Source organism: Achromobacter sp. Bel, from assembly GCF_012928505.1.
In the GTDB taxonomy this organism is placed as follows: Bacteria; Pseudomonadota; Gammaproteobacteria; order Burkholderiales; family Burkholderiaceae_B; genus Achromobacter.
In genome coordinates, this window is record NZ_JABBJN010000031.1 from 1 (window position 1) to 55,512 (window position 55,512).

At 64.9% G+C, this 55,512-nt stretch carries 54 protein-coding genes; 21 read left to right on the forward strand and 33 right to left on the reverse strand.

From position 1 onward, the window contains the following. Nucleotides 1-124: 124 nt before the first annotated feature. Genes HG262_RS19115 through HG262_RS19125 form a run of 3 tightly spaced genes read right to left on the reverse strand, consistent with a single transcriptional unit; the run spans nucleotide 125 to nucleotide 2,129 of the window. Nucleotides 125-925, reverse strand: a complete 801-nt coding sequence (locus HG262_RS19115; RefSeq protein WP_169272518.1) for a DUF4198 domain-containing protein — start codon at nucleotides 923-925, stop codon at nucleotides 125-127. A gap of 32 nt (nucleotides 926-957) precedes the next feature. After that, complete coding sequence (locus tag HG262_RS19120; protein ID WP_169272519.1) at nucleotides 958-1,473, reverse strand: DUF2271 domain-containing protein; 516 nt, start codon at nucleotides 1,471-1,473, stop codon at nucleotides 958-960. Between the two features lie 29 nt (nucleotides 1,474-1,502). After that, entirely contained in the window at nucleotides 1,503-2,129 is a 627-nt protein-coding gene (locus tag HG262_RS19125; RefSeq protein WP_169272520.1) for a PepSY-associated TM helix domain-containing protein, read from the reverse strand. A 189-nt stretch (nucleotides 2,130-2,318) separates the two neighbouring features. Between HG262_RS19125 and HG262_RS19130 the strand changes: the two genes are divergently transcribed. Further along, a complete protein-coding gene (locus tag HG262_RS19130; RefSeq protein ID WP_169272521.1) occupies nucleotides 2,319-2,870 on the forward strand; it encodes an HdeD family acid-resistance protein in 552 nt (183 codons plus the stop codon). Nucleotides 2,871-2,887: 17 nt separating this feature from the next. After that, a complete protein-coding gene (locus tag HG262_RS19135) occupies nucleotides 2,888-3,280 on the forward strand; it encodes a fluoride efflux transporter CrcB (RefSeq protein ID WP_169272569.1) in 393 nt (130 codons plus the stop codon). A gap of 64 nt (nucleotides 3,281-3,344) precedes the next feature. Here HG262_RS19135 and hpnE read toward each other — a convergent pair whose 3' ends face one another. The 3 genes from hpnE to hpnC are packed head-to-tail and all read right to left on the reverse strand — an operon-like array spanning nucleotide 3,345 to nucleotide 6,398. Further along, complete coding sequence (gene hpnE / locus HG262_RS19140; protein WP_169272570.1) at nucleotides 3,345-4,691, reverse strand: hydroxysqualene dehydroxylase HpnE; 1,347 nt, start codon at nucleotides 4,689-4,691, stop codon at nucleotides 3,345-3,347. Further along, entirely contained in the window at nucleotides 4,688-5,551 is an 864-nt protein-coding gene (hpnD, locus tag HG262_RS19145; RefSeq protein WP_169272522.1) for a presqualene diphosphate synthase HpnD, read from the reverse strand. The genes hpnE and hpnD overlap by 4 nt, the downstream gene beginning before the upstream one ends. Before the next feature lie 16 nt (nucleotides 5,552-5,567). Continuing rightward, the gene (gene hpnC / locus HG262_RS19150; protein WP_169272523.1) at nucleotides 5,568-6,398 is read right to left on the reverse strand and encodes a squalene synthase HpnC; all 831 of its coding nucleotides are present in this window, start codon (nucleotides 6,396-6,398) and stop codon (nucleotides 5,568-5,570) included. A gap of 130 nt (nucleotides 6,399-6,528) precedes the next feature. Here hpnC and alr point away from each other — a divergent pair, with 130 nt between their 5' ends. The 4 genes from alr (at nucleotide 6,529) to HG262_RS19170 (ending at nucleotide 13,191) form a co-directional block, all read left to right on the forward strand. Then, complete coding sequence (gene alr / locus HG262_RS19155) at nucleotides 6,529-7,656, forward strand: alanine racemase (protein ID WP_169272524.1); 1,128 nt, start codon at nucleotides 6,529-6,531, stop codon at nucleotides 7,654-7,656. Nucleotides 7,657-7,831: 175 nt separating this feature from the next. Further along, entirely contained in the window at nucleotides 7,832-8,551 is a 720-nt protein-coding gene (locus HG262_RS19160) for an SDR family oxidoreductase (RefSeq protein WP_169272525.1), read from the forward strand. A gap of 11 nt (nucleotides 8,552-8,562) precedes the next feature. Further along, nucleotides 8,563-12,186, forward strand: a complete 3,624-nt coding sequence (locus tag HG262_RS19165) for a transporter substrate-binding domain-containing protein (protein ID WP_169272526.1) — start codon at nucleotides 8,563-8,565, stop codon at nucleotides 12,184-12,186. Between the two features lie 156 nt (nucleotides 12,187-12,342). After that, the gene (locus HG262_RS19170) at nucleotides 12,343-13,191 is read left to right on the forward strand and encodes a hypothetical protein (RefSeq protein ID WP_169272527.1); all 849 of its coding nucleotides are present in this window, start codon (nucleotides 12,343-12,345) and stop codon (nucleotides 13,189-13,191) included. Here HG262_RS19170 and HG262_RS19175 read toward each other — a convergent pair. From HG262_RS19175 to HG262_RS19205, 7 genes are all read right to left on the reverse strand, one after another. Then, complete coding sequence (locus HG262_RS19175; RefSeq protein ID WP_169272528.1) at nucleotides 13,154-14,389, reverse strand: EAL domain-containing response regulator; 1,236 nt, start codon at nucleotides 14,387-14,389, stop codon at nucleotides 13,154-13,156. The genes HG262_RS19170 and HG262_RS19175 overlap by 38 nt on opposite strands. Before the next feature lie 114 nt (nucleotides 14,390-14,503). Further along, the gene (locus tag HG262_RS19180; RefSeq protein WP_169272529.1) at nucleotides 14,504-15,058 is read right to left on the reverse strand and encodes a fimbrial protein; all 555 of its coding nucleotides are present in this window, start codon (nucleotides 15,056-15,058) and stop codon (nucleotides 14,504-14,506) included. Between the two features lie 9 nt (nucleotides 15,059-15,067). Next, nucleotides 15,068-15,598: a fimbrial protein gene (locus tag HG262_RS19185; protein ID WP_169272530.1), complete on the reverse strand. Its 531-nt coding sequence runs from the start codon at nucleotides 15,596-15,598 to the stop codon at nucleotides 15,068-15,070. Further along, a complete protein-coding gene (locus tag HG262_RS19190) occupies nucleotides 15,595-16,149 on the reverse strand; it encodes a fimbrial protein (protein WP_169272531.1) in 555 nt (184 codons plus the stop codon). Before HG262_RS19190 ends, HG262_RS19185 begins: the two co-directional genes overlap by 4 nt. A 97-nt stretch (nucleotides 16,150-16,246) precedes the next feature. Next, complete coding sequence (locus tag HG262_RS19195; protein WP_169272532.1) at nucleotides 16,247-17,002, reverse strand: fimbria/pilus periplasmic chaperone; 756 nt, start codon at nucleotides 17,000-17,002, stop codon at nucleotides 16,247-16,249. A 64-nt stretch (nucleotides 17,003-17,066) separates the two neighbouring features. Further along, nucleotides 17,067-19,511 carry an outer membrane usher protein gene (locus HG262_RS19200; RefSeq protein WP_169272533.1) on the reverse strand — a complete coding sequence of 815 codons (2,445 nt, stop codon included), beginning with the start codon at nucleotides 19,509-19,511 and terminating at the stop codon, nucleotides 17,067-17,069. Between the two features lie 131 nt (nucleotides 19,512-19,642). Next, entirely contained in the window at nucleotides 19,643-20,203 is a 561-nt protein-coding gene (locus HG262_RS19205; protein WP_169272534.1) for a fimbrial protein, read from the reverse strand. A gap of 377 nt (nucleotides 20,204-20,580) precedes the next feature. Between HG262_RS19205 and HG262_RS19210 the strand changes: the two genes are divergently transcribed. Further along, complete coding sequence (locus HG262_RS19210) at nucleotides 20,581-21,216, forward strand: response regulator transcription factor (protein ID WP_169272535.1); 636 nt, start codon at nucleotides 20,581-20,583, stop codon at nucleotides 21,214-21,216. Nucleotides 21,217-21,248: 32 nt separating this feature from the next. Here the strand turns inward: HG262_RS19210 and hpaI are convergent, their stop codons facing one another. From hpaI to HG262_RS19230, 4 genes are read right to left on the reverse strand one after another with little or no spacing between them, the layout of a single operon-like run. Continuing rightward, nucleotides 21,249-22,049, reverse strand: a complete 801-nt coding sequence (hpaI, locus tag HG262_RS19215) for a 4-hydroxy-2-oxoheptanedioate aldolase (protein ID WP_169272536.1) — start codon at nucleotides 22,047-22,049, stop codon at nucleotides 21,249-21,251. 15 nt (nucleotides 22,050-22,064) lie between these two features. Further along, the gene (gene hpaH, locus HG262_RS19220) at nucleotides 22,065-22,868 is read right to left on the reverse strand and encodes a 2-oxo-hept-4-ene-1,7-dioate hydratase (protein WP_169272537.1); all 804 of its coding nucleotides are present in this window, start codon (nucleotides 22,866-22,868) and stop codon (nucleotides 22,065-22,067) included. A gap of 17 nt (nucleotides 22,869-22,885) precedes the next feature. Then, nucleotides 22,886-23,635, reverse strand: a complete 750-nt coding sequence (locus HG262_RS19225) for a fumarylacetoacetate hydrolase family protein (RefSeq protein WP_169272538.1) — start codon at nucleotides 23,633-23,635, stop codon at nucleotides 22,886-22,888. A 10-nt stretch (nucleotides 23,636-23,645) separates the two neighbouring features. Then, nucleotides 23,646-24,698 (reverse strand): fumarylacetoacetate hydrolase family protein, encoded by a 1,053-nt coding sequence (locus HG262_RS19230; RefSeq protein WP_169272539.1) that lies wholly within the window; start codon nucleotides 24,696-24,698, stop codon nucleotides 23,646-23,648. Between the two features lie 203 nt (nucleotides 24,699-24,901). On the opposite strand from HG262_RS19230, the gene hpaE reads away from it, so the two are divergent. Both hpaE and hpaD read left to right on the forward strand, forming a co-directional pair. After that, complete coding sequence (hpaE, locus tag HG262_RS19235) at nucleotides 24,902-26,368, forward strand: 5-carboxymethyl-2-hydroxymuconate semialdehyde dehydrogenase (protein WP_169272540.1); 1,467 nt, start codon at nucleotides 24,902-24,904, stop codon at nucleotides 26,366-26,368. A gap of 26 nt (nucleotides 26,369-26,394) precedes the next feature. Further along, nucleotides 26,395-27,246: a 3,4-dihydroxyphenylacetate 2,3-dioxygenase gene (gene hpaD, locus HG262_RS19240; RefSeq protein WP_169272541.1), complete on the forward strand. Its 852-nt coding sequence runs from the start codon at nucleotides 26,395-26,397 to the stop codon at nucleotides 27,244-27,246. A 1-nt stretch (nucleotide 27,247) separates the two neighbouring features. Here hpaD and hpaR read toward each other — a convergent pair whose 3' ends face one another. Together hpaR and HG262_RS19250 are read right to left on the reverse strand one after the other, a co-directional pair. Continuing rightward, nucleotides 27,248-27,712 (reverse strand): homoprotocatechuate degradation operon regulator HpaR, encoded by a 465-nt coding sequence (gene hpaR, locus HG262_RS19245; RefSeq protein ID WP_169272542.1) that lies wholly within the window; start codon nucleotides 27,710-27,712, stop codon nucleotides 27,248-27,250. A gap of 119 nt (nucleotides 27,713-27,831) precedes the next feature. Beyond that, the gene (locus tag HG262_RS19250; protein ID WP_169272543.1) at nucleotides 27,832-28,470 is read right to left on the reverse strand and encodes a hypothetical protein; all 639 of its coding nucleotides are present in this window, start codon (nucleotides 28,468-28,470) and stop codon (nucleotides 27,832-27,834) included. 427 nt (nucleotides 28,471-28,897) lie between these two features. Here HG262_RS19250 and radA point away from each other — a divergent pair, with 427 nt between their 5' ends. The 3 genes from radA (at nucleotide 28,898) to HG262_RS19265 (ending at nucleotide 31,539) form a co-directional block, all read left to right on the forward strand. Continuing rightward, nucleotides 28,898-30,259: a DNA repair protein RadA gene (radA, locus tag HG262_RS19255; protein ID WP_169272544.1), complete on the forward strand. Its 1,362-nt coding sequence runs from the start codon at nucleotides 28,898-28,900 to the stop codon at nucleotides 30,257-30,259. A gap of 93 nt (nucleotides 30,260-30,352) precedes the next feature. Continuing rightward, nucleotides 30,353-31,132: a sulfite exporter TauE/SafE family protein gene (locus HG262_RS19260; RefSeq protein ID WP_169272545.1), complete on the forward strand. Its 780-nt coding sequence runs from the start codon at nucleotides 30,353-30,355 to the stop codon at nucleotides 31,130-31,132. 167 nt (nucleotides 31,133-31,299) lie between these two features. Then, a complete protein-coding gene (locus tag HG262_RS19265; protein ID WP_169272546.1) occupies nucleotides 31,300-31,539 on the forward strand; it encodes a hypothetical protein in 240 nt (79 codons plus the stop codon). 171 nt (nucleotides 31,540-31,710) lie between these two features. Here HG262_RS19265 and HG262_RS19270 read toward each other — a convergent pair whose 3' ends face one another. From HG262_RS19270 to HG262_RS19280, 3 genes are all read right to left on the reverse strand, one after another. Further along, nucleotides 31,711-32,667: a 2-hydroxyacid dehydrogenase gene (locus tag HG262_RS19270; protein ID WP_169272547.1), complete on the reverse strand. Its 957-nt coding sequence runs from the start codon at nucleotides 32,665-32,667 to the stop codon at nucleotides 31,711-31,713. A 116-nt stretch (nucleotides 32,668-32,783) separates the two neighbouring features. Next, nucleotides 32,784-33,752, reverse strand: a complete 969-nt coding sequence (locus tag HG262_RS19275; RefSeq protein WP_169272548.1) for a tripartite tricarboxylate transporter substrate binding protein — start codon at nucleotides 33,750-33,752, stop codon at nucleotides 32,784-32,786. 74 nt (nucleotides 33,753-33,826) lie between these two features. After that, entirely contained in the window at nucleotides 33,827-34,828 is a 1,002-nt protein-coding gene (locus tag HG262_RS19280; protein WP_169272549.1) for a tripartite tricarboxylate transporter substrate binding protein, read from the reverse strand. Between the two features lie 221 nt (nucleotides 34,829-35,049). Here HG262_RS19280 and HG262_RS19285 point away from each other — a divergent pair, with 221 nt between their 5' ends. The 5 genes from HG262_RS19285 (at nucleotide 35,050) to garL (ending at nucleotide 39,959) form a co-directional block, all read left to right on the forward strand. Beyond that, the gene (locus HG262_RS19285; RefSeq protein WP_169272550.1) at nucleotides 35,050-35,979 is read left to right on the forward strand and encodes a dihydrodipicolinate synthase family protein; all 930 of its coding nucleotides are present in this window, start codon (nucleotides 35,050-35,052) and stop codon (nucleotides 35,977-35,979) included. Nucleotides 35,980-36,082: 103 nt separating this feature from the next. Beyond that, entirely contained in the window at nucleotides 36,083-36,856 is a 774-nt protein-coding gene (locus HG262_RS19290; RefSeq protein WP_348984404.1) for a FadR/GntR family transcriptional regulator, read from the forward strand. A gap of 25 nt (nucleotides 36,857-36,881) precedes the next feature. Further along, nucleotides 36,882-38,003: an Ldh family oxidoreductase gene (locus tag HG262_RS19295; protein ID WP_169272551.1), complete on the forward strand. Its 1,122-nt coding sequence runs from the start codon at nucleotides 36,882-36,884 to the stop codon at nucleotides 38,001-38,003. 79 nt (nucleotides 38,004-38,082) lie between these two features. Next, nucleotides 38,083-39,084 carry a tripartite tricarboxylate transporter substrate binding protein gene (locus HG262_RS19300; RefSeq protein ID WP_169272552.1) on the forward strand — a complete coding sequence of 334 codons (1,002 nt, stop codon included), beginning with the start codon at nucleotides 38,083-38,085 and terminating at the stop codon, nucleotides 39,082-39,084. Nucleotides 39,085-39,191: 107 nt separating this feature from the next. Next, nucleotides 39,192-39,959, forward strand: coding sequence for a 2-dehydro-3-deoxyglucarate aldolase (gene garL, locus HG262_RS19305; RefSeq protein WP_035213403.1), 768 nt, complete (start codon nucleotides 39,192-39,194; stop codon nucleotides 39,957-39,959). Nucleotides 39,960-40,086: 127 nt separating this feature from the next. Here garL and lysA read toward each other — a convergent pair whose 3' ends face one another. Continuing rightward, nucleotides 40,087-41,319, reverse strand: coding sequence for a diaminopimelate decarboxylase (gene lysA / locus HG262_RS19310; protein ID WP_169272553.1), 1,233 nt, complete (start codon nucleotides 41,317-41,319; stop codon nucleotides 40,087-40,089). A 113-nt stretch (nucleotides 41,320-41,432) separates the two neighbouring features. On the opposite strand from lysA, the gene HG262_RS19315 reads away from it, so the two are divergent. Continuing rightward, complete coding sequence (locus tag HG262_RS19315; protein WP_169272554.1) at nucleotides 41,433-42,359, forward strand: LysR family transcriptional regulator; 927 nt, start codon at nucleotides 41,433-41,435, stop codon at nucleotides 42,357-42,359. Nucleotides 42,360-42,451: 92 nt separating this feature from the next. Here HG262_RS19315 and rpsT read toward each other — a convergent pair whose 3' ends face one another. The 7 genes from rpsT to HG262_RS19350 all read right to left on the reverse strand — a co-directional run bounded on the left by rpsT (nucleotide 42,452) and on the right by HG262_RS19350 (nucleotide 48,502). Further along, nucleotides 42,452-42,715, reverse strand: a complete 264-nt coding sequence (rpsT, locus tag HG262_RS19320) for a 30S ribosomal protein S20 (RefSeq protein ID WP_006225453.1) — start codon at nucleotides 42,713-42,715, stop codon at nucleotides 42,452-42,454. Between the two features lie 312 nt (nucleotides 42,716-43,027). Then, on the reverse strand, nucleotides 43,028-43,990 hold the full coding sequence (locus HG262_RS19325; protein WP_169272571.1) for a FecR domain-containing protein: 963 nt from the start codon (nucleotides 43,988-43,990) through the stop codon (nucleotides 43,028-43,030). 196 nt (nucleotides 43,991-44,186) lie between these two features. Beyond that, nucleotides 44,187-45,743: a murein biosynthesis integral membrane protein MurJ gene (gene murJ / locus HG262_RS19330; protein ID WP_169272555.1), complete on the reverse strand. Its 1,557-nt coding sequence runs from the start codon at nucleotides 45,741-45,743 to the stop codon at nucleotides 44,187-44,189. A gap of 159 nt (nucleotides 45,744-45,902) precedes the next feature. Next, nucleotides 45,903-46,661, reverse strand: coding sequence for a 3-hydroxyacyl-CoA dehydrogenase (locus HG262_RS19335; protein ID WP_006220294.1), 759 nt, complete (start codon nucleotides 46,659-46,661; stop codon nucleotides 45,903-45,905). 134 nt (nucleotides 46,662-46,795) lie between these two features. Beyond that, a complete protein-coding gene (gene adk, locus HG262_RS19340) occupies nucleotides 46,796-47,452 on the reverse strand; it encodes an adenylate kinase (RefSeq protein WP_169272556.1) in 657 nt (218 codons plus the stop codon). A gap of 91 nt (nucleotides 47,453-47,543) precedes the next feature. Next, the gene (gene kdsB, locus HG262_RS19345) at nucleotides 47,544-48,308 is read right to left on the reverse strand and encodes a 3-deoxy-manno-octulosonate cytidylyltransferase (protein ID WP_169272557.1); all 765 of its coding nucleotides are present in this window, start codon (nucleotides 48,306-48,308) and stop codon (nucleotides 47,544-47,546) included. Between the two features lie 11 nt (nucleotides 48,309-48,319). Beyond that, the gene (locus tag HG262_RS19350; protein ID WP_006225458.1) at nucleotides 48,320-48,502 is read right to left on the reverse strand and encodes a Trm112 family protein; all 183 of its coding nucleotides are present in this window, start codon (nucleotides 48,500-48,502) and stop codon (nucleotides 48,320-48,322) included. Between the two features lie 194 nt (nucleotides 48,503-48,696). Between HG262_RS19350 and HG262_RS19355 the strand changes: the two genes are divergently transcribed. Continuing rightward, entirely contained in the window at nucleotides 48,697-50,919 is a 2,223-nt protein-coding gene (locus HG262_RS19355) for an IgaA/UmoB family intracellular growth attenuator (protein ID WP_169272558.1), read from the forward strand. Here the strand turns inward: HG262_RS19355 and lpxK are convergent. From lpxK to HG262_RS19370, 3 genes are read right to left on the reverse strand one after another with little or no spacing between them, the layout of a single operon-like run. After that, a complete protein-coding gene (gene lpxK / locus HG262_RS19360; RefSeq protein ID WP_169272559.1) occupies nucleotides 50,916-51,965 on the reverse strand; it encodes a tetraacyldisaccharide 4'-kinase in 1,050 nt (349 codons plus the stop codon). The genes HG262_RS19355 and lpxK overlap by 4 nt on opposite strands. Further along, the gene (locus HG262_RS19365; RefSeq protein WP_105556341.1) at nucleotides 51,962-52,375 is read right to left on the reverse strand and encodes a biopolymer transporter ExbD; all 414 of its coding nucleotides are present in this window, start codon (nucleotides 52,373-52,375) and stop codon (nucleotides 51,962-51,964) included. Before HG262_RS19365 ends, lpxK begins: the two co-directional genes overlap by 4 nt. Next, nucleotides 52,372-52,995: a MotA/TolQ/ExbB proton channel family protein gene (locus HG262_RS19370; RefSeq protein ID WP_169272560.1), complete on the reverse strand. Its 624-nt coding sequence runs from the start codon at nucleotides 52,993-52,995 to the stop codon at nucleotides 52,372-52,374. Before HG262_RS19370 ends, HG262_RS19365 begins: the two co-directional genes overlap by 4 nt. Nucleotides 52,996-53,346: 351 nt before the next feature. Here HG262_RS19370 and xseA point away from each other — a divergent pair, with 351 nt between their 5' ends. Then, on the forward strand, nucleotides 53,347-54,714 hold the full coding sequence (gene xseA, locus HG262_RS19375; protein ID WP_169272561.1) for an exodeoxyribonuclease VII large subunit: 1,368 nt from the start codon (nucleotides 53,347-53,349) through the stop codon (nucleotides 54,712-54,714). Nucleotides 54,715-54,828: 114 nt separating this feature from the next. Continuing rightward, a complete protein-coding gene (gene sodB / locus HG262_RS19380) occupies nucleotides 54,829-55,407 on the forward strand; it encodes a superoxide dismutase [Fe] (protein WP_006227881.1) in 579 nt (192 codons plus the stop codon). Nucleotides 55,408-55,512: the final 105 nt, after the last annotated feature.

Below are 55,512 nucleotides of genomic sequence, written 5' to 3' on the forward strand. Positions count from 1 at the left end.
TCTTCCGATCTCGCAGCCGGCGCCGCCAGCGCGGCCGGCATGGCGCCATAGGCGACGCGCACGGCAGGCGCCGCCGCGCCGCGCGGCGCATAGGAAGGAGAGGTCGCCACGCGCCTGCTGCCGCTTAGGGCTGCAGCACTTCGACGGTGCCGGCGTACGACAGGCGGCGCTTCTTGGCTTGCGGCACGGTGACCTTGGCGTCTTCCATGCCGGCTTCGATCCAGTACAGGCCCGGTTGCGCCCACTTCACGGAGAACTTGCCGTCCTTGTCCGTCTTCAGCTTGATTTCGCCGATCTTGTCGCGATAGCGGCTGCCGCCGGGCACGACGTTCACGTCCAGTTCCGCAGCGGGCTTGCCGTCCACCAGCATCTGGAAGGTGGCTTCCTCGCCCGTGAACAGGTCGTTGGGGTGCGTGACGGGCGCCAGTTCCAGGCCGCGGCCCACCGCTTTGACGGCGGTGGGCTTGCCCGCGGTCACGAAGGTCTCGACACGGCCCAGGCTCTGCGAGACTTCCAGCTCCTGCGCGTTGGCGGGCACGGCCTGGGCCATGCCTTCCACCTTGCCGAAGTAGCGCTTGTTCTTGCCGTCTTCCTTCCAGCGCGCGAACACGCCGTCGTTCACGACCGCCACACGGTAGGTGCCGCTTTGCTTTAACTGCAGGTCGAAGGTGCTGCGCAGCTTGCCGCGGTTCAGGTTTTCGGCTTCGGCGGCATTGCCGTCCGGGGCGACGATGGCCAGCCCGTCCAGGCGCAGCGGCGCGTGGTTGAAATAGAACTTGTCGTTGCCCACGGCCGCATCGACCGTGATCCAGCTGTCGGTGCCCGACAGCACGGTGGAGGACGGCACGATCCAGACGTCGTGCGCGTGCGAGGCAAAGGGCAGGCACAGCGCCAGGGCAGCGGCCAGTTTGGCGGCGGATTTCATGGTTGCGCTCCTAGAAGGCGATTCGATGGGCATCAGGGTTTCAGGTCGAGCGCGATGGCGCCCAGTTCATGTTCGCCGCGCGCCGTCAACTGCTCGGCTTTCTGCGGGGGCCACTGGAAGGGGATGCGCAGCAGTTCGCGGCCGCCGACTTCGCGGGCGGCTTCGACCACCACGGCGTACTGGCCGGGCTTGAGCGTGGACAGGGGCTTGCTGGCCGCGTCGAACCTCAGCGCATGCTTGCCCACGGGCTTGGTCGCGCCGCTGACGCCGTCCACCGGAAACTGCTGGTTGCGGCCGCTGCGGCGCCACCATTGGCGCATGTCCTTCAGCCACTCGGTGCCTTCGTTGTTCTTCTTGGCCACGTCGTACCAGACAGCCAGATCGGCAGCGACGCTCTGGTCGGGGTTTTCGATCCAGATCGCCACATAAGGGCGGTGGTACTCGGCCACGTCCAGGCGCGGCACCTCGATATTCAGGCCGATATCGGCCGCTTGGGCCGTTCGGGCGATCATGCCGGCCAAGAGGGCCGGCAAGAGCAATTTGCGCATGGAATTCTCCAAGGGGCGGCTCGATGGAATCAGTGGATGAAGAGCAGGGCCAGGACCACGGGGATCACTACGCCCAGCCCCACCATGGGCCAGGTCGCGCTGCGGTTGCCGGCGTGCATCTTCAGCAGCACCAGCCCGGTCAGCGAAAAGACCAGACAGGCGACGGCGAAAATGTCCAGGAACCAGCTCCAGGCCAGGCCGGTGTTGCGGCCCTTGTGCAAGTCGTTCAGATACGAGATCCAGCCGCGGTCGGTGCGTTCGTATTCCACGTCGCCGCTGGCAAGGTCAATGGACAGCCAGGCGTCGCCGCCGGCGCGCGGCAGCGACAAATACACCTCGTCGGCGGACCATTCTGCGGTTTTGCCGGCGGTGGCGGCGTCCAGCGATTCATCCAGCCATTGCGCCACGGGGGCGGGCAAGGGGGCTTTCTTCTGCCCGGCGGGCGCCGACAATTGCTTCAGCACGGGCTCGGGCAATTGCGCCTGCCGGCTGGTCACCACCGCTTTCGATTCGATGTGCGAGGCGTTGTTCAGCGTCAATCCGGTGATGGCGAACAGCAGCATCCCCAGCAGGCAGAGCGCCGAGCTGATCCAGTGCCATTGATGCAGCGTTTTGAGCCAATAGGCCCGGCGCCGCGGAGCGGGTTGACTGTCCATGAGGGATTCGATTTGAAGGCGCGGATTCTAACATTTAATGAGAATTACTCTTATAAAACGCCGGGCTTGGCGAAGACGGAAATTTCAATCCGTTTCGGCGTGCGGCGCCGGGCGGCCACCCAACAGCGTGGCGGCGGTGGTCTCGCGGGGATAAGATAGGCCACCCGTTACCAACACCGGAGGTGCGTCATGCTTGAACCGCAATGGGGGGATATCGGTCGTCATTGGGGGTGGGTCGCCTTGCGCGGCGTCGTCGCCATTCTGTTCGGATTGATGGCCTTGTTCATGCCGGCGATCACCCTGTCGGCCCTGGTGCTGGTCTGGGGGGCGTTCGCGCTGGTGGATGGCGTGCTGGCCTTGATCGCCGGCGTGCGTATCCGCGACAACGGCAAACCGCTGTGGGCGCTGATCATCGTCGGCCTGCTGGGCGTGGCGGCGGGCATCGTGACCTTCCTGTGGCCGGGGCTGACGGCCTTGCTATTGCTTTACATCATCGCGTTCTGGGCGATTGCGGCCGGCGTGTTCCAGGTCATCGCGGCCATCCGCTTTCGCAAGGAAATCCGCAACGAGTGGCTGCTGGGCCTGTCGGGCGTCGTGTCCATCCTGTTCGGCGCCATGCTGGTCGTGCAGCCTGGCGCGGGCGCGCTGGCGCTGGTGTGGGTGATCGGCATCTACGCCATGTTCTTTGGCATACTGCTGCTGGTCTTTTCCCTGCGACTCAAACAACACCGCGCCCCGTAGTGCCGCGCCCCATGACCATGTCCGCCTACCAAACCCTGATTCCCCTGAATTTTCTTGCCGTGGGCCTGGGTGCCATCCTGGGTGCCTGGACGCGGTGGCTGGTCAGCCTGTGGCTGAATGTCGAGTCCTGGCCTTGGGGCACGTTCGCCGTCAACTTGGCAGGCGGGTATCTGGTGGGGCTGGCGCTGGCGATGGTGGCGGGGCATCCCGAATGGCCGGCCTGGGTGCGATTGGGCGCCATCACAGGTTTCATGGGCGGCCTGACCACGTTTTCGACGTTCTCGGCCGAAACCGTGGCCATGCTCGAGCGCGGCGCGTACGGCGGCGCGCTGGGCTATGCGGGGCTGAGTCTGGCGGGATCGTTGGCCCTCACGGCCGCTGGCATCGCCACGGCGCACCTGCTGCGCTAAGTGCCACCTGGATCGTGGCGCGCGACCCGCCGCGTCGCCGGGCCAACCCGCGCGCAATCCACGCTCAATCCGCGATCAGGTCCGTGGCCAGGTCTGCGCGCGGATTCAGGACGCGGGCGGCCTGCAGGCCGCTTTGCACCGCGCCTTCCAGGACTCCGGGGTAGCCCGTGTCGGTCCAATCGCCAGCCAGCGCCAAGGTAGGCCAAGGCGTGGAATTCAGCGGCCGCGTCAGGCCCGGCACTGCCGCGAAGGTGGCGCGCTTTTCAATCAGCAGTTCGGACGCGGCCACTTCCGGCATGGCGGGCAGGCGCGCGGGATGGCGCGCCGCCTGCTCGGCCACCTGGTCGATCAGGGCTTCGACCACCTGATGGCGGTTGCGCTCCGCGATGCTCGTGGCGGCGCTGGCCACCACGGCCAGTTCGCCCGCCTTGGTGTCGCCCGCCAATTGCGCACGGTCGAACAGCCATTGCCCGACGTGGCCGCGCGCGGCTTCCTCGCGCAGCATCATCATGGGTTCGGGCAAGCGCCACGGTTCCGCCAAGCGCAGATTCAACGTGGCGATGGGCAGATAGGTGAATGCCTTCAGCGCGTTCAGCAAGCCGGTGGCGCCGGCCTGCCGCAGGGGCGCGTCCAGCAGGCGCGCCGCGAACGCGGGCGGCACCGCCAGCACGGCGGCATCGAAGCGTTCCTGATTGACGACGATGCCGTCGTCGGAGGGGTCCAGTTGGCGCACGGTGCTGCCGTAGCGCATCGTGACCTGGCGCGCCGCGGCATCTGGCCACAAGGCGGACAGGTCGGTGCAGGGTAGCAGCAGGTCGCTGTCTTCGCGGGTGCCGGCCAGGCTGTCGCGCAGCACGCGGGCAAACAGCGCCGCGCTGGCCGTGGCGGCGGGCGTGTTCAGCGCGGCCAGGCACAGGGGTTGCCAGACCTGGCGGATCAGCGCGTCTGACTGCGCGTGGTAATGCAGCAGGTGCTGCACCGTCCAGTCGCGCGGCGGCATCCACGACATGGCCTTCAGGCCGCGCATCAGCCGCAACGAGGCAAAACGGTCGGCCCAGGACAGGCCGCGCGCCCGCAGGATCGCGATCGCCATGTGCAGCGGGGCGGGCAGGCGTGGCGCGGACAGGTGGAAACGGCCGTCCAGGGTAGTCAGGCGAAGCGGCCGGCGCATCAGCAGGGCGTCGGGATTGCGGCCTACCCGGCGCATTAGCGCCAGCGTCTGCTTATAGGCGCCCGACAGCAGATGCTGGCCATTGTCCAGCGGCGCGTCGAAATCACCGTGGAACACGCGGCGGGCACGGCCGCCGGGCGTATGGCCTGCTTCGAACACGGTGACTTTGGCGCCGGCTTCACGCAGGGCGACGCTGGCCGCCAACCCCGCCCAGCCCGCGCCGATGACCGCCGCCTTCACCGTGCCAACCGGCGGACCAGTCCGCGTCCGCCGCCCACCCAGGTTTTCCATGCCAACCACAGCTTGCGCAGCGGCGTCAGCGAAATGCGCTGGTGCAGCACCTGCCAGTTGTCGCGTTCGATCTCGTCAAGCAGCGCATGATAAATGGCGGCCATCATCAGCCCCGGGCGTTGCGAACGGCGGTCGGCCTCGGGCAGATTGCTCATCGCTTCCCGGTAGAGTTCGCGGGCACGGTCAGCCTGGAACTTCATCAGGGCGGTGAAACGGTCCGAATATTCGCCATTCAGGATGTCCGAGGCCTTGACCTCGAATTGCTGCATCTCGTTGACGGGGATGTAGATACGGCCGCGGCGCGCGTCGTCGCCCACATCCCGGATGATGTTGGTCATCTGGAACGCCAGACCCAATTTCTCGGCATAGACCAGCGTCTTGGGATCGCTATAGCCGAAGACGCCCGCGGACAGTTCGCCCACGACGCCGGCGGCGTGCCAGCAGTATTTGCGCAGGCCTGGCCAATCCAGGTAGCGGGTCTGGTCCAGGTCCATCTCCATGCCGTCGACCACGGCCAGCAGGCGCTCGCGGGTGATTGAACAGCTTTGCAGATGCGGTTGCAGCGCCCGCGTCACGGGGTGGTCCGGCTTGCCGTCGAACATCTGGTCGACCTGCGTGCGCCACCAGGCCAGCTTGACGCGGGCCAGCGACGGGTCGGTGCATTCGTCGACCACGTCGTCCACTTCGCGGCAGTACGCGTAAAGCGCGGTGATCGCGCGGCGGCGTTCAGGCGGCAGGAACAGGAAAGAATAGTAGAAGCTGGAACCGCTCTTGGCGGCTTTCTCCTGGCAATATTCGTCAGGGGTCATAGATAGGCAGGGCCTGTTACTTGATAGAGCGCCACAGCATGATGGCCCAGTCTTTGGCGCCCAATTCGGGGCGATTCATGAATACATCGTAGCCGCTCGCCTCGATACGCTCCAGCACGCGCAGCCCGCCTTGCACCACCAGGCGCAGCTCCAGGCCGATGCGGCCCGGCAGGCGGCGCGCCAGCGGAGCGCCGAAGTGTAGCAGCGCCCGCGTGCGTTCGACCTGGAAGGCCATCAGTTCGCGCCAGGCGGGCGTCAGGCGGCAGGCGGCCAGGTCGTCTTCCGAGACGCCATGGCGGCGCAGGTCTTCCTGCGGCAGATAGACACGGTGCTTGTGCCAATCCATGCGCACATCCTGCCAGAAGTTCACCAATTGCAGCCCCGAGCAGATGGCGTCGCTTTCAGCCGTGTCCTGTGGGGAGGTGGCGTCGAACAGGTGCAGCATCAGCCGGCCGACCGGGTTTGCCGAGCGCGTGCAGTAGTCGGCCAGCGCAGCGTAGTCTTCATAGCGTTTGACGGTGATGTCCTGCTCGAAGGCGGACAACAGGTCGAAAAACGGCGTGATCGGCAACTGATGCCGGGCGATGGTCTTGGCCAGCGGCGTGAAGATGTCGGCCAGCGGCGGCAGGCCGGGCGGGGGCGTCGTGCCGGGTTCGGCGCCGATGCGGTGCAGTTCGGTACGAAACGCCGCCAACTGGGCCAGGCGTTCTTCGTCGGTGGCGCTACCTTCATCGGCGATGTCGTCCGCGGCGCGGGCGAACCGGTAGATATCGGTCACGGCGCCACGCAGCTGGCGCGGCAGCAGCACCGAGGCGACGGGAAAGTTCTCGTAGTGATCGATAGACATAATTAGCAGCTCGGGCGGGGTCTCCGGGGACCCTGTCCGCACCATTTTAGAGTAGTCGTTTCTTCAAGGCACGATGACGCCCGGCAGGGACGGCGATCAGTTAGACTTAAGCGCCACAGGATCTCACACCATGCCGCGCCCAATTTCCGCCACCGTCTCCGTTTCTGCCCTTGCGCACAATCTTGCCGCTGTGCGCCACCACCTTGAACAGACCGCCGCCGCCGCCTCCGGCGTGCCGCCCTCCATCTGGGCGGTTATCAAGGCCAACGCCTACGGACACGGCATCGAGCAAGCGGTAACGGGGTTTTCCAAGGCGCAGGGCCTGGCGATGCTGGATCTGGACGAAGCCGTGCGCTGCCGCGAGGCCGGCTGGGGCGGCCCCATCCTCCTGCTCGAGGGCTTCTTCAACCCGTCGGATCTCGACCTGGTCGACCGCTACCACCTCAGCACCACGGTGCACAACCGCGAACAGCTGGACATGCTGGCCCGCGCGCGTTTTGCCCGCCGCGTGGACATCATGCTCAAACTCAATAGCGGGATGAACCGGCTGGGCTTCAGCCCGGCCGCCTATCCTGCCGCGCATGAGCGCGCCCTGCTGCTGCAACAGCAGGGCACGGTAGGCTCGATCGGCAAAATGACCCACTTCGCCTGCGCCGACGGTCCCCAGGGCGTCAATGAGCAACTGGCGGTTTTTAATTCGGTGACGCATAAGCTGCCGGGGGCGATCAGCGTCTGCAACTCCGCGGCCACGCTGCGTTTCGCCGATATCGCCGTCGGGTCCTCCACCCAGACGCACTGGGTGCGCCCCGGCATCTGCCTGTACGGCGCGTCGCCGTTCGCCGATGCCGACGCGGCATCGTTCGGCTTGAAGCCGGCCATGTCGCTCAGTTCCGAGATCATCGCGGTGCAAGAGCTCAAGGCCGGCGATTCGGTCGGCTATGGCGCCATCTTCCGCGCGGAACGCGCCATGCGCATCGGCATCGTCGCCTGCGGCTACGCCGACGGCTATCCCCGCCATGCCACCACCGGCACCCCGGTCGTCGTGGCAGGCATCCGAACCCAATTGGTCGGCCGCGTGTCCATGGACATGTTGATCGTCGACCTGGACCCCATCCCGGCGGCTGGCGTCGGCGCGCCCGTGACGCTCTGGGGCGAAGACGGACCCTCGGTGGACGAAGTGGCCCAGGCCGCCGGTACGATCGGCTACGAGCTCCTATGCGCCTTGGCGCCGCGCGTCCCCGTCACCCGGGACGCCTGAACGCGCGGATTCCGCGCCCACCGGCTCCGAAAGAGGGCCGCCGTGCGGGGGGTGTCCGGCGTGCAAGAATTGCTACGCAATTTACAAGACAGCCGACGCCGGATGGTGTCTACTTGGAACACCGGGCGCTCAAGCGCCCGTTTTTTACCCAGAAAACACTGCGAGGTTTCCACCCATGAAGGACAAATGCGTGCTCATTACGGGCGCCACCAAAGGCATAGGCTGGGCGCTTACGCAGCGGCTGTCCGACATGGGCTGTCACGTGGTCGGCATCGCGCGCAACACCACCGACGTCGATTTCCCCGGGTATCTGTATGCCTGTGACCTGGCCGACGCCGGGCGCACCGAAGAAGTCCTGCGCGAAATCCGCGACAAATTCCCCGTCGATGCCGTGGTCAATAACGTGGGCATCGCGTCCCCGCAGCCCTTGGGCGAGATCGATCTGGCCACGCTGTACAACGTGCTGGATTTGAATGTGCGCGTCGCGGTGCAGGTGACGCAGGCTTTCGTCGAATCCATGAAAGTGCGCCGCGCCGGCCGCATCGTCAACGTGGTCAGCCGTGCCATCTACGGCGGCCTGGACCGCACGGCCTATTCGGCCGCCAAGAACGCGCTGGTCGGCTGCACCCGCACCTGGGCGCTGGAGCTGGCCGAATACGGCGTCACCGCCAACGCGGTCGCGCCGGGCCCGATTGAAACCGAAATGTTCCGCGCCACGCGCCCGGCGGGCAGCGACGGCGAAAAGCGCGCGCTGGCCTCGGTGCCCATGAAGCGCCTGGGCACGCCGGCCGAAGTCGCCGCCGCGATTGCCTTCCTGCTGTCGGACGAGGCCGGCTTCATCACCGGCCAAGTGCTGGGCGTGGATGGCGGGGGCAGCCTGGGCGGGCGTTCTTAGCGCGCAAGGGAATGACCGTACGGCGATTATTTTTCTTTACATTGTTCTGGCTGCTGGGCGCTGCAACGCCTGCGGTCGGCCAGACGCAGCAACCGTTGCTGCTCACGGTGCAAAGCCAGGTCCATCTTCAACGGGCCGTGCCGGCGATCTCTGACGACGATTGGCGATGGTTGCGCCAAAAGCAGGAACTGGTGCTTGGGGTTGTGCAAGAGGACCGGGCGCCATTCGAAATCGTCTACCGCGACGGCAGCTATAAGGGCATCACGGCGGACGTGAGTACGCTGGCGGCCCAATTGCTGGGCCTGAACCTGCGCTTGTTGTCTTATCCGACGCGGGAAGCCGCGCTGAAAGCGCTCGATCAGAAGACGGTGGACATGGTCGCCGGCGAGGCGCAGCCCGACGATCGCACGGTGGCGGCGTTCAGTTCGCCGTACATCGTTGATCACGTGGCGATTTTCAGACGCGCGGCCGATACGCGGGACCTCCCCGCCGACCTTGACGGCCTGGAAGTCGCCCTTGGGGCAGATGGCACGTTGGCTGCCGAGGTGGCAGCGCGTTATCCCAAGGCGAAGATCGTCCGCTATGCCTCCACGGACGAGGGGCTTGGTGCGGTGGCATTCGGCCGCGCGGATGTGTACGTGGACGGGGCGCTCGCGGCCTATCACAGCATCAACCGGTCCTTTTTCGACTACGTCAAGTTCAGCCGCTACACAGAGATTGCGACGCGGTACAGCTACGCGCTGGCGTTGGACAATGACCGGCTGCGCACATTGGTGGACCAGGCCATCGCCGCAATCGGACAAACGCTGCCCGAGATCGCGCGCAGTTGGGCGGGCAGCGGCTTCATTCCCGGAAGCCGGAACATTTCCTTCACCCCGGACGAGTTGCGCTGGATCGCGGCGCATCCCAAGCTGCGGGTGGTGTTGAACGACGACCTCGCGCCCGTCGCCTTCTTCAATTCGAACAAGGCATTTTCCGGGCTCGCCTCCGATCTGCTGGAAATGGTCACTTTCCAGACAGGGATCCAGTTCGACGCCTTCAGCCGCAAAGGCAGCTTCCCCGACCAGATCAAGGCGATCGCCGACGGCGAGGCGGATGTCGCCATGATGACTCCGACCGTCGGGCGCGAGCAGGTGCTGCGGTTCAGCCAACCTTTTTCCGTCGACCCCCTGGTGCTTGTCACCCGGCGAGGTGTGGCCGGGCAGGGGCTGCCCGTGCGTACGCTGGCGATCGCCGGGGGCCATACCGCTGCAGAGTTGGCCCCCCCGCGCTTTCCGACCGCCACGCTCGTGGAGGCAAGCTCGAGCCTGGACGCCATGAACCGGGTCCATACCGGACAGGCGGACGGCGCAGTCCTGGCCTTGCCGGCCGCGCGCTACTACATCGGTCGCCTGTTCAAGGATGAACTCGCGATCAGCGACGTGCTGGATTCCCCTCCCGTGGCGCTCAGCTTCGCTGTGCGGCGCAACGATCCTGAACTGCAATCCATCCTGAACAAGACGCTGGCGATTTTGACGCCCTATCAAATGAGCGCGTTTGCCAACCGGTGGAAAGCGGAACCCGGCATGAGCGGGGAGACCTGGCGCGACTATGGCGTCATCATCGCCCAGGTCGTGGGCGCTGCGGTCCTGTTGCTGCTGGGCGTGCTGGTCTGGGTCGCGATGCTTCGTCGCCAGGTCCGCGCCAAGGGGTTGGCCAAACAGGCGCTCAAGCAGCAGTTGCAGTTCGTCAAGACCCTGATCGACAGCATGCCGCCGCCCATCTATGTGCGCGATGGCCACGGGCGCATGCTGGTCTGCAATCGCAGCTACCTCAAGGCGATGGGGCTGCAGGCGGCCGACGTGTTGGACAAGACCGCATTGGAGTTGCCGCCAGCCGAGTTCGAGGCGGCAGGGGACTTCCACGATACGTACATGCAGGCGATGCGCAAGGGGGAGATGATCTCGGGCGTGCATCGGGTGCGGATACGTGGGGTGGAGACCTGGATCGATCATTGGGCGCAGCCTTTCGAAAATGCCGCAGGCGTGCCCAGCGGCGTGATCTGCGGGTGGCTGGACATCACCGAGCACCACAACCTGGTGCAGGAGTTCGCGGCCGCGAAAGATCTGGCGGATGCGGCCAGCCGGGCCAAGACGACGTTCCTGGCGACGATGAGCCACGAGATCCGCACGCCGATGAACGCCGTCATCGGCGTACTCGAACTGGCCTTGAAGCGCGCGGACAACGCGCCCATTGACCGCAACAGCATCGAAATCGCGTACGCCTCGGCCCAAGGCTTGCTGACGTTGATCGGCGATATCCTGGACATTGCCCGCATTGAAGCGGGGCGCTTGAGCCTGTCCCCGGCGCGCGCCGGGTTGCGCGAACAGGTCGAGTCCGTCGCTCGCGTGTTCGATGGCCTTGCGCGTCAGAAGGGGTTGCGCCTGCTGCTGGAAATGGATGCAAGCATCCAGACCGACGTGCTGATTGACGCATTGCGCTTCAAGCAAGTGCTGTCCAACCTCGTGGGCAACGCGATTCACTATACCCATGGCGGCCATGTCCGGATCCATGTGGATGGCCACGCCGTCGATCCCTCAGTGCTTCAGGTCGATATCGCGGTCGAGGACACCGGCATCGGCATATCGGAAGCGGATCAGCAGCGCCTGTTCAAACCGTTCGCCCAAGCGGGACGAGAGGCCGGCGCGACGGGCGGAACGGGCTTGGGGCTGGTCATCAGCAGGTCGCTCTGCGAAATGATGGGTGGCCGGCTGACGCTTGAAAGTGCGCCAGGTGTTGGAACCACCGTCAGGGTATCGCTCAGGTTGCAGACGCTGCCAGCCATGCCCGCGATGGACCTGCCGTCGCGGCAGCAGCCGATAGCGCCTCGCGTGCTGCAGATTCTGGTGGTCGACGATCATTCGGTCAGCCGCCAGATATTGGCGCAGCAATTGCGCTTTTTGGGGCATGAAGTCGAAGACGCGCCAGATGGCGTCGCAGCGCTTGAAAGGTGGCGGATGCACGCGTTCGATGCCGTGATCACGGATTGCCGCATGCCCGGCATGGACGGCGCTACCCTGGCGGGGGCGATCCGGCAGGAAGAAACGCAACGCAACGCGGACAGGACCCTCATCATCGGCGTCACGGCCGACGCGCAACCGGAAGAGATCGAACGCTACGTGCAGGGCGGCATGGACGAGTGCCTGGTCAAGCCCGTTGGCCTGGACACGCTGGGCGCACGGCTGGCGCACCACCTGTCTGCCATGGCGCAGCCTGAACCGGCCGGGGGCGGCTTCCGTTCAGATGCACCCTTGTTCGATCTGGCCCCTTTGCTTGAGATCGCCGGCGGCGATGATGGGCGGCATTGGGCGCTGCTTGAGGAATTGATACGCACCAATCGCGAGGACATCGCCAAGGTGCAGGCCCGTGCGGAGCAGGGAAACCTGATGCAGGTCGCAGAGCTTGCGCACCGCATTCAAGGGGCCGCCAGCATATTGAAGGCGGCCAGACTGGTGCAGGCGTGTGCGGACGTTGAGCGCCTCTGCCACCAAGGGGGGGCGGCAGAGGCGCCGGCACTGGCATCGTCGATCCAGGCATTGACGCAAGCCGTTCTGGCCCTGGAACAAGGGTTGCTCAAGCAGCGCGGGAAGCGGTAGGGAGTCTGCTGCAGGGGTATGCCGCCTACTGGCGCCACCCGCTGTGGCGCGGAGCTTAGGAAAATTCCTACACGATGTTCAATCGCCGCCGATGGTTATCTCCCGTCCGGTGCGTAGCATCTAGGGGCTCCGCAACCCCCCGCCTTCCACGCCACCATGTCCGTTCTTTCCCGTAATCTGCTAATCCGAGTCATCGCCGCGCTGATCGGCGCAGGCGTATCGTTCCACGCTTATGCATTCCTTTACCCCGTCGCAACCACCGAACCCTTCATTGAAACGAGTTCCGGTGCGCTATACATCAGAACCGAAGTCGGCAAGCGAGAGATCATTGGCGTGGATGGCAATCGGAAAGTGCCCTACAACGCCATCATGCAGCCCGCGCAGTGGCTGGCCAGAGATCCTTCCCGCATCTATGCTGGGACGCCTGCAGATAACTGCACCTGGTTTTGCCTGGTGGCGCAAGCCAACGAAACCATCGCCACTTTCGCTGGCCGATGGCAGTTCACTCTCTGGAACAGCAAAGTCCTGATCCCGAACGCGGCAGGCGCCAAGGTTTGTTCGGGTGTGATCATTCGCACAAGTCGTCATCAGGGGCTGGTGACCAGCCCTTTTTATGTCGGGCCTGATGTCGACGGCAGCTGCGGCTATGTGTATTCGAACTGCATCATGGACATGCAGGGCGCAGCAGAGCTGATTCACGGCGAGATCTTCGATACCGATGCGGATGGCCATAGCGCCAGCACGAAGCTGAAGATTCGTTGCTATGGCGCGACGTCGGTGCGGATGCGTCTTATGTCAGGTAGCGGTGCAGGCGACGAAGATCGGGTGAAGTTAAGTAATGGTGGGAAAAGCCGCCTGTTCGTCAATGACAACCCTATCTCCGGCCAACTGCGTCTGCAAGACGGCATCAATACCGTGACGTTGAGCGACAAGCTGGAGATCCCCGCCGATGTCACACTGGGGACGTTCACGGGGAGCGCAGTGCTGATGGTAGAGCCGTACTAGCTGCGCCTTGAAGCACCGTATCCCCGGCATGCGTCCGGCAGAATTCCACGAAATGGTCCGTCGGCATGGGCCGTGCATAGAGATACCCTTGCGCAACCGCGCAACCCAATTCGCGCAGCCGGGCCTGCTGCGCCAGTGTTTCAACGCCTTCCACCACCAATGGCAGCTGCAACGCTTTGGACATCTCGACGACGCTGCGGATGATCGTCGCGGCGCGCGGTTGTGTCTTCAAGCTGCGAGTGAACGTCGCGTCCAGTTTGATCTGATTGAACGGCAGGGCGCAAAGTCGGTCCAGTGACGCATGTCCGGCGCCGAAGTCATCCATGGACAACCCGCAACCCATGTCGCGCAGCTTCAACAAATTGTCCAGAATACGAGCGGGTGTGCTGACCATCGCGTCTTCCGTGATTTCCAACATGATGTCGTGGGCAGGTGCCTGATATTGCGCAAGCATTTCGCCGATACGCTCGCTAAGCGCGGAGGACGTCAGTTGGATGGGGTGCAAGTTGAAGGCAAGCTGGGTGGACACGCCTTGTCGGCGCAGGTCTGCCTGCATCGCCAGACCTTGTTCGAAGATTGCCTGGAAAAGATCGTCAATCAAGCCGCCGGACACGATTGTCGCCAAAAAATGCGCGGGTGAGAGCAGGCCGAGCGAACGATGATGCCAACGTGCCAACACTTCGGCTGCCAGTATGGTTTTACCGTCGATATCCACGATAGGCTGGTAGTACGCCTTGAATTCGCCGTTCTTCAACCCTTGTCGCACGTCTTCTTGCGAAGCCAGGGCGTAGTGGCCTGGCGCAGGGCGCTGGCTGCTCCGTCGGAACTTGGCCATCAGCGATGCGAGTCGAGCCGGTTGCAACGCCACGTCCAGATCTCCCAGATATTCCAGGTTCAGGCATTCAATCGCCGCCGCCGTGCTGTCGCGCAGAGCGGCTTCTGGCAGGCCGCTGGTGATCACGGAATGAACCAAGGAAAGTTTGCTGGCTTCACGCAGGAAGGCCAGCCCATCCTGGCCCTCATGATGCAGTTGGCAGATGGCGATATCGATGCCTCCGCAAGCCTTCAACAAGGTGATGGCCTTGGCGCCCTGTGAGGCTTCATAGATGCGGCCATCGACCATGGTTCTTAACGCCGTCACGATGACCATGCGTGAAAAGGGGTGGTCGTGCAAGACCAGGACGTTAAGGTTCTTCATGTGACGCCGACGTAAACGTGAACAAGGTCGCTCATGCTAAGTACGGCGGTGAGTCGGGGCTAGGGGCGGATTCCGGGCAGAGAGTAGGAAACTTCCGAAATCACCGCGTCGATCTCAGTCATAGGCGAGGGTGAAGGTCAGGGTGGCATTCTTGATTTCGCCTCGGCCTATCTGATGGCTTTCAAGCGCTTCTTTTTCGCCCTGCAGATAAGCCATGAACTCGATGTTGTTCGTTCCTGCCGTAACCTGACCAATGGCGTTTTTCGTTTTCAAGGGCAGGCGATTTCCTTGCGGCGTCTCCAGGCCGATCGCAACCCCGGCGATGCCGTCGCTGTCCAACGCCAGAAGGCCTGGCTGCTTGGCGCTTTCCGGTCCTTCGAAGTAAATGCTCAAGCTGTTGTTGCCTTGCGAGATGTCGCAGTTCAGCAAACGCAGCGTGATGGGTCGCCCGGGAGTGCGGCCATTCACGTAAAGGACTCTGTCGGGTACCGAAAGAAAGTTCAGCCGCACTTTTTCGCTTTCCGGGCTGAGCGTGCAGGCTTCCGCGACCAGTCGTCCCGAGAAGGTCATATTGTCGCCGGCAGACTGAGCCCCGGCCGGCGGGGCCAGGCAGGATAGGCTTGCGGCCAGCAGGCTCAGGCTGCGGGTGACCGGCTTTTTCATGCGCATGGTGGTGTCCTAATACAGCTCGGCTATCAGCAGGGCCGATGCCGTGAATTCCTTGAGCGGCAGGCGCGAGCCGGCCAGCTTTACCGGAACGGCTTCCAGCGTCGGCGGGGATTGCGAGGCGTCCAGTTTGATTTCCTGGGCAATATTCAAGACAAAATCCGGGTAGTTTTTCAGGATCAGCTTGATGCCTAGATCGGGCACCGAAGATTGCACCGCGGCTTTGTCGAATTCTGTGGCCACGCCCCTGACCGTCAGCTTCATTCGCCACGTCATGCTCGGCTGATTCATGCCTGGGCAATCGATTTGATAGGGAACGATCTGTTTGTAGTGGTCGCCGTCGATCTTGCTCGTACTGATATTCTGCTTGAATGCAACCTCGATACGCCTGCCGTTGTCGCTGACGGTGCAGGGAGGGGGAGTCACCAGGTAGCCGCTGAATCTCATGTTCGGCTGTTCAGCATGGCTGCCTGCAGACGCAAGGACGGCCAACAGCGCGCCGGGGAGGGCGACTCGGGCCAGTAGTCGGAAACGATATGTCATTGATAGTCCACTACCATGGTGGCCGAGGCACTGAACTCGCCGCCCGTAATCGTTCCTTCGCTATGCGCGACCAGAACGGCTTCCAGCTTTGGAGGCGAGGCGGCCGTCAAGGAAAACCAATCGTTCAGCGCGAGAAGGGTCGTGTCCCGCCTCAGGGCGATGCCTAGACTGCTTTGGCTCGGAATGCCGAGCAGTTTGGGGTTGAAGCTGGCGCCCTCGCCAGAGATCTTCATATTGAGGGGGTAGGATTGGGCACGCCGGCAGTCGAGCGTATAGCGGATCTGCGTGATCTTGTATTGCTTCCCGTCGATTCTGGAAATCTGCACATCGCCAAACGGGATGTCGATGGGCTTATTGTTGTTGATGATGCAGGGTATTTTTGCTCGGATAGTCCCGGAGATTTCGACGCGGACGTGATTATTGGCGATTGCAGTTTGAGCCAGCGACAGCGACGCGGGGGCCATTAGCAGGATCGCGGTCAGGCACGTGCGCAGTGGGCTGCCAATGTCCCCCGGATGCGGGATGCGGGGCGAGGCGGTGGTGTCAGGCATAGGTCACATAAAGGTTGATGTACGCATTCAGGTCAATGGGCCGTCCCAACCCGGTCTCCTGATTCATGGTTCCTTCCCTGCGGATGGGGCTGCGCGTTCAGCGGCGGCCCTCCACCGGCTTGGCCGTGCATTCGGCGCCCGAGCAATGGAACTCCAGCTGCGGCCGTCCGCCGTAGTCATTGACATAGGTCAGGACGGGCTTTTCGCCCAGCACCTTAACGCCGATACTCAAGGGCGCTTTCGATTGCGGGGCGAGCATCAAGGGTTCAAATGCGTCCGGGGTTTTGCCGTTGGCGCGATCCGAGGCATCGATAAGCGTGATGTAGAAGGGCGTGGGGTTGTTTACGACGTAGTTGTCACCTTGACGCGTCAAGGTCAGGCGCTCTTGCCAAGGCGTGGACGAGGCGATCGGTGCCTTGCTGAGCGCCGGCGGCCGATAAAAGAGTTTGACGCGCGTTTGCAGCGCGATTTGCAGGGTGTTTGCCTTGTCACTCCGCGGAGGTACTTCGCGCAAGTTGAAGTAGAAGATCGATTCACGGTCTTGCGGCAATTGCGCCAACTCCGGCAACCCCTGGATCTTTACCTGGCTCTTGCCGCCCGGCTCAAGGCGCTGGATAGGGGGCACCACCACCAGGGGCGAACTGATCTTCTCGTCGCGCTCATTTTCGATCCAGGCTTGCGCCAGGTACGGCAACTGTTCGTTCTGGTTGCTGATGCTCAAGCTGACGGATTTGTTCTGGCCGTTGAATACGACGCGAGTGCGATCCAGTGACACTGCGGCGGTCGCGTACTGCGCGGTAAACAGCGTGGCCAATGAGAGCAGGGCAAGAGAGGAAATGAACTTGATTTTCATGTTGAAGGGTACGGCCTGTTGTGAGGGTTGATGGGGTGGGTGCATGCCAGGGAGCAGGGCGCGCCTAGGACCCGCACTCGTAGGCTTGACGCAGGGCAGGAGAATCCGCTTCGGTCGCAATGGTGAACAGGCAGGGCTTGTTGCCGCTCCACTCAACGGTCATGACTTCGCCGGCCTGCATGCCGCTCAGGTAGACCTGCCCGTCGTCGCCGACGATGCCGGCTTCCTGACCGCGGCGGTTTTTCACGCTGACGCCGAAGGGCGCAGGCGTGCCGTCGGATAGCCGCAAGGCGATCATCCCCTTTTCGCCGGAGATGACCTCCAGGCTGCGGTAACCGATGGCGCCCTCCGTCAGCGTGGCCTGGGTGACCGAGCGCAAGGCTTCCACGTTGTCGGGCAGGTGGTCCAGGTCGATGGAGGCTTGGTTGCGGTAGTAGCTGTTGACATCCGTGATCACGGCCTTGCCGAACCCGTTCGTTTCAGTGGCCACGCCGTTGCCACGCACGGGAACGCCGCCAACGCCGTCGGTGTCGACCATCAGGCGGGTTCCGCCCGGCGAGACGCTGCGGTGCAGGGCGGCGCCGCGTGTGGTCACCGTCGCGCCGCCCTCCAATGACAAGCCCATCGAGCTGTACGCGCCTGTCTGATGGCTGGCGCTGACCACGGCTCGAGCCCAGGATCCGTCGTATGACAGGTAGCCTTGCGCGGTATTGCCACCGTTTCCATGGCCTGCGCTGATCATGTAGTTGCTGCGATCGTTCAGCCTGCTGTAGTAGCCCACGTCATGCGTGGAGCCGCTGCGGTTTGACGACGCGCTATAGCTGAGTGAACCCTTTTCACCGAAAGGAATGCTGAGCGACAGGTACATGCCGTTATCCGACGTGTGATAGGCCTGATTGCTGTAGCCCGTCACCGACACGCTCAGGTTCTTCAAGCGTCCAATGTCGAAGTAGCGCGAGGCAGACAGGCTGTAGCGCTTGTTCACGGGACCATTCCAATAGTTTTGATGGCTGTAGTTGAGATACACGTTGGTGCCCAGGTCGCGGAATTGCTTGCTGAACGAGATCGTGTACATCTCTTTGCTGCGATTGATGGGGTTGCCCTCGTATCGGGCATTGAGCACGTCATTCAGGCTCGTGAAGTTCTTCTGCGAAAACCGGTAGCCCGCAAATGTGACCTGGCTGTCGTATTCGTCGAACCGCTTCGAGTAACTGACCCGATAGGACTTCCCCATCAGTGCCCGGCGTTCGCCGCCGACCACGGCGCGCGATTGCGTGACGTCAAATGACACGGCGCCGAATGCCAGCAGGTCGCGGCCCACGCCAAGGGCGACGGCGCCATAATCCTTCGCGCCGAGGGCACCGCCAAAGAGCGACCAGCCGTTGCTTACGCCCCAGGAAAATTCGCCAGTTCCGAACACGGGGCCTTGCAAGCGGTGGTTCCACTCGGAAGGCTTGCCCGTCGCCAGATTGAAGCGCAGGCTTCCTGGTCGCGACAGGTAAGGGATGCTGGCAGTTGCGACCCGGAAATTCTGATGGCTGCCATCTTGCTCTTCAACGCTGACATCCAGGTTGCCGCTGACGGCGTCATTGAGGTCCTGGATGCGGAACGGCCCCGGAGGCACCTGGGTCTCGTACAGGACACGTCCTTGTTGCCGTACCACCACGCGCGCGTTGCTGCGCGCCACGCCCGTGATTTCAGGCGCGTAGCCGCGCAGGTTCGGCGGCAGCATGCTGTCATTGGTGGCGAGGCTGGCGCCCGTATAGCGAAAGCCCCCGAACAGGTTGGAGTTCAGATAGTCTTCCCCGACGATCAGGCTGGATTTCCACCCGGGAATGGCGCGCATGGCATAAAAGCGGCTCCAGTCGAACCGCTGCTTTGATGGCCGGCCGGAGCCGCGTTCGGCCTGGGCCTGCCAATCCGCGCGCAGACGCCAGGCTCCGATGTTCATGCCTGTCGTGCCGTTGCCGCTGAGATAGGAGCTGCGGTCGCCTTCACGGGAACGCCGGGTGGTTTGCGCGTTCAAGTTGTAGTCCAGCACGGCGCCCGCAATGCCGTCGTCCCATCTGGAGGGTGGGTCCCAGTTAGGCGCGGTGTATTCCAGATCGGCTTGCGGCACGATCACGTAGATCGCAGCCTTGCCCAGGCTGGTGTTGACCTGCATGCCGGGTATGCTGCTGGTATCCAGACAGGCGCCGTCGTTCCACCACGCCAGCTTGTTGATCGCGTCCTGGCGCAGGCCGAGTTCGGCGACGTGTTCGGGCGCCAGGCACGCAAGACTGCCGCGCGGATCGTCGGGGGGGGCCATGAAATGGATGAGAGTGTCGGATAACCGCTGCTGGTTCACATGCAGCGCCAGGTTGTACGCGCCAGGCATGATGTAGTTCGCGCGGGAGAACAGGCTAAGGTCGATGTTCTGCCGGTCTTTCAGATCCAGCACATCCATGTTGAACTGGACTTCATTGGATGCCTGCGAGAGGCTGGCCGCCAGGCATAGGGCGGTGCTCATCAAACCCTTGCGATAAATCACTTCTTTGGCCTCTGGGGGTATCGTGACGCGCCCCTGCGAATCCGCCCGCATGGTGCGAGCGGAGGCTGGAGCCGGCCTTCGGCACAGCTCCAGGTTCTGCTGCGTGCGGGTTACTTGTAGGCCAGGGTGAAGTTCACCGCGGCGTGGAATTCGCCCGGAACGAGGTTGACGTCCTGCTTGCCCTGCTGGCCGTCATCTTCTTGCTCGCCTTGCAGGAAGGCCTGGAATTCCAGCGAGGGCGTGGTGGTGGAGATCTTCGTGGCGGACGACTCGTGACCCATCTTGATCAATTCGCCGCGTCCGTCAGCGATACCCAGGCTGGCGCCCCGGGCCGCGCCCTGGATGGCGACCAGACCTTCATAGGCGGCGGACGGCGTGCCGGTCTGGAACGTTGCGGTGACGCTGTTCTTGACGTCTGTCAGGTCGCATCCAAGCAGGTTGATCTTGAACGACTTGGGCGTGGACTTCTTGCCGCCCTTGAGTTCGGCGCTGGCGATCTGGTCCATCCGGATGGTTTGATTGACGGAGTCGCTGGCGATCGAGCAAGGCGCTTCGACGATCGATCCTTCGAAACGGACCTCGCCGCTGGGAGTGTCTGCGGCGAAGGCGGCGGTGCAAGCCGTGCCGAATGCAATCGATGCGATCAGGCGAGCCAACTGATTTTTTTTCATCACAATGTCCTTGGATAGTGGTTGCAGCTTTCGAGCCGGATGTTCCGCGTTCGCTGCCCTGGGGAGCCACAAAGGGCGGCGAGCGTTTGGGAACCACCTCGTGTTGAAGCTGAAAGCAGTGTAGGAATTGGGACGTTCGTGAGAAATAGGATGCGTAGCAGGGTTATGTAGGAAATTTCCTAAGCGGGCCGCTGGCATGTCGCGTGATGTGTAGAGACGCAAACATTGAAATAATCCGCCCCCCTTTTGCGGCCGGCATGCGGCTCGTGCCGTCTTCTTTGCACTAAAATTCCCCGTCCTCAGGTGCGCCGCTGCGTGCGACGCGTTCGGTATTACCGATCGCCGGAGGTTTCTTCTTGAGATAGGCCAATCCCCACATGAACACAGTCTTAATCGTTGACGACCATCCGGTGCTACGCCTTGCCGTGCGCATGCTGTTGGAGACGAACGGCTTTCGGGTAGTGGGCGAGGTCGGCAACGGCATTGATGCCGTACAGATGTTCCGGGACCAGTCGCCAGATGTGGTGATCCTGGACATCGGCATTCCGAAGCTGGATGGCCTGAGCGTGATCGGGCGGATGCGCGGCATCGATCCGCGTAGCCATATCCTGGTGCTTACCTCGCTGTCGTCCGAAGCGTTTTGCCATCGGTGCATGCAGGCGGGCGCCAAGGGGTTCGTCTGCAAAGACGAAGATCTGAACAAACTGGTCAGCGCGATCAAGGCCGTGATGGCGGGGTACAGCGTGTTCCCGTCCACGGCGGTAGCGCCGGAGCACGGGCAGCTGTCCGAGGGGGCGATGATCAAGAGCTTGTCGGACCGCGAGATGACTGTGCTGCAATATCTTGCGCAGGGGCGGTCGAACAAGGAGATCGGGGATTTGCTGCTGCTGAGCAACAAGACGGTCAGCACCTACAAGACGCGTTTGCAGCAAAAGCTGGGCATGACGTCGGTGCTGGAGCTTGCCGATTTCGCGAAGCGCAATGCGCTTCTGGGAGATGGCGAAGGCGCCTGAGGCGGGCTCAGGCGCCGGGTCGACAAGCGGGCTTAGTACGGGCCGGTGCCGGATTGCACCGGTTTTGCGTCTTTGAACTCCCCCGCCAGCTTTTCGGCCGCGCGAGCCAAGAGCACGGCGTCCACGCCCACGGCCACGAAGGTCGCGCCCAGCGTCAGGTAATGCTTGGCCTGCGCCACGCCGCTGTGCAGGATGCCGGCGGCTTTGCCGGAACGCACGATGCGGGTGATGGCGTCGTCGATCGTCTTCAGGACCTCAGGGTGTTCCGGCTGGCCCAGATAGCCCATGCTGGCGGACAGGTCGGCCGGGCCGATGAACGCCCCGTCCACGCCGTCCACCGCCAGGATCTCGTCCAGCGCCTCGATGCCAGCGGGTGTTTCGATCTGCACCAGCACGCACATCTGGTCGTTGGCGCGTTCCAGATAGTTGGGGATGCGGTTCCAGCGCGATGAACGCGCCAGCGCGCTGCCCACGCCGCGGATGCCGGCGGGCGGGTAGCGCACCGCAGCCACAGCCGCCGCGGCTTCCTCGGCGGATTGGATCATCGGAATAAGCAAGGTCTGTGCGCCCGTATCCAGGATCTGCTTGATCTGCACCGGATCGTTCCAGGCCGGGCGCACGACGGGCGCCACCGGATAGGCCGCTACCGATTGCAGTTGCGACAGCGTGGTCTGCAACGTGTTGGGGGCGTGTTCGCCGTCGATCAGGAGCCAGTCGAAGCCGGCGCCCGCGACGATTTCCGAGGTATAGGCGCTGGCCAGGCCGGCCCACAGGCCGATCTGGGGTTTACGGTCGCGCAAGGCTTGCTTGAAGGTATTTGCGAGGATGTCCATGGACTGCATGCCGTGTTAGATGAAATGACAGTTGACGGAACCCAGCACGCCGTAATCGACACTGAATGTGTCGCCGGGCCGGGCGGCTACCGGCCGGGTGAACGACCCCGACAGGATGATCTCTCCGGCCTCCAGCGCGACGTCATGGGCGGCCAGCTTGTTAGCCAGCCATACTACGCCATTGGCGGGGTGATTCAAGACGCCGGCGGCTACGCCGGTTTCCTCGATGACGGCGTTGCGTGACAGGATGGCGCCGATCCAGCGCAGGTCCATGTCGCCGATCTTCACGGGCCGTCCGCCCATCACCACGCCCGCGTTGGCGGCGTTGTCCGCGATGGTGTCGAAGACCTTGCGCGGGCGCTTGGTGTCGGGATCGATGCCGTGCGAGCGCGCGTCGATGATCTCCAGCGCGGGGATCACATAGTCGACGGCGTCATACACCTGGAACAGCGTCACGTTGGGGCCCTGCAGGCGCTTGCCCAGCACGAAGGCCAATTCGACTTCCAGGCGCGGCAGGATGAAGCGGTCGGCCGGGATATTGCCGCCATCCTCGAAAAACATGTCGTCCAGCAGGATGCCGAAGTCGGGTTCCTCGATCTGGGACGCCTGCTGCATGGCGCGGGAGGTCAGCCCGATCTTGTGGCCGCGCTTGACGCGGCCCTCCGCCAGTTTGATATCCATCCACGCGCGCTGAATGGCGTAGGCGTCGGCAATGCCGATGTCCGGATGTTCCAGCGAGATCTGGCGGATCTGCGTACGGGTGCGTTCGGCGTCATGCAGGCGCGCGGCGATGGCGCGCACGGTTCGGGTGTCTAGCATCGGGTGTCCAGGGTGAATCAGGAGGGGAAGGGGGCTAGCGTGTTGACGAGTCGTCCCACGCCTTCGATTTCGGTCACGACCTCGTCGCCGGGCATGACGTTGACGATGCCGTCGGGCGTGCCTGTCAGGATCAGATCGCCGGGAGACAGCGTCATGAAGCCGCTGAAGTACTCGATCAGCGCGGGCACGTCGAACACCATGTCGCGCGTGTTGCCGCGCTGGGTCTCGATGCCGTTGACAGTGGTGCGCAGGTTCAGGTTCATGGGATCGGGCACGTCGTCGCGGTCCACCAGCCAAGGGCCCAGCGGCGTGCAGGTGTCGCGGCTTTTCACGCGCAAGTTGGGGCGATACCAGTTTTCCAGGTAGTCGCGCAGCGCGTAATCGTTGGCCACCGTATAACCCGCCACATAGTCATAGGCCTGGTCCCGCCTGACCCGGCGGGCCGTCTTGCCGATCACCACCGCCAGCTCGCATTCATAGTGCATGAAGGCAACGTCGGCCGGGCGCAGGGTCTGGGCACGATGCCCGACGAAGGTGTTGGCGGCTTTCAGAAAGCCCAGCGGTTCGTCCGGCGCTTTGAACGCCAGCTCCTTGGCATGGTCTGCATAGTTGATGGCCAGTGTGAACGTCGTGCGGGGTTCGATGGGCGGTAGCCAGGAGACGGCGGCTTCGGACAGGACGCGGCCGTCGGCCAGGCGGACGTGGCCCGGATCCGCCTCGGTCGCCGCATGGATGGCGCCTTCGTAAACGATGCGTGCGTGTTTCATGGCGCGGTCCTCAGGCGGTGGCGGCGGCCAGCCGGTTGCTCAGCGTGCCGACCTGCGGGATTCGGATGTCATAGCGCTGGCCGGTGCGCAGGCGCGGCGCGTTGTGGGGCGCGCCGACCAGCAGGATGTCGCCAGCGTCGAAACTCATGAACTGCGTGACATGGGCGATCAGTTGCGCAACCGGGCGGACCAGGTCGGCCGTACTGACGCGCTGCGCCAGCGCGCCATCCACGTGGATTTCGATCTCCAGCGCGTCGGGATCGGCGACGGAGGCGGCCGGCGCCAGCTCACGGCCGATGGGGCAGAAGCCGTCGCGGCATTTCTGCTTCAGGGCGGGCCGGAAGTAGCTGGCGTGCGGTACGGAAATGTCGGCTACCACGCGATAGCCCGCCACGTACGCCAGCGCGTCGGCCTCGCCGACCCGGGTGGCGCGGCGCGAGAACACCACGCCCAGGCAGGCGGCCACTTCCACCTCGTCCACGTCGGCCGGCAGCGTGATGACGTCGCCGTCCTGCGCATAGGTGTTGGCGGGTTTGATAAAGAGCACCGGCGCCTTGGGCGGGGCGTTGTAGGGCGGCGCGTCCATCGCGCCGTCCAGCGCCTCCAGGGACTGGCGCGTGTTCAGCGCGGCGCCCACCACGGTTCTAGGCGGGGCGGCCAGTGCGGCGGCGGCGTCGGCGGCGCGCGCGGCGAGATAGTCGCGGTAGTTGTTCACCTTGTAGTTCAGCACGGCGTCGGCCTCTTCGATCTGCATCGAGATGCCCAACGGATTCGCGTCCATGTGCGGCGCCAGCGCGGCCGTCAGGGCCTGGAACACGCGTTCACCCAGCGCAGCCTTTTGCGCGTCGCTGCGCCCGTGCCCGATGCGCAGTACGACGTGGACAAAGGCGTTGTCCGGGTGGCCGTCGACAATCAGGTAATCGTCCACGCGCAGGGCCCGTGTGCGGGCCCCGGCCAGCGGGAACAGGGTGCCGTCGCCGACGGCGGCATCCTGCACGGTGCGCATCAGCGCGCGCGTATCCAGCTTCAGGTTGCCGGAATACTCAATCCAGATGTGGGGCATGTCGTCTCGCCGGGCATATAGTTATCATGTTAACTATCATAGTGAAAAAGGCCGGAGGCGGCAACGCATGAAAGGGATCGGGAAGACGGGGCGGGATCGGGATTTCCCGCCGTTGACAGCGCGTCGCCGCCCGCATAATGTTAACGTGTTAATTAAATGGGCCGGACGGAATTCAGCGCCGCGGCCAGGCACGAGGAGCGCACGTGAGCATCAAACACTGGATCAATGGCAAGCAGGTCGATAGCGCGGACCGCTTCGTCACCTATAACCCGGCCACCGGCGATGCTATCGAGGAGGTCGCCGCGGGAGGCCAGGCCGAGATCGACGCCGCAGTGGCCGCGGCAACCGATGCGTTCCCCAAGTGGGCCAATACGCCCGCCAAGGAGCGTGCCCGCCTGATGCGCCGATTGGGCGAACTGATTGACCAGAACGTACCGCAGTTGGCTGACCTGGAAACGCGGGATACGGGTTTGCCGATCTCGCAGACCCGCAAGCAGCTGATCCCGCGCGCTTCCGAGAACTTCAATTTCTTTGCCGAGGTCTGCACGCGGATGAACGGCCATACGTACCCGGTGGACGACCAGATGCTGAACTACACGCTATACCAGCCGGTCGGCGTGTGCGCGCTGGTGTCGCCCTGGAACGTGCCATTCATGACTGCTACCTGGAAGACGGCGCCGTGCCTGGCGCTGGGCAATACCGCTGTGTTGAAGATGTCGGAATTGTCGCCGTTGACGGCCGACCAGTTGGGCAGGCTGGCGCTTGAGGCCGGCATTCCGGCGGGCGTGCTGAACGTGGTGCAGGGCTATGGCGCCACGGCGGGCGACGCGCTGGTGCGCCATCCCGGCGTGCGCGCCATTTCTTTCACGGGCGGCACGGTGACAGGCAAGAAGATCCTGGCCAGCGCGGGCGGCATCAAGAAATACTCGATGGAGCTGGGCGGCAAGTCGCCAGTCCTGATTTTCGACGACGCGGACGTGGAACGCGCGCTTGACGCGGCGTTGTTCACTATCTTTTCGCTGAACGGGGAACGGTGCACGGCCGGTTCGCGTATCTTCGTCCAGCAAAGCATCTACGACGATTTCGTGCGCAAGTTCGCCGCGCGCGCCGAGCGGCTGGTGGTCGGGGATCCGGGCGACGAGGCCACCCACGTGGGCGCGATGATCACGCGCCAGCACTGGGAAAAGGTGACGGGCTATATCCAGCTGGCTGAGCAGGAGGGCGCCCGCATCCTGGCGGGCGGCGCGGGCAAGCCGGCGGGTCTGCCCGCCCATCTGGCCGGTGGCAATTTCGTGCGCCCGACCGTGCTGGCCGACGTCGACAACCGCATGCGTTGCGCGCAGGAAGAGATTTTCGGCCCGGTCGCCTGCCTGATCCCGTTCAAGGACGAGGCCGAGGGCCTGGCGCTGGCGAACGACGTGAAGTACGGGCTGGCCTCCTACATCTGGACGAGCGATATTGGCCGCGCGCACCGTTTGGCGCGCGGCATCGAAGCGGGCATGGTGTTCATCAACAGCCAGAACGTGCGCGATCTGCGCCAGCCGTTCGGCGGCACGAAGGAGTCGGGTACGGGGCGGGAGGGCGGCGAATACAGCTACGAGGTGTTCGCCGAAATCAAGAACGTGTGCGTGTCGCTGGGTCACCACCCCATCCCGAAATGGGGCGCATAAGCCCCAGGAACCAGGAGACAACCATCATGGGTAAGCTTGCACTGGCGGCCAAGGTGACGCATGTGCCGTCGATGTACCTGTCGGAACTTCCCGGCAAGCACCAAGGCTGCCGCGAGGCGGCCATCCAGGGGCACCGCATCATCGGCGAGCGTTGCCGCGATCTGGATGTGGACACGATCGTGGTGCTGGACGTGCATTGGCTGGTCAATGGCGGCTATCACGTGAACGCCAACCGACGCTTCCAGGGGCGCTACACCAGCAACGAGCTGCCGCATTTCATCAAGGACATGGATTACGCCTACCAAGGTAATCCCGAGCTGGGGCGGCGCATCGCCGAGTGCGCCAACGCGGCCGGCGTGGGCACGCGTTCGCATGAGATCGATAGCCTGGAATTGGAATACGGCACGCTGGTGCCGATGCGCTACATGAACGGCGACGGCCGCTTCAATGTCGTGTCGGTGGCTGCCTGGTGCGCGTGGCATGCGCTGGACGACAGCCGCCGTTTCGGGGCGGCGCTGCGCCAGGCCATCGAGGCCAGCGACAGCCGCGTCGCCGTGCTGGCCAGCGGCTCGCTGTCGCATCGCTTCAACGACAACGGCAGTCCGGAGGCCGCCATGCACCAGATCAGCCGCGAGTTCTTCCGTCAGGTGGATCTGCGCGTGGTCGAGCTGTGGCGGCAAGGGGACTGGAAGACGTTCTGCGCGATGCTTCCGGAGTACGCCGAGCTGTGCGTGGGCGAAGGCGGCATGCACGACACAGCCATGCTGCTGGGATTGCTGGGTTGGGAGGGCTATGACAAGCCGGTGGAGATCGTCACCGATTACTTCACCAGTTCCGGTACCGGGCAGATCAACGCGATCTTTCCGGTGCCGGCTTGAGTCACGGCTCGCCGGATTCGCGCGATGCCGGCGCGTCGCGCTTGATCAGGTCGACCATGGCGTCGACGTCGCGGTACAGGCGTTCCAGCAATTCCTTGCCGATCTTGCTTTCGATTTCTTGATACTTCGCGTCCACCTGCGGGCGCATGCGGTCGATCAGCTTGTTGCTTTTGGGGGTCAGGGATATTTCCTGGCGGCGCTGATCGGCGCTGGAGCGCACGCGCTTGATCAGGCCTTGCTCTTCCATGCCGGCCAGCATACGGGTCAGGCTGGGGCTGAGGATCTGGCAGCTGCGGGCGATCTGGTTAGGTTCCATCGAGCCGACTTCGCTCAAGGTGCGCAACACGCGCCATTGTTGTTCAGTGACGCCCGCCGCATGCAGAATGGGGCGGAAATGCGCCATCAGGGTTTCGCGCGCGTAAAGCAGCAGGTGGGGAAGATTGCGGTGGTGGAAGCTCGGACTCATGGCGGCTATGTTAGCAAGAAGCCTCCCATTTCCTGACCAAATATTTGCGTGCGTCTTGCGCGCCACACCGCCATCGGCGCCGCGTGGGACGGGGCCGATGGTCGGGGACAGGGCGGGGGTCAGGCCGGGTTCTGCTGAGCCAGTTCCTGCAGGTCGTCGGGCAGGGTCAGGTCCGGCGCGCCTTGTTGCAGTTCGCGCAACGCCTGGATGGCTTCGTCCTGCTGGTCGTCCTGGACCAACGCGCGGATATGGGCCACGCGCGCCTCGACGTCCTGTTCGCTGAACGCCACGACTTCGGTGGCCGTGGCTTCGGCCTGCTGCGCCGTTTCGCTGGCGGCAGTTTCCGGGGCAGCGGGGGCAGCCTGGGGTTGGTTTGCGGCCGTGTCGGCCGGGGACGCTACGACGCGCTGGGTGGCGGGCGGCAGGGCCTGTTTACCCGTCAGCGCTTCGGCCAGCGCGGCAGGGGCCGGCGCAAGCGAGCGGTCGGTGCTGGTGCCGACGTCGTGGGGAGCCACCAGTTGCGCGGTCACGTCCTGCATGTCGGCGCTTTCGCGCATGTCGGTCCAGGCGAACAGCCCGGCCACCATCGCGGCGCATGCTGCCGCAGCCCAGCCGGGATGCCAGCTGTGGCCGGGGTGCCAGGTACGGCGCACCGCCGCGTCAAGTTCGGGACTGGTCCCGGGTCTGGGCTTACGGTACAGGGCGCGCAGCTCCCGGTCATCGTCTTCATCGAAAGGGGGGCGATAGGTAATGCTCATGCGCGTACTCCTCGCGCATACGTCTGGTGGCTGGACGTATCCGCGTTTGACCTTTGCTGGGCGCTGCGCCGGTGGGCCGGCGGTCTCGTCGTGGCTAGGGTCGTGTTCCGGTTTATGCGGCCTCGGCAAAGACCGCAGGGCGATTGCGCCGCGATTCCCGTTGCTGCGCCCGTGGTGAAGGGCGTTCGGCACCGGGTATGCCGTCCTGATCGGACGGTTCGACAATGCGCTGCACCCGTTGATTATGCGCGATTTGTAGAAATCCGGCAGGGAATTTCTTCTATTTGCATGATGTAACTTTGGACTGTCCCCGTTAGTGAAAGCGAAATGACAGATTGGCGCGCCGGTCCGGTGCAATCAGGCGCGGGGGCGCCTTTGGTGCGCGCGTCGTGCGCTGGAAAGACGGGTTGCCGGTACACTTTCGCGCATGGCCAAATCCCGAACCGTATACGTGTGCGCCGACTGCGGCGGCACCACCCCGAAGTGGCAGGGCAAATGCCCGCATTGCAACGCCTGGAACACCCTGGAAGAAACCGTGGAATCGTCGTCGCCCGCGGCGGCGGCGCACCGCTACGCGCCACTGGCATCGGCCAGCCCCGTGCGCAGCCTGTCTGAGATCGAAGCGCGCGAAACGCCGCGCCAACCCACCGGGCTGGACGAGTTCGACCGAGTACTGGGCGGCGGCCTGGTGGCCGGCGCGGTGGTGTTGATCGGCGGCGATCCGGGCATCGGCAAATCCACGCTGCTGCTGCAGGCGCTGGCCTCGATGTCCCAGAGCGCCAACGTGCTGTATGTCACGGGGGAGGAATCCGCCGAGCAAGTCGCATTGCGCGCTCGCCGGCTGGACTTGCAGACCGGCAACGTCAACCTGCTGGCCGAGATCCGGCTGGAGGCCATTCAGGCTGCGGTGTCCGAGCAGAAGCCGACCGTCGCCGTGATCGATTCGATCCAGACCCTGTACAGCGGCGAACTTAGCGCGGCGCCCGGCTCGGTGTCGCAGGTGAGGGAATGCGCGGCGCAGTTGACGCGTCTGGCCAAGCAGACGGGCATCGCCATCGTCATGATCGGCCACGTCACGAAAGACGGCGCATTGGCAGGCCCGCGCGTGCTGGAGCACATCGTCGACACCGTGCTGTATTTCGAAGGCGATACGCATTCGTCGTTCCGGCTGGTGCGTGCGTTCAAGAACCGCTTTGGCGCGGTGAACGAACTGGGCGTCTTCGCGATGACCGACAGGGGCCTGCGCGGCGTGGCCAATCCTTCCGCGTTGTTCCTGTCGCAGCACGAGCAGCAGGTGGCCGGTTCCTGCGTGATGGCCACGCAAGAAGGCACGCGTCCGTTGCTGGTCGAGATCCAGGCGCTGGTAGACAGTTCCCATGCCCCCAATCCGCGCCGCCTGACGGTCGGCCTGGAAGGCAACCGGTTGGCCATGCTGCTGGCAGTGCTGCACCGGCACGCCGGCGTCACCACCTTCGACCAGGACGTCTTCGTCAACGCGGTGGGTGGGGTACGCATCACGGAGCCGGCGGCGGACTTGCCGGTGCTGCTGGCCATCATGTCATCGCTACGCGACAAACCGCTGCCGCGCGGCCTGATCGCTTTCGGCGAGGTCGGCCTGGCGGGTGAAATCCGGCCAGCGCCGCGCGGGCAGGAGCGCTTGCGCGAAGCGGCCAAGCTGGGTTTTTCCATCGCGCTCATCCCCAAGGCCAACGCACCGCGCCAGCCCATCGAAGGGCTGGAGATCTGGGCGGTGGACCGCCTGGACGCCGCGCTGGACAAATTGCGTTGACGCCCTGGTCCGGCGTCAGCCGGGCGGGGGCTGCTTGAACATTCCATTTTGAATCGCCCATCCTGGACAAGGCCGGGTCTGCTGGAGCAAGACGTGAGTCTGTTTGTTATTACCGCGTGCCTGGCCGCGGGTGGCCTGATTGGTTTCATGGGCGGCGCGCTGGGCATCGGAGGCGGGCTCATCGCCATCCCGGCGCTCGTGCTGCTGATGGGAATGTCGCAGCAGCTGGCTCAAGGCACGGCGCTGATCATGGTGCTGCCCGCCATCACGATGGCGGTGCGCAAGTACAACCAGCAGACGCGGATCGACAAGCGCGTGGCCGCCGCAGGCGCGGCGGGGGCCGTGGTCTTTACCTGGGTGGGGGCGCGGCTGGCGCTGGGCATTGATTCCAGCGTGCTGCGCCAGAGCTTCGCCGTGTTCCTGTTCTTCATCGCCTTGTTTTACGTCTGGCAGACCTGGCGCGCGAGGCGTCCCGCAGCGCGACGTCCGCAGGCCGACAAGGGCCCTGCGCCCGTCTTCACCCCGCGTCGCGCGAGCGTGCTGGGCATACTGTGCGGCACGCTGGGCGGATTCTTCGGTGTCGGTGGCGCGGTGCTGGCCGTGCCCATTATCACGTCGGTCTTCCGCTTGCCCCAAACCACCGCGCAAGCCTTGGCGCTGAGCATGGTGATTCCCGGGTCGACCATCGCGCTGATCACCTACGCTTGGGCAGGGCAGGCGGATTGGATAGTGGGCCTGCCGCTGGCCATCGGTAGCCTGCTGTTCGTGCCGGTCGGCGTGAAGCTGGCGTACCGGCTTCCTGAACGCAAGCTGAGAATCTGCTTTGCGGCGATGCTGTTCGCCACCGTGGCGCTGCTGGCGTTCGAGGCGTGAATGCGCTGCGGGCCGCCGCGTATTAGCAAACGTTAGCGTCCGAAATTTTGTGGTTCCGGGTTGAACCTTCCGGATGCACCTCCTTCAAACGGAGTACGGGGTAAGCGGCGATGTTGCCGCCCCGTGTCGAAAGAGGCTTCGGCCTTTTGCATTCAGGAGTTCATGAAATGACGACTCACTCCCGTATCGCTGCGTTCTTGTCCACCTCGGCCTTGTGCCTCGGTCTTGCTGCTGCGCCTTCGGCGTTCGCAGCGGGCGCCGATGCCTCGGCCAAGGGGGGCGATACCAAGACCCAGGCGCAGCACAAGCACCACAAGTCTGACAAGACGTCCGCCAAGCCGGCGGCCGCCAAGTCGGGCACCGCCTCGAAGATGGACCATTCCGGCGCCTCGACGCCGGCGAAGTAGGCAAGGGGCTGTAAAGCCCGAAAAGTAGTTCCTTTGCAGGAAGACTGCCGGCTCCGCGAGACCGGAAAGTCGAAAGCCTCTCGGTATGGGCACCGAGAGGCTTTTTCGTTTGGGCGGCGCGTCTGCGGCATGTTGCCGCCACGGCGCCACGTCACCGTCGCGCCAGGGGGCTCATTCCACCGGCGTGATCACGCGGCCGGTGTCGAAGTAGGCCTGGAGGTTCTCCAGCATCAGGTTCTCCATGGCCAGGCGCGTCTCGAACGTGGCGCTGCCGATGTGCGGCAGGACGACGGCGTTGTCGCTCGTGGTCAGGGCTTGCGGCACTTTGGGTTCATGTTCGAACACGTCCAGCGCGGCGCACCCCAGTTTGCCGGATTCCAGGGCGGCCACCAGCGCGGTCTCGTCGATGACCGGGCCGCGCGCGATGTTGACGATGATGCCCTTGGGGCCCAGCGCTTCAAGAACCGGCTGGTTCACCAGGTGGCGGGTGCTGGGGCCGCCTACGGTGGCCACGATCAGGAAGTCCGCCCATTTGGCCAGATCGACCAACGAGGCCTCGTAGCCGTAGGCGATATCGTCGCGCTTGCGGCGGTTGTGATAACGCACGTCCATGTCGAATCCGATGCCGCGTTTGGCGATCGCTTCGCCGATCCGGCCCAGGCCCACGATGCCCAGCTTCTTGCCGCTGACGCGCTGGCCCAGCGGGATGCTGCCGTGCACCTGGCCCCACTGGCCGGCGCGCACGAACCGTTCGCCCTGGCCCATGCGGCGCGCGCCCGCGATCAAGAGACCCCAGGCCAGATCCGCCACGCAGTCCGTCAGCACGTCCGGGGTATTGCTGACCTGCACGCCGCGCTGGCGGGCCGCATCCACGTCGATGGTCTCGTAGCCCACGCCCCAGCTGCAGATCGCCTTCAGGTCGGGCAGGGCGTTGATGAGTTCGGCGTTGGCGCCGAAGTTGGCCGATGTGACGACCGCCGTGATGCCCTTGCCGTGCTCTGCCAGCGCGGCCTGGCGGTCGGGGAATTTCCACAGCTCGACAACGTCGTACCGGTCGGCGAGGTTCTTGTTGGCGGAGGGGGAGCCGGCCAGCGAGCCGACCTGGATGATGCGATGCTTAGTGGTCATGTTGTCATACGAGTGGGTGGCGAAAACGGTCATGCTACTTGATTCAGCCTTGAAATCCGCTGAGGGGATGCCCGCAGGCACCCCCTTTGCGTGATTCCCGGGCGGTCCGCCGGCGCTTATTCCAGCTGGATGTTGGCCTTCTGTATGACGTCCTTCCAGCGCTTGACCTCGCCCTGCTGGAATGCGGTGAACTGCTGCGGCGTGTTGGCCACGACTTCAAAGCCCAGGCCTTGCAGCGTCTGCTCGGTCTTTGGGTCGCGCAGCGCGGTCTGCAGGGCCTTGGACAATTGCTGCACGACCGCGGGCGGGGTGCCCTTGGGCACGGCGAAGCCCTGCCAGGAATACACCACCATGTCCTTGATGCCGGCCTCGCCCAGGGTGGGTACGTTGGGCAGCTCGGGCGTGCGCGCATCGCCCGTGATGGCCAGGGCCTTCAGCTTGCCCGCCTTGATGTGGTTCTGCACCGCGCCCAGGTTCTGGAACGACACATTGACTTGCCCGCCGATCAGGTCCGCGATGGCGGCACCGCCGCCCTTGTAGGGCACGTCCACGCCCGTGCTGTCCGTGCGCTGGCGGAACAGCACGGCGGACAGGTGGTCGGACGAGCCCGTGCCCGATGAGGCGTACGAGACGCTGCCGGGATGCTTCTTCGCATAGTCGACCAATTCGGCGACGGTGCCGGCGGGAAAGGACGTGGCGGCGACCAGCACGTTGGGATTGCGCACGGCCTGCGTCAGGTATTCGAAATCCTTGCTGGGGTTGTACGACAGGTTCTTGTAGAGCGCCTCGTTGATGGCGAAGGTGCCGATCGAACCCACCATCATGGTGTAGCCGTCGGGCGTGCTGCGGGCCAAGGCTTGCGCGCCGATGGCGCTGTTGGCGCCCGGCTTGTTCTCGACCACGAAAGTCTGGCCCAGCAACTTCGACAGCGCGGGCGTGACCGAACGCGCGGTGATGTCGGAGGAGCCGCCCGGCACGAACGGCACGATCATGGTGACGGGTTTTTCGGGGTAGCCGGCGGCCTGGGCCGCCGGCCCGCCAAGCAGGGCGGCGCCTGCCGCGATGGCGCAGATCAGTTTATTCATGTTGTCTCCTGGTTCGCGTGATGATGGGAAGCCCGCCGCTCACGCGTTGCGCGCGGGCCTGGATCTGCGCCAGGTCAGTCGACCTTGGCGCCGGATGTTTTCACGACTTCCGCCCACTTCACGGTCTCTTGCGCCATGAACTGTTTGAATTGCGCCGGCGTGTTGCCCGAGGGCGTCGCGCCCTGGGCCTGCAATTGCGCGCGAACGGGTTCCTGCTGCAACGCGGCCGCCACGTCGCGCTGGATCTTGTCGACGATGGCGGGCGGCGTGCCCGCGGGCGCCAGCAACCCGAACCAGCTGGAAGCCTCGTACCCTTTCACGCCGGCCTCGGCTAGCGTCGGCACATCCGGCAGCGCGGGCGAGCGCGCGGCTGTAGTGACCGCCAGGGGACGCAGCTTGCCGCCCTTGATGTAGCCCATGGACGAGGGCAGGTTGTCGAAGATCAGATCAGCGGAACCGCCCATCACGTCGGTCAGGGCGGGGCTGCTGCCCTTGTACGGCACGTGCGTCATGCGGGTGCCCGTCATGCTCTGGAACAGTTCGCCCGACAGGTGGGTGGAGGTGCCGTTGCCGGTGGACGCCATGTTGACGCTGTCAGGATGGGCCTTCAGGTATTTGATCAGGTCCGCCACCGTGCGGATGCCGTGCTTGTCGGCGAACTTCGGGTTCAGTTCAAGAATGTTCGGTACCGGGATGACGAGCGTGACGGGCACGAAGTCCTTGACCGGGTCGTAGGGCAGCTTGGCGTAGACGGACTGATTGATCGCGTGCGTGCTGACGGTGCCCATCAACAACGTGTAGCCGTCGGCGGGCGCGCGTGCCGCTTCCGCCGAGCCGACGTTGCCGCCTGCGCCCGCCTTGTTGTCCACCACCACGGATTTGTTCCAGCTCTTGCCCAATTCGGCCGCCACGACGCGCGCGGCGATGTCCGCCGTGCCGCCCGCGGGGAAGGGCACGATGATCTTCACATCGCGTTCCGGATAGTCGGCTAGCGTGGGGGCGGCGGGCAGCAGGAAGGCGGTGGCCGTCAGCATGGCGGCAGTGAGTAGCCGGCTGCGCAGGGGGGCTGCTTGCATGGAACGTGTCTCCTTGGTGTGCGCGTGGCCGCGCATCGTTTGTGGGGAATTCCGCCCCAGGCGTTGCCCGGAGCGGCAAGCCGCAAGGCACGCGCGGCACCCTGCGTTTTGCTGCCGTCTTACTTGTAAAACAAATATAGGTATTGAGCTTATGGTTGTCAACCAAGTATACTTTTTTCACCTTACTCATCTGACAACTGGATCAGCCAGGAGCCCCGTCCATGAAAACTTCCCCGGTATCCGCCCAGGACTTGCAGCGTTCGGTCATTGCCGTGCCGCCGTTGGCCCGCCATGACGACCTTTCCTTGAACGAAGCCGCCAACAAGGCGTTGCTGGGCCATCTGGAAGCTGGCGGCGTGCGCAATGTGATGTACGGCGGCAACGCCAACTTCTACAACGTGGCCGTCAGCGAATACGCGCGCATCGTGGACATGCTTGCGGGCCTGGCGGGGTCGGACACGTGGATCCTGCCGTCGGTCGGGCCCGACTACGGCAAGATGATGGACCAGGCGGCGATCCTGCGGTCGCGCCCCTTTCCCACGGCGATGCTGCTGCCGATGTCGTTCCCGTACACGGACGCCGGACTGGCGGATGGGGTGCGGCGCTTCACCGACGCGTTGGGCAAGTCCGCCGTGGTCTACATCAAGTCGGCGGACTATCTGGCGCCGGGCACGGCCGCGCGCTTGATCGAGGAAGGCCGCATCGTCGCTTTCAAGTACGCGGTCGTGCGTGACAACCCGGCGAAGGATCCGTACCTGTCGTCCCTGTTGCAAGCGGTGGATGCGCGCTGGATCGTCAGCGGCATCGGCGAACGTCCGGCCATCGTCCACTACCGCGACTTCGGGCTGAAGAGCTTCACGTCGGGTTCGGTATGCGTGGCGCCGCGCGGGTCGATGCGCTTGCTGCATCTGCTGCGCGAAGGCCGCTACGACGAAGCCGAAGCGGTGCGCGAGCATTACCTGGGCTTGGAAGACTGCCGCGACGGCATCAGCCCGATCCGCGTGCTGCACGACGCCGTGACGTTGTCCGGCGTGGCTGACATGGGCCCGATGCTGCCGCTGTTGACCGGTATTTCCAGCGCGGAGCGCGAACGCGTGGCGCCTGTCGCGCGCGCGTTGGCCGAGTGGGACAAGGAAGCCGTGGCGGCCTGACCGTGAACGCGGCGGCCGCGAGCCTCCCGTCGGACCGCCTGTTGGCGGTACGATGGGCGCTGTTCCCGGAATGGTGAACAGGCCTAAGCATCCAGGAGGTTTCGTGGCCCGATCCAAAGCATCAACTTCATCCGAACCCCAGGCGGCTGCCGAGTCCGAGGCGCCGGGTTCGCCCCCGCTCGAACGCGGGCACCGGGTGCGGCTGGCGGATCAGGTCTACGGGCAGATTTTCGAACAGATCGTGTCCGGCGGATTGAACGTCGGCGACAAGCTGCCCTCTGAAAACGAGATCTCGGAACGTTTCGGCGTATCGCGGCCCGTCGTGCGCGAGGCTTTGCTGCGCCTGCGCGCGGATGGCCTGATCACCGCGCATCAGGGTCTTGGCACGTTCGTCAGCCATCAGCCCGCGCCGCGCCTGAAGACCTTCAACGACGTGCAGAACGTCAGCGCCTACCTGCGTGCGCAAGAGGTGCGGGTGGCGCTGGAAGGCGACGCGGCCCGGCTGGCCGCGCTGCGCCGCACGGACGAACAACTGAAGAAGATCGCCGATGCGCACGCGGCATTCGCCGACAGCCTGACGCACGGCCAGGTGTCGCCCGAGGCCGACCTGGCGTTCCACGCCAGCATCGCCGAAGCCAGCGGCAACGACTTCTATCTGGGGGTGCTGGAAAGCATCCATGAATCCATCAACGGTTTCATGCGGCTGACCTTGAGCCTGACGCGCACCGGTTCTCGGCAGCGCGCCCAACGCGTCGTGGACGAGCACGCGACCATCCTGGACGCCATCCGCGAACAGGACAGCGAGCGCGCACGCGTCGCCATGCAGTTCCATTTGGGGCAGGCGCGCCATCGGCTGGTGGACCGCGAGCGCGACTGACATCAACACGCGACGGAGACAACGAGTGCAAGGCAATGGAGCAGTAGCGAAGAACGTGCCGGTCGAGCAGGTCCGCGAACAGATCCTGCAGGTGCTGCAAGCCTGGGGCATGGACGAAGACCTGGCGCACACGACGGCGGGCCTGATGGCGCAGACGGACCTGCTGGGCGTCGATTCCCACGGCATCTCGATGCTGCCGTCGTACGAGGAAAAATTGCGCGCGGGTTCCTTGCGTCTGGACGCGCGCGCCCGGGTGGTGCGCGACGGCGGGGCCAGCGCGTTGATCGACGGCATGGGCGGCCTGGGCTATCCGGTGGCATCGCAGGCCATGCATCTGGCCGTCGACAAGGCGCTCACGCACGGCGTGGGCGCGGTGTCGGTCTGCAATTCGCATCACTTCGGCGCGGCCGGTGTGTACGCGCGCATCGCGGTGCAGCGCGGCGTGGTAGGACTGGTCACCAGCAGCGCCAACGGCATCATCATGGTGCCCACGCGCGGCGCCATGCCTATGCTGGGCACCAACCCTATTGCATTCGGCGCGCCCGCGGCCCATAACGAGCCCTTCGTGCTGGACATGGCGACGACCACGGTGGCGGCCAACAAGGTCAAGGTCTACGACTTTCTGGGCAAGCCGTTGCCGCCGGGCTGGGCGGTCGACGGGCAGGGCGGGGCGGTCACCGACGCCGACGCGGCGATGCAGTTCATCTTCAAACGCCCTGAAGGCGGCCTGACGCCGTTGGGCGGAACGTGCGCGATGAGCAGCCATAAAGGCTACGGCCTGGCGATGATGGCGCAGATCCTGGGCGGCACGCTCAGCGGTAGCGCGTTCGCCGCTCGCCGCGCGCCGACCCGCCGCCCGGGAGAGCCGGACGATGTAGGGCATTTCTTCCTGGCGCTGAACCCCGACGCGTTCCGCGCCGCAGGTTCGTTCGAATCCGATATGGATGACATGATCGACGCGCTGCACGATACGCCGGCCGCCAATCCGGAGGAACCCGTGCTGGTGGCCGGCGAACCCGAGGCGGCCGAACGCGCGCGCCGGCTGAGCCAGGGCATCCCGATTCCGGCGGCGTTGGCCGAACGCCTGCGCGGCATCTGCGAGCGTGCCGGCACGCCGTATCTGCTGGAGGACATTTGCATCGGCTGATGCGGCCGCACCGCATCAAACGATAGGCACAGACCCGGACACCGGGCGATATACCTACAACAACCATGAGGAGACAACAATGCGACAGAACCAACTTGTGGCGCGCAGGCGCCTTGCCATCCTGGCCGCCGCGGTGGCGGGGGCGTTGACCCTGCTGCCCGGGGCCGCGACGGCGCAAGCCGGCGCCTGGCCCGCCAAGCCCGTCAAGCTGGTCGTGCCGTTCCCGGCCGGCGGCAGCACGGATTCCGTGGGCCGATTGCTGGCGGCAGAGCTGTCCAAGGAATTGGGCCAAAGCGTCATCGTTGAAAACAAGGGCGGCGCCAACGGCAACATCGGCTCCGACGTCGTGGCCAAGTCCGAACCGGACGGCTACACGTTGCTGTTGTCCGGCGTGGGGTCCAACGCGATCAGCTATGCCGTCTATCAGAACATGCCCTACCGCAACAGCGACTTCGCGCACATCTCGCTGCTGGCGACGGGTCCGAACGTGCTGGTGGCCAACATGGAGTTTCCTGGCAAGACCTTCGCGGACTTCATCCGCCTGGCGCGGGAGAACCCGGGCAAGTACACCCACGCCAGTTCAGGCAGTGGATCGTCGGGGCATCTGGCCATGGAGATGCTGAAGCAGGACGCCAAGATCGATCTGGTGCACGTGCCGTACAAAGGGGGCGCGGCGGCGATCACCGACATGATTGGTGGGCGCGTCTCGGTGATGTTCCTGAACCAGGACACGCTGTTGCCGCAGGTGACGTCCGGCAAGCTGCGCGCACTGGCGGTGGCCAGCGCCAAGCGCAATCCCGCGTATCCCGACACGCCGACGGTGGCTGAATCGGGCTATCCGGGCTTCTCCGCCGAGTCGTGGTTCGGTTTGTCCGCGCCCGCCAAGACGCCGCCCGCCGTGATCCAACGCCTGAATCAGGCCACGGTGAAGGCGCTGGCATCGCCCGAGATCCGACAGAAGCTGGAGAGCGTGGGCTTCGTGGTGGTGGGGGATGATCCGAAATCGTTCTCGGCGTTCGTCGACAACGAAATCACGAAATGGGGTAAGGCGGCCAAGGCCTCCGGCGCCCGCATGGACTAGGGCCTGTGCGAGGCTTCATTTGGCGTTAGCCGGCCCTGACTGTTGTACGGCCGGGCTTCGGCCCGGCACACTCCGTATTCTCTTTTCTGCAAAAAACGAAGGCGGCAATGAACTCACCCTTACCCAACCGTTTCCGGCAGCGCATCCTGGCCCGCGAACGGCTCATCGGTTTCTGGATGTGCATGTCCAGCCACATCACGGCCGAGCTTGTCGGGCTGGCGGATTTCGACTGGCTGCTTCTGGACGGCGAGCATTCGCCCAATGAAGTGCCGATGTTCCTGCAGCAACTGCAAGCCCTGCAGGGCAGCGCCAGCGCCGCCGTGGGTCGGCCGTCGTGGAACGATCCCGTGCAGATCAAGCGTCTGCTGGACATCGGCTTCTACAACCTGCTGATTCCGTTCATCGAGTCCGAGGCTGATGCGCGGCTGGCCGTGGCCGCGACCCGCTATCCTCCCCAAGGCATCCGCGGCGTGGCCGGGGCGCAGCGCAGCAACCGTTATGGCACGGTGCCCGATTACCTGCAGACCATCAACGACAACATCTGCGTACTGTTGCAGATCGAAAGCCGGCCGGGCATCGACGCCGTCGACGAGATCGCGTCGGTCGAAGGCGTGGACGGCGTGTTCATCGGGCCGTCGGACCTGGCCGCGGCGCTGGGCCATATCGGCAACCCGGGCCACCCCGAAGTGCAAGAGGCCATCCGCCATCTGCATCAGCGCGTGACCGCCCAAGGCAAGGCCGTGGGCATCCTGGCGCCGGTGCACGCGGACGCGCGCCGCTACCTCGACATGGGCATGCATTTTGTTGCGGTGGGCACGGACCTGGGCGTGTTCAAACAGGCGACGTTCGCGCTGCGCGACGCCTTCCCGACCTGAAAAGGGCAGGGCCCCCACGCTACGCACGCGTTGCGTGCTTGCAGCCCCCCAAGGGGGGGGCTGCTGCCCCGCTTTGGGGCGGCCCGGCGGCGGGGCGGCGATTCTTCTGCGGATTGGGGCTTTCCGCTTATTCCTCCAGCGCCAGCAATTCGCTGACGGTCTGGCGGCGCCGGATCAGGCGGGCGTTGCCCTCGTCAAGCAGCACTTCCGGCGCCAGCGGCCGGCTGTTGTAGTTGGATGACATCGACGAGCCGTACGCGCCCGCGTTGTGGAACACCATGAAGTCGCCGATGCGCGGCTGCGGCAGCAACTGGTCGGACATGACGCCGCCTTCATCCTGCGTGAACACGTCGCCCGATTCGCACAGGGGGCCGGCGACCGCGATGCGCGTGTCGCCCACGCCTTGCGGGGCCGAGCCGTCGGGCGCATGCACCGAGATGCGGTGATAGCTGCCGTACATGGCCGGGCGCATCAGGTCGTTGAAGCCCGCGTCCACCAGCGCGAAGTCGCGCTCGGGGCGGCGGTTGACCGAATGCACTTCCGACACCAGCACGCCGGCTTCGGCGACCAGGAAACGGCCAGGTTCGATTTCCAGCCGGACGGGGTGGCCCAGGAATTGTTCGATGCGTTTGCGTGCCGCGTCCCACTGCTCAAAATAATGGTCGCAATCGATGCGGGGTTCGCCCTCGCGGTAGGGGATGGACAAGCCGCCGCCGGCCGAGATCGCTTCCAGGTCGTGGTCCAGGGAGCGCACCACGGCGACCATGGCATCGCAGACGCTGGACAGGTGGCCGTAGTCGACGCCCGAGCCGATGTGCATGTGGACCCCCACCAGCTTCAAGCCATGGCGGCGCACGATCGACACGGCTTCGGCCACGTCATCGATCCAGATGCCATGCTTGCTTTGCGGGCCGCCGGTATTGGTCTTGTTGCTGTGGCCGTGGCCGAAGCCGGGATTGATGCGCAGCCAGACGCGGTGCCCGCGCGAGGCCTGGCCCACGCGCTCCAGCATGTCCAGCGAACCGGCGTTCACGGTGATGCCGTGGCGGAGCACGGTGGCCAGCGTGGCGTGGTCGATCAGGTCGGCCGTGAAGACCATGCCTTCGGGTTCGCCCTTGGGGTCGAAGCCCGCAGCCAGGCTGCGTTCGATCTCGCCCAGTGATACGGCGTCAACGACCGCGCCTTCCTCGCGCATCAGGCGCAGGATGTGCAGGTTGGAGCAGGCCTTCTGCGCGTAGCGGATGGTGTCGAAGCGGCGCAACTGCGCGATGCGTTCGCGGATGACGGCGGCGTCGTACACCCACAGCGGCGTGCCGTGCTGGGTGGCGAGTTGGGTGAGTTGGCGCGGATCGAATGCCATGACGGGCGGACCTTGAGTGGGAATGGAAACCAGGCGGGATGATGCCTGTTCAAATGCATCCAGTAAAATGCTTATATTTCAAAGATCCATTCATTCCTGATATGGGGTGGCCCATGCTGACGCATCGGCATATCGAAGTGTTCCGGGCGGTGATGATCGCCGGCAGCGTCACCCGGGCGGCCGAGCTCCTTAGCTCTTCACAACCCACGGTCAGCCGCGAGCTGGCCCGCATGGAGCACAGCATCGGTTTCGCGCTGTTCGAGCGCGTGCATGGTCGTTTGCGGCCCACCATGCCGGCGCTGGCGCTCTACGACGAGATCCGGCAGTCCTACGCGGGATTGGAGCGCGTGGCGTCCGCCGCCGCCCGCTTGCGCGCCTTCCGGGGCGGCCAGTTGTCGGTGATCGCCTTGCCGGCGTTCTCGCATTCCATCCTGCCGGACGCGTTCCGGCGCTTTCATGATGAGCATCCCGGGGTCAGCCTGTCGGTCGAGGCGCAGGAGTCGCCGTTCCTGGAGGAATGGCTGACCGCGCAGCGGTATGACCTGGGGCTGACGGAACACGACGCGGCGCCCGCCGGCACGCGTGTGCAATTGCTGTTGCAGGTGGATGAGGTGTGCGTGCTGCCTGACGGGCACGCGCTGCTGGCCAAGCCGGCAATCGATCTGCCCGACTTTGAAGGTCAGGCCTTCGTGAGCCTATCGTCCAGCGATCCCTACCGGATACAGATCGACGAAGCCTTCGCCGAGTCCAGGGTGCTGCGGCGCTCCATTGTGGAGACGCCCACGGCGGTGTCCGTGTGCACGTTCGTGCGCCAGGGGCTGGGCCTGGCGATCGTGAACCCGCTGACGGCGCTGGATTTTGCGGGCCGCGGCCTGCATATCCGTCCGCTGCGGCGGTCGTTCCCGTTTCGCGTCAATGTAGTGTTTCCCGAACATCGTCCGGCGAATCCGCTGGTGGACGCGTTCATGGCGTCGCTGGCCGGTGCGGCCGAAGCCATCAAGCGCCAATTGGTATCCCGCATGGGGCAAGGCGGCGCGTAGCGGATGGAGCGGGCAACAAAAAAGGATGCCCTGGGGCATCCTTCTTCATTTGCCGTATTCATGACGCCCCAAAAAGCAGGGGCGGCAGAATCTTAGGCCAGCGCCTTGATAGCGGCAGCCAGGCGGCTCTTGTGGCGAGCGGCCTTGTTCTTGTGGATGATGTTCTTGTCAGCCACGCGATCGATCACGCTCGAGGCCTTCTGGAACACTTCGCCAGCCGAAGCCTTGTCGCCAGCGGCGATGGATTGGCGAACGCGCTTGATGGCGGTGCGCAGCATCGAGCGCAGGCTGGAATTGTGCTTGTTGCGCTCAACGGATTGGCGAGCGCGCTTGCGGGCTTGGGCGGTATTGGCCATGTTGCTATATAAGTTGAATTCGGCAAAGTCGAACATTGTAGCAAGTCCCTGTGGGATTGCAAGCTTTTAATGTTTGATCTACCGATGGAGCGCCCGTCAACCGGGCGGGGGGCGCTATAGGTAAGGTTCCTGGGCCGGAGAGTCCGTCGCTGGAAAAATAAATTCCCAAACTGGAGCTCTCGTAGCTGGACAACCCTGGCGGATGGCCCTCAAAAAGCCTTGAGGAAACACCCGCGGCGCCTACTGGATAAAAACACGGTACTGAGTATACAACGAAGCGGGCCGCTGGCACAGGCCCGAGGTGCGCCGTTGTCAGGCGGCGACGTTGATCGATACGAACCAGGGCGTGAAGCGCCGGACGCTGATCGGCATCATGTCTTCAAGCGAGTCCAGCGCGGCATTGGTGTCGTCCAGCGGGAAATGGCCGGATACAGGCAAACCGCCGGCCGCCATCGACAGGCGCAGCGTGCCGGTGCGATAGGGCCGCAGCGCGGCGATCACCTCGGCCAGCGGGCGTCCTCGGGCGTCGACCCAGCCCGATTCCCAGGCGGCCTCCGCCATGAGCTCGGCGCGGGGAGTGTCCATGCGGGACGCGTCGAAACGGGCGCCCGTGCCGGCGCGCACGGAACCGTGGGCGCCCGACATGGTTTCCACTTCGACTTCATGTTCATGCACGACCACGACCGTGCGTTGTGCCTGCTGGCGCACCATGTAACGGGTGCCCAAGGCGCGCACGGTGCCCTCGGCGGTCTGTACCAGGAACGGGCGGCGCGCATCGGGCGCGACAGAGACCGTCACGGCGCCGTCCAGCAGGCGTACCTGGCGATAGGCGGGCGTGAAGTCCAGATTGACCCGGCTGCGCGCGTCCAGCAGCAACTGGCTGCCGTCCGACAGCATGTACCGGCGCCGTTCGCCCGTAGCCGTCGCGGCGTCGGCCGCGACATTGTTCAGGGGGTAGAAGGCATTGCCGACATAGGCGGCGCAAGCGCCTGTACTGGCGAGCGCAAGCGCGCCGGTCAGAAAGCGGCGGCGGGCCGGCATGATGGCCGGGGGCGGAGGGATCAGGGGCTGCGCGGGCGATCCGGCGGCGTACCCGGCAGGGTAGGCATCGCCAAGCCGGCCGAACGACGATCCTGAAAGCGTGCCTGTCAGCTGTTGCCAGGCATTCTCATGGACAGGGTCAGCCGCACGCCACGCCAGGAAGTCGTTGTAGTCCTGCGCGGTCGCTTTGCCGGACCGCAGCAGCAGCAACCAATTGATCACCTGGTCCGCCATGGGTTGTCCTTGGGCGTACTTCACTTCATCATCCCGCATGCGATGCTGGCGGGGATCCTTTCGATGGCAATTTGTAAATAATAAAGGTTTTTTACCAAAGATTACGGCCTGGTTGTCAATTCTTGACGAATCTACGGCAAAAAAGCCGGCTGAAGCCGGCTTTTTGATGGGGAAGGTGCCCTAAGGGCCGAAATTATCAGCCGCGGCGTCGTCCAAAGTCCTTAAGGCGGAAGCCAAAGAGTAACAACGTTCCGAAGTAGACCAGCCCGCAGGCGGCCAATACGCCGCCCAGCCACGCGGCCCGCAGGCCCGCATGGGCTTGCAAGGCGATCCAGTCGATTCGCCCGTCCGCATACCAAAGCAGGGCGGACAGCGCGGCCAGCGCCGGGATCAGGCGCAGCACGAACACCGCCCAGCCCGGGGCCGGCTGATAGACGCCACGGCGGCGCAATCCGATCAGCAGCGCCAGCGCGTTCAGGCAGGCGCCCAGCCCGATGGCCAGGGCCAGGCCGGCGTGGGCCATGAGCGGCACCAGCGCCACGTTCATCAGCTGCGTCAGGATCAGCACGCCGATGGCGATCTTGACCGGCGTCCGGATGTCCTGCTTGGCGTAAAAGCCAGGCGCCAGGATTTTCACAGACAGCAGGCCGATCAGGCCGACAGAATAGGAAATCACGGCCAGGCGGGTCTGCAGCACGTCATGGGCGGCAAAGGCGCCGTAGTGGAACAGCGTGGCGACCAGGCCGTCCGACAGCAGCGCCATGCCCACCGCGGCGGGCAGGCCCAGCAGCAGGACCAGGCGCAGGCCCCAGTCCAGCAGGGCGCTGTAGCCGTCGTGGTCGTCCCGCGCGTGGGCGGCCGACAGGCTGGGCAGCAGCACCGTGCCCAGGGCGACGCCCAGCAGCGCGGTGGGGAATTCCATCAGACGGTCGGCGAACGACAGCCAGGTCACGCTGCCCGGCGTCAGCCAGGTGGCGATGTTGGTGTTGATCAGCAAGGAAATCTGCGCCACCGAGACGCCCAGCGTGGCGGGGGCCATCTGCTTGAGGATGCGCTGGACGGTGGGATCGGCCCACGCCTCGCGGAAACGCAGGGAAAAGCGCGGCGTCAGGCCGAGCCGCGACAGGGCGATCCATTGCACCGCCAATTGCGCCACGCCGCCGATCATGACGCCGATGGCCAACGCGTAGACCGGGACGTCCATGCGGGGTGCCAGCCAGACGCAGGCGCCGATCATGGCCAGGTTCAGCAGCACCGGCGTGAACGCCGGTACGGCGAAACGGCGCCAGGTGTTCAGCACGCCCGAGGCGAAGGCGATCAACGACATGCAGAAGATGTAGGGGAACATCATCCGCGTCATCCAGACGGCGGCGCCGAATTCGGTATCTCGGGCGGCCCCTCGCAGGCCGCTGGCCATGGCGGACACGACCCAGGGGGCGGCCACGATGCCGATCAGCGTGATCAGCATCAGGGTGGCCGTCAATAGCAGGGCCACGCGGTCCAGCAGGGTGCGGACCTCTTCTTCGGACCGGTTGTTGCGCGCGCTGCCCAGGATGGGCACGAAGGCCTGGGAGAAAGCGCCTTCGGCGAACAGCCGCCGCAACAGGTTGGGGATACGGAAGGCGACCCAGAAGGCGTCCGTGATGGGGCCGGCGCCAAAGGCGCGGGCGACCAGGATGTCGCGGATCAGGCCGGAAATACGGGACAGCAGGGTGAAGCTGCTAACAGTGGCCGCCGAACGGAACAGGCTCATGGATGGACTACATAAAAAAAGGGCCGGCTGGCCCCACAAACATAACGCCCATTGAAAGGGACCATGCCCCGCCACACACCGCTCCAGGCCGCCCCAAGGGGAAAAACGCCCCCTCGGGGGGCAGCAAGCGTGCGAAGCATGCGCGGCGTGGGGGCATCATCACTTCGGCGGCATGCGGATGGCGCCGTCCAGACGGATGGTTTCGCCGTTCAGCATATCGTTCGTGACGATGCTGTAGACCAGTTTGGCGTAGTCTTCCGGACGGCCCAGGCGGGCGGGGAAGGGGATGCTGGCGGCCAGAGAATCCTGCACTTCCTGGGGCATGCCGAAAATCATCGGCGTACCGAAGATCCCCGGGGCAATGGTCATGCAGCGGATGCCGGTCTTGGCCAGGTCGCGGGCGATCGGCAGGGTCATGCCGGCTACGCCGGCCTTCGACGCGGCGTAGGCGGCCTGGCCGATCTGGCCGTCGAACGCGGCGACAGACGCCGTGTTGATCATCACGCCGCGCTCACCGGTGGGCTCGGGCGTGTTGGCGCTCATGGCCTCGGCGGCCAGGCGCATCATGTTGAAGCTGCCGATCAGGTTGATCGACACGACTTTCTGGAACAGGTCCAGCGGATGCGCGCCGTTCTTGCCGACGATCTTGGCGGCGGGCGCCACGCCCGCGCAGTTCACCAGGCCGAAGAGGGCGCCCAATTCTAGGGCCGCGGCGACGGCGCTCTTGCCATCGGCTTCCTGGGTCACGTCGCAGTGGACGTAGCGCTGGCCGAGTTCCTTGGCCAAGGCCTGGCCAGGTTCGTCCTGCACGTCGGCGATGACGACCTTGGCGCCGTTTTCCACCAGCATGCGCACGGTGCCTGCACCCAGGCCGGACGCGCCGCCCGTAACGATGAATACCTTGTTCGCGATTTCCATGTCTCTACCACCAGAACAGTTCAAGGGGATGAATGCGGCGCGGCAGGCGCCGAATGTGACAAGGCCTTCGGGCCGGTGCCGGAACGCGTCGCGTCCGGCCGGCGCCGAAGGCCTGCAGGCCAACAATGCGCCAATCAGCTCTTGACGGCCTCGAAGAGGCGCGACTTGATTTCGTCGACGGCGCCCACGCCCGAGATCTTGCGGTACTTCGGGGCTTCGGCGGCGTTTTGCTGCGCCCAGGTCGAGTAGTAGTCGACGAGGGGGCGCGTTTGTTCGCGGTACACGGACAGGCGGTGGCGAACGGTCTCTTCGCGATCATCGTCGCGCTGGATTAGTTCTTCGCCGGTGACGTCGTCGTGGCCTTCCACTTTGGGCGGGTTGAAGCGCACGTGGTAGCTGCGGCCGCTGGGCTGGTGCACGCGGCGGCCGCTCATGCGTTCAATGATGTCTTCTTCGGGGACTTCGATTTCCACCACGTAGTCCAGCTTGACGCCGGCGCTTTTCAGCGCATCGGCTTGCGGGATGGTGCGGGGGAAGCCGTCGAACAGGTAGCCGCCGGCGCAGTCGGGCTGCTTCAGGCGGTCCTGGACCAGGCCGATGATGATCTCGTCGGAAACCAGACCGCCGGCATCCATGACCTTTTTGGCTTCAATACCCAACGGCGTGCCCGCCTTCACCGCGGCTCGCAGCATGTCGCCGGTGGAGATCTGGGGAATGCCGAAGTGCTGGGTGAGAAACGCGGCCTGGGTGCCTTTGCCGGCGCCGGGAGGTCCGAGCAAGATAAGACGCATGAGTGCTCCTGATGGGGTTTATTTTTTGTGATCCGGGGGATTATGCCGCAATGCAGCAGCCAATGCGGGGCTGCGCCATGGGAAATAACCCTTATATCTGTTTGCTGTAGATCAACCGGACGCGCTCCAGATCGGCCGGGGTATCTACCCCTGCGGCGGGAGGGCTGGACGCCCGGTGTACGACGATGTGGTGGCCATGTTCCATGGCGCGCAGCTGTTCCAGCGACTCGAACCGTTCCAGCACCCCTTGCGGCAGGGTCGGGAAGCGGCGCAGGAAGGACACGCGGTAGGCGTACAGCCCGATGTGGTGCCAGGCAGGCAGGCCGTCGGCCAGCACGCGTTCGCCTGCGGCCAATGCGTCACGGGCCCAGGGAATGGGGGCGCGCGAGAAATACAGCGCGCGGCCGTCGACGGCGCAGACCAGCTTGACGACGTTCGGGTTGAACAGCGCTTCGGCGTCGGCTAGCGGGCAGGCGCAGGTCGCGATGTCGGCTTCCGGATGGGCCTGGAGCTTGGCGGCGACGGCGTCGATGAGTTCGGGTTCGATCAGCGGTTCGTCGCCCTGGACGTTCACCACGATCGCATCGTCGGGCAGGCCCAGCTGCTCCACGGCTTCGGCCAGGCGGTCGGTGCCGGTGGGGTGGTCGCCGCGCGTCATCAGCGCGATCAGGCCATGGGCGTCGGCGGCTGCCTGGACGCGGACGTCATCCGTCGCGATGTACAACTGCGATGCGCCCGACAGGGCGGCCCGTTCGGCCGTGCGCACGACCATCGGCTTGCCGGCGATGTCGGCAAGCGGTTTATCAGGCAGGCGGGTCGAGGCGGTCCGCGCCGGGATCAGGGCAATGAAACTCACGATGGGGGCGGTCAGTTGGCGGCGGGCGTTTCGTCCAGCGCGCGGGCTTCCGACTCCAGCATGACGGGGATGCCGTCACGCAGCGGGAAGGCCAGGCGGTCGGCGCGGCAAACCAGTTCGGCTTGCTGTCGGTCGTGTTCGAGGCGGCCCTTGCACAAGGGGCAGACGAGGATGTCGAGAAGTCGGGATTCCATGACCGGGATTCTAAAACAGTTTTGCGGGTGGACAGCGGGGAGCTTTCCTCGGGGCGAACCTCATTGGCAGACCAAAGGAATACCGGTTTCCGTTCGTTTGTTAATTAATGTCATGTTTTGCATTGAATGCTGCAAATTCGGGGACGGTTCGTCGCTATCATCCGCCGCGTTTCTCGGTAAAGGAAAGCAGCGCAATGGATGCGAATACCCTCAAGATCGGATTGATGCTGATCATTCTGGTCTGGTCAATCATCAGCTGGATCACCTATATGGTGCGGCGCAGCGACAACAAGGGGGCCTTGCGTGAACTGAGGCAGGAGGGCGAGGCGCTGCGCGCCATGACCAGCGACGAGCGCGCGCTGGTGCAGCCCTTTCTCGTGTCCCCCGCCAATCCCAAGAAGGTCGCAAGCCTCGTCAATGAGGGCATCGTCGCGTTAAAGGGGCCGTTCGTACGCCATGGGCTTCAGACCGGCCAGGGCGGGTCGACCATGCATGACACCTTGGGCGGTGTCGATGTGGTGTTGCCCTATGACGCGCGCGACTACCTGCTTGAGGACAATCAGGCCGAAGTGGTCATGACGGAGAAATTCGCCATTGTCGTGGCCCTGAACGGCCAATTCGACATCGCCGGCGGCCGCGACCGAGATGTGCGCCGGCAGAAGCAAGGCCAGCAGTGGTCGGGCGGCAAGGTAGGGGCGCTGCAAGACGTGGTGCCGGTGGAGGTGTCGGCGGAAAGCGGGAAAGATGAGCGCGAGTTTGCAGACGCTCTGCGCGTGGAGATCCTGAGCCAGCGCGACGAGACGCCCGCTGAAATCGCCGAGCGTCAACGGCCTGGCATCGGATTCTGGATTGCCATGGTGTGGCTGCTGGTCTTTGCCGGCCTGGCTGCGACCGTGGCTGGCGGTGGCGTCGCCTTTGCGGGCGCGGCGACTGCGCTGGCCGTGCTGGCGCTGTGGCTGACCGGGCGACGTCGGGCGCCGGATGCGCCGCAGAAGGTGAACCAGGCGCGCGGCGAGCTCAATGCCGTCGTGCTGACCAATCCGGAGAACACGCAAGCCGTGTCCACCCAGCTGTTCCTGGGCGACAAGCTGCCGATCAAGTTGCCTGACCATTGGCGCAGCACGCTGACCCTGCCTGAAGACGGTCGGGTTGACGTGGACGTGCGGGTGGACGATTACGCCGTCCTGCGCTTGGGCGGCAACTATTCATTGGATGAGGAGCAGCGCCGGTTTCCGCGCGTCTATTGGGGCCGCCACGCGACGCTTGCGCTGGTGGGGATGCTGGCCGGCGTCGCGGTGTGGGTAACGGCAGACAACCTGAGGGGCGATGCGGCGTTGACGAGTGCCTGGTTGCGCGGCGAGCCGGCCCGCAGCTATGAATCGGCGGCTGCCCTGGCCCAGGACCAGCCGGGCTTCGGCACGATGGTGTCGCTGCAGGGCCACGGGCGCTGCGAGTTGCGCCACATCGACGAGTTCGACCGCGCTGCTTTCGATTGCCATCGCTTGCGGTGGAACGGGGCGCCGCCGCAGGCGGCTCCGCTGGAGGTGGATGCGGCCATCCTGCAGCTGTATTCGGGCGATTTCCTGAAGACCCGGCCCAACCCGATGATGGACATGATGATCCGGAGCCAGGCCATGCGCCAGATGGGCGCCAACCCGATGGCGCTCTACGGCGCCCGCTCCTTGTCGGCCGAGACCGTGGTCGGACTGAGCAAGACCGTGCTGACCATCGAGTTGGCGTGCGAGTCCGCCACCGGCGCCGCGATTGCCGCGTGCGATCAATTGAAGAAAGGGTTTGTCGACGCCCTCCTGCTGGCCAGGGAAGAGCCCGGGAATTGGCTGGAGCTGCTCCGGCTGGTGGAGGCCGGGGCGTTCAACGCCAATGGGCGCAGGGATGACGGCGTGCTGATGTCGCGCGACGTGCGCCGTCTGCGTGAGCTTGCCCGGCCCAGCATGGCGCCGGCGATCAAGGCGGCGCTGGACCGTGCGTCCCGCAGCGCGATGGCGACTCAGAAGGGCGGTGTGGTTCTGAACGTGCTGCCCGGCCCTTACGCCACGTTGCCCGACTTGAAGGACCTGCACAATGAGGACCTGTTGGCGGCCTGGGGCCAGCAGAAGACGGTGATGTCGCCGGAAGGCGCAATGCCGTTCAAGCTTGCCGGCATGGTGGTGGGAGTGGGCGCCGATGCGTCGGGCGCCGGTGCGTCGGGCGCGCCGGAAATCACCGTGGATGCCTCGCGCAGCCTGGATGATCCATGGCCGGCCCTGGCCCGCATGGCGTGGCTGGCGCTGGCAGCTTTGCTGGTGCTGGTGCATGCGCCTCTCGCGCTGATCCGGATGCGGGCCGCCTCTGCACGGGAGCGCGCCTTGCAGGAATATGTGCAGCAGCGCAGCGCCGCCAAGCCCGCGTTTTTCTAGGCGCGCGCAGGGGCAGGCTGGCGCAGTGCCTGCGCCAGCCAATCGAACAGTTGCGGGTCCGAGAAGTCGGCCTGCACCGGCACTTCCCACAACCGCGCGTCGTGCAAGGCGGCGCACTTGATCGCGTCCTTGGACGTGACGAGGATGGTCTCCGCCGTGATCGCCTGGAAGGGCGATTCCGCATAGTCGTGGTGATCAGGCAGCGGCAGCGTCGCATCCAGCACGATACCAGCGGCGCGCAGCGTCGTGAAAAACCGTTCAGGGTTGCCGATACCGGCCGCGGCCGCGATGCGCGGCTGCCCCGCATAGGCGGACAACGGCCGCCTGGAGCCGCCTTCGATCTGGCGGGTTTCGCCCGGTTCCAACCACATCCGCACCTGGCGTGGACGGGCATTGCCCGTTGTCGCCGGGCGGCCGTCGGCGGTGCCGATATTGGTGACCACCACATCTACATCCTGCAAGCGGCTGGCGGGTTCACGCAAGGGGCCGGCGGGCAGCAGGCGGCCATTGCCGACGCCGCGTTCGTCCTGCACCACGATTTCGATGTCGCGCGCCAGCGCCAGGTGCTGCAGGCCGTCGTCGGACACGATCACGTCCACCTCCGGGTGCGCTTGCAACAAGGCCTGGGCCGCCCGTGCGCGCTTCGGGTGCACGGAGACGGGGGCGCCGGTCGCGCGGGCGATCAGGGCGGGTTCGTCGCCGTAGCGGGCAGCCTCAAGCGCCCCGGTCCCGACGCGGGCGTCCGGGCCGATCTTCACGCCATAACCCCTGCTGACCACGCCTGGCGTGTAGCCGCGCGCGCGCAGCCCTTGGACCGTGGCGATGACCATCGGTGTCTTGCCCGTGCCGCCCACGTAGATGTTGCCGACCACCACTACCGGCACCGGCGCGCGATAGGCTGGCCGGGAACCGTCCAGGTATTGTCTGCGCTTGCGGGCCACGGCCCACGCTGTCAGCGCGGACAGCGGCAGCAGCAGGCCTGAAAGCCAACCGCCGTGCTGCCACTGGCGCGCCAGCAGCGAGGCAGAAGAACGCGTGGTGGTCACCGGGAGGTCTGGGCGGCGAAGTTGACGCGGCCGATGCCGGCCAGCCGGGCGGCTTCCATGATGTTGATCACGGATTGATGGGTGGCTTGGGCGTCGGCGTTGATGACGACGAGAGGTTCGGGCTTGCCGGCCGCGGCCTGGCGCAGGGCCTCGGCGATTTCGGGCGGCGTGGAAACGTCGATCAGCGTGCCATTCAGCGCGTAGCGCCCGTCCTGGCTGACGGCGACTTCCAGCGCGGGCGGCGTGTCCTGTTCGGACGAGGCTTGGGGCAGCGTCACTTTCAGCTGCGTGAAACGCGCGAACGATGTGGTGGCCGCCAGGAAGATCAGGATGACCAGCAGGACGTCGATGAGCGGAATCAGGTTGATGTCCAGTTCATCGCGGTCGCCGCGGGAGCCGCGGAAATTCATGAACGTCCCTCGCGCGGGGCGGGGGCGGAGGACACGGCGCGGACCAGGCGCGACGCCGATTGCTCCATGGCGCTCAGGTAGCCGTCGACGCGGCTACGCAGGTAGCGGTGCGCGATCATGGCGGGAATGGCGATCAGGATGCCGAAACCGGTGTTGTAGAGCGCGATCGAGATGCCGCGCGCCAGTTGCGCCGGATCGCCGCCGCCGGGCGTATACGAGCCGAAAATCTCGATCATGCCGACCACTGTGCCGAACAGGCCCATCAGCGGTGCGACGACGGCGATGGTGCCGATGGCGGGGATGTAGCGGCTGAGGTCGTGGGCGACCGCGCGGCCGGCGTCTTCGACCACGTTGCGCAGTTCTTCGCGGGGCAGATGGCGGTGACGCATCACTTCGGCCAGCACCCGGCCAAGCGGCGAGTTGCGTTCCAGCCGATGGATCGATTCGGGGGTGTCCTGATGGTTGCGCAGCATGTCGGCGACCTGCTCGTTCAGGCCTCGGGGCAGGATCAGGCTACGGCGCAAGGAGAGGAAGCGCTCGAATATCAGCGCCAGACCCAGCACGGATGTCGCCAGCAGGGGCCAGATAGGCCAGCCGGCCTCGCGCAAAATGGAAAGCAAAGCGTTCAACTCCCGGGAAACCCTGGCGCGCAGGGGGGCGCACCTTGGCATCTGATCAAGCCGAAACTGTAACGGTGCGGCGGGGTTGTGGCAAGGCGGGTTGACCCCGGAATTATCCACAGAAGTTGTGGATAATTCTGTGCAAAACTCTGCCGGAACGCTTGTGGGCACAGGGCTTGCGCTTGTTTGCTTCAAATGAGCGCAGTGGTGTTTCCGTAAAAAACTTATATAAATCAATGAATTGCACCGAAAATGCTGGCTGTCTGGCCCATTGCTGCAAAAACCTGTGGACGCGGTATCATTGCGGCCCGCTACGTATGCCCTGTGGACAGGTACGCATCGGAAAGCCTCATGACAATTGAATTTGCAGTCACAAACAACGCATTTACGCGGGATATCCTGACAGTTGCCCAGCTGAACCAAGCAGTGGGGCAGTTGTTGGAGCGCAGCATCCCGGCAATATGGGTGCGCGGAGAGATTTCCAACTTCACGGCGGCGGCTTCCGGGCATTGGTACTTCACGCTCAAGGACAGCCGGGCCTCCGTGCGCGCTGTCATGTTCCGCAGTCGTGCCAGCGCGGTGGGCTTCGTGCCTCGGGCCGGCGATCAGGTCGAGATCCGCGCCCGGGTATCCCTGTACGAGCCTCGCGGCGACTATCAGCTGCAGGCCGACGCCATGCGCCGGGCTGGGCTGGGCAACCTATATGAAGCATTTCTGCGCCTGAAAGAGCAATTGGCCTCCGAAGGCCTGTTCGATCCCGCCCGCAAGCGCGACCCGGTCCGCCTGCCGCGCGCCATCGGCGTGGTCACTTCGCTGCACGCGGCGGCGCTGCGTGACGTGCTGTCGGCCCTGGCCCGGCGGGCGCCGCAGGTGCCGGTCATCATCTATCCGGCCCCGGTTCAGGGCGCGGACGCCGCCGGCCGGCTGGCGGCCCAGGTCCGGATGGCCAATGCGCGCGCCGAAGTCGATACGCTGCTGCTGGTTCGCGGCGGGGGCAGCATCGAAGACCTCTGGAGCTTCAACGACGAAGACTTGGCACGCCAGGTGGCGGCCAGCGAAATCCCCGTGATCAGCGGCGTCGGGCACGAGACCGATTTCACGATCGTGGACTTTGTGGCCGACGTGCGCGCGCCGACGCCGACCGCCGCCGCCGAACTGGCCTGCGTGCCGCGTTCCGAGTTGCTGGGCCGCGTCATGCAGACCGCCCAGGCGATGGCGCGCGGCCAGCAGCGCCGTCTGGAGCGCGCCGCCCAGCGCCTGGACCGCGCGGCGGCGCAACTGGTGTCCCCGGCGCAACGCTTGGAGCATCAGCGGGAACGCCTGAACAGCCTGCGCTTCCGCCTGGCATCGGCCTGGTCCGGTCCGCAAGGCCGGCGCACCGCGCGCGTCAATCTGCTGGCCCAGCGCTTGACGCATCGGGTGCCGGACACGGGCCGCGCCGCCGATCGCCTGGCGGGCGCCGTGCGCCAACTGGGCCAGGCGCATGCTCGCCTGCTGATCCAGAACCGCAATCGGGTAGCGGCGGCCACCGCGCAATTGCGCGCACTGGATCCGGGCAACACCCTGGCTCGGGGATACGCGATAGCCCGCGACGGCGAAGGCCGCATCGTGCGCGACGCGGCAATCTTGTCCGCCGGGCAGGCGCTGGACTTGAGTTTTGCGCAAGGCGGCGCAGAGGTCCAGGTGCAGCAGACCCGCAAGACGCGCGACGCCGACTGATGCGATTCGGCCTGTCCGTTAACCCCGCGCAAGCACGGGTTTAACAAGGTATCCTCATTAGTTGCCGATACAATTGAACGGCTTGATCGTGCACTCAACAGAAGGAACCAACACATGGCACATACTCTTCCCCCCCTGCCTTACGAACTGGACGCGCTGGCGCCGCACATCTCCAAGGAAACGCTGGAGTTCCACTACGGTAAGCACCACCAGACGTACGTCACGAACCTGAACAACCTGATCCCGGGTACGGAATTCGAAACGCTGTCGCTGGAAGACATCGTGAAGAAATCCTCGGGTGGCATTTTCAACAACGCCGCTCAGATCTGGAACCACACCTTCTACTGGAACAGCCTGGCCCCCAAGGCCGGCGGCGCACCGTCGGGCAAGCTGGCTGATGCCATCAACGCCAAGTGGGGCAGCTTCGACGCTTTCAAGGAAGCGTTCAACAAGTCGGCAGCCGGCAACTTCGGTTCGGGCTGGACCTGGCTGGTCAAGAAGGCTGACGGTTCGGTCGACATCGTCAACACCAGCAACGCCGCCACCCCGCTGACCACGGCCGACAAGCCGCTGCTCACCTGTGATGTCTGGGAACACGCGTACTACATCGACTACCGCAACGCGCGTCCCAAGTACCTGGAAAACTTCTGGGCGCTGGTGAACTGGGAGTTCGCCGCCAAGAACTTTGCCTGATAGGCAAGGTCGCCAGATGCCGCGGCGCTTGCGCCGCGGTGCATGAAGAAACCCCTCGCTTTGCCGAGGGGTTTTTCTTTTTCTTGTTCAGGAAAAATTCAGCTT

Excerpts from the sequence above, each read along its gene's own strand:
- hpaI (WP_169272536.1), bottom strand. The coding sequence starts at position 22,049 with ATGGACATCCTCGCAAATACCTTCAAGCAAGCCTTGCGCGACCGTAAA.
- hpaH (WP_169272537.1), bottom strand. The coding sequence starts at position 22,868 with ATGCTAGACACCCGAACCGTGCGCGCCATCGCCGCGCGCCTGCATGAC.
- HG262_RS19135 (WP_169272569.1), top strand. The coding sequence starts at position 2,888 with ATGTCCGCCTACCAAACCCTGATTCCCCTGAATTTTCTTGCCGTGGGC.
- hpnD (WP_169272522.1), bottom strand. The coding sequence starts at position 5,551 with ATGACCCCTGACGAATATTGCCAGGAGAAAGCCGCCAAGAGCGGTTCC.
- HG262_RS19275 (WP_169272548.1), bottom strand. The coding sequence starts at position 33,752 with ATGAATAAACTGATCTGCGCCATCGCGGCAGGCGCCGCCCTGCTTGGC.
- HG262_RS19265 (WP_169272546.1), top strand. The coding sequence starts at position 31,300 with ATGACGACTCACTCCCGTATCGCTGCGTTCTTGTCCACCTCGGCCTTG.
- HG262_RS19210 (WP_169272535.1), top strand. The coding sequence starts at position 20,581 with ATGAACACAGTCTTAATCGTTGACGACCATCCGGTGCTACGCCTTGCC.
- HG262_RS19300 (WP_169272552.1), top strand. The coding sequence starts at position 38,083 with ATGCGACAGAACCAACTTGTGGCGCGCAGGCGCCTTGCCATCCTGGCC.
- HG262_RS19115 (WP_169272518.1), bottom strand. The coding sequence starts at position 925 with ATGAAATCCGCCGCCAAACTGGCCGCTGCCCTGGCGCTGTGCCTGCCC.
- murJ (WP_169272555.1), bottom strand. The coding sequence starts at position 45,743 with ATGAGCCTGTTCCGTTCGGCGGCCACTGTTAGCAGCTTCACCCTGCTG.
- HG262_RS19175 (WP_169272528.1), bottom strand. The coding sequence starts at position 14,389 with ATGAAGAACCTTAACGTCCTGGTCTTGCACGACCACCCCTTTTCACGC.
- HG262_RS19270 (WP_169272547.1), bottom strand. The coding sequence starts at position 32,667 with ATGACCACTAAGCATCGCATCATCCAGGTCGGCTCGCTGGCCGGCTCC.
- hpnC (WP_169272523.1), bottom strand. The coding sequence starts at position 6,398 with ATGTCTATCGATCACTACGAGAACTTTCCCGTCGCCTCGGTGCTGCTG.
- xseA (WP_169272561.1), top strand. The coding sequence starts at position 53,347 with ATGACAATTGAATTTGCAGTCACAAACAACGCATTTACGCGGGATATC.
- HG262_RS19195 (WP_169272532.1), bottom strand. The coding sequence starts at position 17,002 with ATGAAAATCAAGTTCATTTCCTCTCTTGCCCTGCTCTCATTGGCCACG.
- hpaD (WP_169272541.1), top strand. The coding sequence starts at position 26,395 with ATGGGTAAGCTTGCACTGGCGGCCAAGGTGACGCATGTGCCGTCGATG.
- HG262_RS19225 (WP_169272538.1), bottom strand. The coding sequence starts at position 23,635 with ATGAAACACGCACGCATCGTTTACGAAGGCGCCATCCATGCGGCGACC.
- alr (WP_169272524.1), top strand. The coding sequence starts at position 6,529 with ATGCCGCGCCCAATTTCCGCCACCGTCTCCGTTTCTGCCCTTGCGCAC.
- HG262_RS19205 (WP_169272534.1), bottom strand. The coding sequence starts at position 20,203 with ATGAAAAAAAATCAGTTGGCTCGCCTGATCGCATCGATTGCATTCGGC.
- HG262_RS19165 (WP_169272526.1), top strand. The coding sequence starts at position 8,563 with ATGACCGTACGGCGATTATTTTTCTTTACATTGTTCTGGCTGCTGGGC.
- hpaR (WP_169272542.1), bottom strand. The coding sequence starts at position 27,712 with ATGAGTCCGAGCTTCCACCACCGCAATCTTCCCCACCTGCTGCTTTAC.
- HG262_RS19350 (WP_006225458.1), bottom strand. The coding sequence starts at position 48,502 with ATGGAATCCCGACTTCTCGACATCCTCGTCTGCCCCTTGTGCAAGGGC.
- HG262_RS19230 (WP_169272539.1), bottom strand. The coding sequence starts at position 24,698 with ATGCCCCACATCTGGATTGAGTATTCCGGCAACCTGAAGCTGGATACG.
- HG262_RS19355 (WP_169272558.1), top strand. The coding sequence starts at position 48,697 with ATGGATGCGAATACCCTCAAGATCGGATTGATGCTGATCATTCTGGTC.
- HG262_RS19280 (WP_169272549.1), bottom strand. The coding sequence starts at position 34,828 with ATGCAAGCAGCCCCCCTGCGCAGCCGGCTACTCACTGCCGCCATGCTG.
- HG262_RS19185 (WP_169272530.1), bottom strand. The coding sequence starts at position 15,598 with ATGACATATCGTTTCCGACTACTGGCCCGAGTCGCCCTCCCCGGCGCG.
- HG262_RS19130 (WP_169272521.1), top strand. The coding sequence starts at position 2,319 with ATGCTTGAACCGCAATGGGGGGATATCGGTCGTCATTGGGGGTGGGTC.
- HG262_RS19200 (WP_169272533.1), bottom strand. The coding sequence starts at position 19,511 with ATGAGCACCGCCCTATGCCTGGCGGCCAGCCTCTCGCAGGCATCCAAT.
- HG262_RS19365 (WP_105556341.1), bottom strand. The coding sequence starts at position 52,375 with ATGAATTTCCGCGGCTCCCGCGGCGACCGCGATGAACTGGACATCAAC.
- garL (WP_035213403.1), top strand. The coding sequence starts at position 39,192 with ATGAACTCACCCTTACCCAACCGTTTCCGGCAGCGCATCCTGGCCCGC.
- adk (WP_169272556.1), bottom strand. The coding sequence starts at position 47,452 with ATGCGTCTTATCTTGCTCGGACCTCCCGGCGCCGGCAAAGGCACCCAG.
- HG262_RS19180 (WP_169272529.1), bottom strand. The coding sequence starts at position 15,058 with ATGCGCATGAAAAAGCCGGTCACCCGCAGCCTGAGCCTGCTGGCCGCA.
- HG262_RS19250 (WP_169272543.1), bottom strand. The coding sequence starts at position 28,470 with ATGAGCATTACCTATCGCCCCCCTTTCGATGAAGACGATGACCGGGAG.
- radA (WP_169272544.1), top strand. The coding sequence starts at position 28,898 with ATGGCCAAATCCCGAACCGTATACGTGTGCGCCGACTGCGGCGGCACC.
- HG262_RS19285 (WP_169272550.1), top strand. The coding sequence starts at position 35,050 with ATGAAAACTTCCCCGGTATCCGCCCAGGACTTGCAGCGTTCGGTCATT.
- HG262_RS19325 (WP_169272571.1), bottom strand. The coding sequence starts at position 43,990 with ATGGCGGACCAGGTGATCAATTGGTTGCTGCTGCTGCGGTCCGGCAAA.
- rpsT (WP_006225453.1), bottom strand. The coding sequence starts at position 42,715 with ATGGCCAATACCGCCCAAGCCCGCAAGCGCGCTCGCCAATCCGTTGAG.
- HG262_RS19120 (WP_169272519.1), bottom strand. The coding sequence starts at position 1,473 with ATGCGCAAATTGCTCTTGCCGGCCCTCTTGGCCGGCATGATCGCCCGA.
- lysA (WP_169272553.1), bottom strand. The coding sequence starts at position 41,319 with ATGGCATTCGATCCGCGCCAACTCACCCAACTCGCCACCCAGCACGGC.
- HG262_RS19190 (WP_169272531.1), bottom strand. The coding sequence starts at position 16,149 with ATGCCTGACACCACCGCCTCGCCCCGCATCCCGCATCCGGGGGACATT.
- HG262_RS19160 (WP_169272525.1), top strand. The coding sequence starts at position 7,832 with ATGAAGGACAAATGCGTGCTCATTACGGGCGCCACCAAAGGCATAGGC.
- sodB (WP_006227881.1), top strand. The coding sequence starts at position 54,829 with ATGGCACATACTCTTCCCCCCCTGCCTTACGAACTGGACGCGCTGGCG.
- HG262_RS19170 (WP_169272527.1), top strand. The coding sequence starts at position 12,343 with ATGTCCGTTCTTTCCCGTAATCTGCTAATCCGAGTCATCGCCGCGCTG.
- HG262_RS19315 (WP_169272554.1), top strand. The coding sequence starts at position 41,433 with ATGCTGACGCATCGGCATATCGAAGTGTTCCGGGCGGTGATGATCGCC.
- HG262_RS19125 (WP_169272520.1), bottom strand. The coding sequence starts at position 2,129 with ATGGACAGTCAACCCGCTCCGCGGCGCCGGGCCTATTGGCTCAAAACG.
- HG262_RS19335 (WP_006220294.1), bottom strand. The coding sequence starts at position 46,661 with ATGGAAATCGCGAACAAGGTATTCATCGTTACGGGCGGCGCGTCCGGC.